A 56,878-nucleotide genomic window follows, 5' to 3' on the forward strand; every position below is an offset into this window, starting at 1 on the left:
GTGCGGCCAGCCCGGCTGCTCGCCCAGGAAGACGATGCCGTAGGTGGCCGCAGCCACCGGCAGCACCGAGGTGAAGACCCCGGCCAGCTGCGCCGGCACATGGCGGATCCCCTTCATCCACAGCCAGAACGAGAACACGCTGGCCGACAGCGCGTACCACAGCACCATCAGCCAGGTCTGCGCCGGCACCGCGGCGGCGTCGAAGTTCAGCAGCGGCACCAGTCCCAGCGGCAGCATCAGCAGTCCGCCGATCAGGTGCGTGTAGGCGCAGATCTCGATCGCGGCCAGTGTCTGCGTGAGCCGGCGCGACAGGATCACGTAGATCGACTCGCACACCACCGCGCCCATGATCATCAGGTTGCCCAGCCAGGCCTGGCTGCCTGTGCCGGCGCCGTGGGCATCGCCGCGGGCGATGTTGAGCACCGCGATGCCGGCCACTGCCAGCAGCACCGACACCAGCGTGCGCCGCGACAGCCGTTCGCGCAGCAGCAGCCAGGACAGCAGCGCCACGGTGGCCGGGATGGTGCTGGTGATCACGCCCGCGGCCATGGCGCTGGTCAGGCGCACGCCGTTGAGCATCAGCAGCGTAAACAGGAAGGTGCCGAAGAACGCCTGCAGGAACAGGTTCAGCCATTCCCCGCGCGACACCCGACGCATGCGCGCGGGCCGGTACCAGGGCGCCAGGCAGACGATGGCGATGACAAAGCGCAGCAGCGCGAACAGCAGCACCGGCACATGCGCGATGATCGACTTGCCGAGTCCGACGTTGCTGCCGACCAGCGCCATAGAGGCAGTCAGGAACAGCACATAGACGGGAGCAAAGACAGGAGCGTTGGCGGGCACGGGGTACTTGCCTTGGGGATGTTCCGGTCGACAGGCCGGCGGGATGCACGGGCCAGTGTCCGCGCTGGTCGGTGCGGCGCCGCGCGGCAAGGGCCGGCGTCGCATTCAGGTATCAGGCTCGCGGCATTATAGCTGTGCTAGCCTAATGGAGAAGGCTGCACTTTCGCGGCGCGCCCCCCGATTCTTCCCGCTGCAATGCAACACGTTGCAGCGCCTGATCCTGCCGGCCGCAGGGATTTATCGTCAGGTTTAAGTAAGCCGTCGGGCGTAACGTGGCAGCCAAAGCCAGTCCAAAATCAGGAGACGAGTCCATGTCCGCCATCGAATCGGTGATGCAGGAGCATCGCGTGTTCAACCCGCCCGAGGCGTTTGCCAGCCAGGCCGCCATCCCCAGCATGGACGCCTACCGCGCGCTGTGCGACGAGGCCGAGCGCGACTACGAGGGCTTCTGGGCCCGCCACGCGCGCGAGCTGCTGCACTGGAACAAGCCCTTCACCAAGGTGCTGGACGAGAGCAACGCGCCGTTCTACAAGTGGTTCGAGGACGGCGAGCTCAACGCCTCGTACAACTGCCTGGACCGCAACCTGCAGAATGGCAATGCCGACAAGGTCGCGATCGTGTTCGAGGCGGATGACGGCACCGTCAGCCGCGTCACCTACCGCGAGCTGCATGCCAAGGTGTGCCGCTTCGCCAACGGCCTGAAGTCGCTCGGCATCAGGAAGGGCGACCGCGTGGTGATCTACATGCCGATGTCGGTCGAGGGCGTGGTCGCGATGCAGGCCTGCGCGCGCCTGGGCGCGACGCACTCGGTGGTGTTCGGCGGCTTCTCGGCCAAGTCGCTGCAGGAGCGGCTGGTCGACGTGGGCGCGGTGGCGCTGATCACCGCCGACGAGCAGATGCGCGGCGGCAAGGCACTGCCGCTGAAGGCCATCGCCGACGACGCGCTGGCGCTGGGCGGATGCGAGGCCGTCAAGAACGTGATCGTCTACCGCCGCACCGGCGGCAACGTCGGCTGGACCGAAGGCCGCGACCGCTGGCTCGACGACGTCTGCGCCAACCAGCCGGATACCTGCGAGGCCGAGCCCGTCGGTGCCGAGCATCCGCTGTTCGTGCTCTACACCTCCGGCTCCACCGGCAAGCCCAAGGGCGTGCAGCACAGCACCGGCGGCTACCTGCTGTGGGCGCTGATGACGATGAAATGGTCGTTCGACATCAAGCCCGACGACCTGTTCTGGTGTACCGCCGACATCGGCTGGGTCACCGGCCACACCTACATCGCCTACGGCCCGCTGGCCGCCGGCGCGACCCAGGTGGTGTTCGAGGGCGTGCCGACCTACCCGAACGCCGGCCGCTTCTGGGACATGATCGCGCGCCACAAGGTCAGTATCTTCTACACCGCGCCGACCGCGATCCGCTCGCTGATCAAGGCTGCCGAGGCCGACGAGAAGATCCACCCGAAGCAGTACGACCTGTCCAGCCTTCGCCTGCTCGGCACCGTGGGCGAGCCGATCAACCCCGAAGCGTGGATGTGGTACTACAAGAACGTCGGCAACGAGAACTGCCCGATTGTCGACACCTTCTGGCAGACCGAGACCGGCGGTCACATGATCACGCCGCTGCCGGGCGCGACGCCGCTGGTGCCGGGCTCGTGCACGCTGCCGCTGCCGGGCATCATGGCCGCCATCGTCGACGAGACCGGGCAGGATGTGCCCAACGGCAGCGGTGGCATCCTGGTGGTCAAGCGCCCGTGGCCGGCGATGATCCGCACCATCTGGGGCGATCCCGAGCGCTTCAAGAAGAGTTATTTCCCCGAAGAGCTGGGCGGCAAGCTCTACCTTGCCGGCGATGGCTCGATTCGCGACAAGGACACCGGCTACTTCACCATCATGGGCCGCATCGACGACGTGCTGAACGTGTCGGGCCACCGCATGGGCACGATGGAGATCGAGTCGGCGCTGGTGGCCAACCCGCTGGTGGCCGAAGCCGCGGTGGTGGGCCGCCCGGACGACATGACCGGGGAAGCGATCTGCGCCTTCGTCGTGCTCAAGCGCGCGCGCCCGAGCGGGGACGAGGCCGTGAAGATCGCGACCGAACTGCGCAACTGGGTCGGCAAGGAGATCGGCCCGATCGCCAAGCCCAAGGACATCCGCTTTGGCGACAACCTGCCCAAGACGCGCTCGGGCAAGATCATGCGCCGCCTGCTGCGGTCACTGGCCAAGGGCGAGGAGATTACGCAGGACACCTCGACGCTTGAGAACCCCGCCATCCTCGAGCAGCTCAAGCAGGCGCAGTAACCCGCTGGTGATCCGGCAAGCCGGAGCCGAAACCTGAACCCGCCGCCGCGCACCCGCGCGCCGGCGGGTTTGTTACGATAGCTTCCCACCGACACGGACTGTCCCCTCATGCCCGAAGCCCAGGCGCGCTTTCGCCGACGGTTGCTGCTCTACTACGGCCTGTTCACGCTAGGGCTGTTCGGCTTCGTGGGGATGATGGGATTGCTCGAACGCTCCAACGCCGATGCGCTGTGGCTGGGCTACGTCTTCCTGTTCATCACCATCGCGATCTATGCCTGCATCGGGCTGATCTGCCGCACCTCGGACCTGAACGAGTACTACGTCGCGTCGCGGCGCGTGCCGGCGATGTTCAACGGCATGGCGATTGCCGCCGACTGGATGAGCGCGGCATCGTTCATCGGCCTGGCCGGCATCCTGTTTTCCTCGGGCTACGAAGGGCTGGCCTATGTGATGGGGTGGACCGGCGGCTATTGCCTGGTGGCCTTCCTGCTGGCGCCCTACCTGCGCAAGTACGGCGGCTATACCATCCCTGACTTTCTCGCCGCGCGCTACGGCAACGGCAAGCCCGGCGGCAACCTGCCGGTGCGCGCGATCGCGGTGCTGGCCGCCTCGCTTTGCTCGTTCGTCTACCTGGTGGCGCAGATCCAGGGCGTGGGGCTGGTGGTGACGCGCTTCATCGGCGTCGAGTTTGCCGTCGGCATCTTCTTCGGGCTGGCGGGCATCCTGGTCTGCTCCTTCCTTGGCGGCATGCGCGCGGTCACCTGGACGCAGGTGGCGCAGTACATCATGATGATCGTGGCGTTCCTGGTCACGGTGTCGATGATCGCGTGGAAGCACCACCAGGAACCGCTGCCGCAACTGAGCTACGGCACGCTGCTGACGCAGCTGGATGCCCGGGAACAGCAGCTGGAGCGCGAGCCCGCCGAACAGGCGGTGCGCGACTACTACCGGCAGCAGGCCATCCTGCTGCAGGAACGCATCGCCCGCCTGCCGGAGTCCTTCGCGCAGGAACGCGACGCGCTCGATGCGCGCCTGCAGGACTTGCGCACGCGCAATGCGCCGCTGCGCGAGATCAAGGCGCTCGAGCGCGAACGGCTGGAATTCCCGCGCGATGCCGCCGCCGCGCAGCAGCAATGGCACCAGCAACGAGAAGACGCGCTGGCACGCAGCCGCCATTCGATGTCGTCCACCGAACCCTATCCCGCGGCATCCGAGCAGGAGCGCAAGACCAAGCGCCTCAATTTCGTGCTGCTGGTGTTCTGCCTGATGGTGGGCACCGCCAGCCTGCCGCATATCCTGACGCGGCTCTACACCACGCCCTCGGTCAGGGAAACGCGCAACTCCGTGGCGTGGGCCGTGTTCTGCATCGCCTTGCTCTATGTTTCGGCACCCACGCTCGCGGCGCTGGTGAAATACGAGTTCTTCGAGCACCTGGTCGGCACCCCGTACGCCGACCTGCCGCAGTGGGTAGTGCAATGGCGCAAGGTCGATCCACCGGTGTTCGGCATCCGCGACGTCAACGGCGACGGCATCGTGCAATGGGCAGAAATCCTGCTGCAGCCCGACATGATCGTGCTCGCCGCCCCGGAAATCGCCGGCCTGCCGTACGTCATCTCGGGGCTGATCGCCGCCGGCGCACTGGCCGCCGCGCTATCGACGGCGGACGGCCTGCTGCTGACCATCGCCAACGCGCTCTCGCACGACGTCTTCTATCACATGGTCGACCGCCAGGCGAGCCACCAGCGGCGCGTCACCACCGCCAAGATCGTGCTGCTGGGCGTGGCACTGTTCGCCTCGTACGTCACATCGCTGCGGCCCGGCAATATCCTGTTCCTGGTCGGCGCCGCCTTCTCGCTGGCGGCCTCCAGCTTCTTCCCGGTGCTGATCCTGGGCATCTTCTGGCGCCGCACCACCGCCGCCGGCGCCGTCGCCGGCATGGTCGCCGGGCTCGGCGTGGCGGTGTACTACATCTTCGTCAACTATCCCTTCTTCACCCGCATGACCGGCATCTTCGGCAACCGCTGGTTCGGCGTCGACCCCATCGCCTCCGGCGCCTTCGGGGTCCCGGCCGGCTTCGCGGTCGCTATCGTGGTCAGCCTGCTGACGCCGCGCAACGCGCCGGTGATCGACCGGCTGGTAACCTACCTGCGCAAAGGGTAGGGCAGGGTGGTGACGAGGTACTGGATTCAACCTGCAACTCTGCTATAATCGCGGACTTCCCGGAGAGATGGATGAGTGGTTTAAGTCGCACGCCTGGAAAGCGTGTATGGGTTAATAGCCCATCGGGGGTTCGAATCCCCCTCTCTCCGCCAGAACACTGCGCAAGACCATGCAAAGCCGTCCGTTTTTCGGGCGGCTTTTTTGTTTCCGGGTGGTCAGCGGCTTAGAGCGTGTCTGAGCAAGGGCTGCCGATTTACACCCGTCCCGGTTATGCTCTCGCCTCATGACCGACCTCACCCCCCGTTTTGAAATCCGCCCCGCCTTGCCCTCCGACGCGCAAGCCGTGGAAGCGATCCTGATCGACACCTACCTCGGCACCTGGAAGCCGCAACTGACGCCGGCCGCCGCCGACGCCTTCGAGCAGCAAGGCAAGACCCGCAGTTACGTCGAAGCACGCTTGCAGGAATTCCACGTTGCCTGCGTGAACGGTGTGCCGGCCGCGATGGTGGATTGGGAAAACAATTTCATCTGGGCGCTGCATGTCGGCCCGGCCTGGCAGCGGATGGGGCTGGGCGGGGCGCTGCTGGCGCATGCGGAAGCCGGGATTGCCCGCGCCGGGCATCGCGAGGCGAGGCTGGAGACGGATACGTTCAACCAGCAGAGCCGCGCCTTCTATCGGCGTCAGGGCTATGCCGAGATCGATTTCTATCCCGACGAAAGCTGGGACAGCGGTTTTACCACGGTGCTGCTGTCCAAGGCGCTGGCGCCAGTCTGAGCCACGGGCGACGGGCGCCTTGCCGGGCTCATGCGTAGATTGCATGACCTTGCCGGGCGGCCCGTGAAAGAATCGGGCATCTCTTTCGAACTGCCCCCAGGCATCCCATGTCCGACCCCATCGTCCACCTCAACGGCACCCTGACCCCGCTCTCCGAGGCCCGCATCCCAGTGCTGGACCGCGGCTTTATCTTTGGCGACGGCATTTATGAGGTGATCCCGTACTACCACGGCAAGCCTTTCCGCGGCGCGCAGCACCTGGCGCGGCTGCACCGGAGCCTGGAGGGCATCGGCATCCCCGACCCGTACAGCGCCGCGCAGTGGCTGGAGCGGGTCGGCGAGGTGGTCAAGGCCAACGGCCTGTCGGATCAGCTGGTCTATATCCAGGTAACCCGCGGCGTGGCCAAGCGCACGCATGCGTTCCCGAAGGAGGTGGTGCCGACGGTACTGATCATGACCAATCCGATGGCGCTGCCGTCGGCGCAGATGGTCGAGCAGGGGGTTGCGTGCGTGACCATGGAAGACCGGCGCTGGCTGAATTGCCAGATCAAGTCGACCTCGCTGCTTGGCAACGTGCTGGCGGCGCAGCATGCGGTGGAGCAGGGGGTGACCGAGGCGATCCAGTTCCGCGACGGCTGGCTGACCGAGGCCTCGGCGTCGAACGTGTGGGTGGTGCGCGATGGCCGCGTGTCGGCGCCGCCCAAGGACAACCTGATCCTGGAGGGCATCCGCTACGGCTTCATGGAGGAAATCTGCGAGGCGATGGGGATTGCGCTGGAGTCGAGCCGGATCGCCAGGGATGAAGTCTTCGCCGCCGACGAGGTGCTGCTGTCGTCGGCCAGCAAGGAGTTGCTGCCGGTGGTCAGCATCGACGGCCGCCCGATCGGCAAGGGCGTGCCGGGGCCGGTGTTCACGCGCCTGTACGCCGCTTACCAGGCGGCCAAGGCGGCGTTGTAAGGGCCTGCAAGGCTTTCCCGTCGCGTGCTAGGATGCGTTGGGATTCAGCCAGGAGTCAGTCATGGCCAAGCGTGACCGCGGCCGGCGTGCCTTGCAGGACGAGGTCGGCCGGCGTATCCAGCAGATCGATGAAATCGGCGAAGACGGTGCCAGGATCCGCGTGCCGTCACCGCAGCCCCATCCACGCGACGCGCGCGGCCGCAACTGGGACATGGCCTTCGACAATCTGCACGGCTATGCCGCCAGTGTGCGCGCGGTGGTCGACAAGGTGCGCGACGAGTTCGACCTGAACGAGGCGCTGGAGAATCGCGCACCCAATCCCTTCGGTGACTGAGCCGGCGCGCTAGTCCACCGCGCTAGTCAACCGAAACGATGATGGCGACGCGCCGGTTCTCGGCGCGTCCCGCGGCGGTGCGGTTGTCCGCCACCGGGCGGCTCTTGCCCAGCCCGCGTACTTCGATATTGTCCCGCGCAAAGCCGGCATCGGCCAGCAGCCTGGCCACGGCCTCGGCGCGCCGCACCGACAGCGACTGGTTGTATTCCGCCGGGCCGGCATCATCGGTATGGCCGTCGACGCGCAGGCGCTCGATTCCCACGCCGCTCAGCGCCCGGCCGAGCCGCTGCACGTTGGCGGCGCGGTCCCCTTCGATCAGGTCCTCGTTGAAACCGAACAGCACCTTGTCGGTGAGGCCCAGTTCCCAACCCTCGCTGGTCTGCATGAAACCCTCCTGCTGCAGTACCGCCAGCTGTGCCGGCGACAGGCGGCCGGCGGGCGGCGTGGTCTGGCAGCCGGCCAGCGCCAGGCTGGCAAGCGTGACAGCCGCCAGCCAGGCTTTCCATCTGATTGTGTGTGTTGTCGGGGGACTGCTTGCAAACATGTGGATCCTCACTGCTTGGCGTCGAGGCGCAGGTCCAGGCGCGGCTCGGCACTTTGCCAGATGCCGCCGGAGCGCCGCTTGGCGCCGTACATGGCGGCGTCGGCGGCGTGCAGCAGGGCCTGGCTGCCTTGCGCGTGGACCGGGAAGACCGCCAGCCCGATGCTGAGCGAAGCCTGCACCGAGCCGCCGTCGGGAAGGTCGATGGGGCACGCCATGGCGTGCAGGATATGCTCGGCGATCTGGATCGCATCGGCGGGGGCACGCAGCGCGGTGGCCAGCACCGCGAATTCGTCGCCGCCGATGCGCGCCACGGTGTCGCGGCCGCGCAGGCTGGCGCGGATGCGCTGGGCCACCGCGACCAGCACCGCGTCGCCGGCGGCATGGCCGTGGCGGTCGTTGACGTGCTTGAAATCGTCGCTGTCCAGGTACAGCACCGCGGCATATTCGTCGTTGGCGGCGGCGTGGCGCACCGCGTGCTCCAGCGCTTCGACGAAGGCGGCGCGGTTCAGCAGCCCGGTCAGGGCATCGTGGTTGGCGCGGTGGGCGAGCGAACGGTTTTCGTGCTGCATCTGGTTCTGCCAGGTCTGCAGCTCGTCGAGGAGGCCGTTGAAGTCATCGCTGAGGGCATTGAGCTCGGCGATGCTGGCCGGCGGCGTGCGCTGCGCGAAATCGCGCTGCGAACGCACTGCGTGCGCCACCCGCATCAGGTTGCGCAACGGCTCGATGATCTGCACCAGCAGCCGGCTGGCCAGGTAGTGGGCGCCGACCGCGGTCAGCAGCAGGCAGGCCAGCAGCCCCAGCGCGCCCTGCAGCAGGAAGTGCAGCAGGTTGCGCGGGTCGCCGCTGACGCGCAGCGTGCCCACCTGCTGCGCCTGGTGCAGGATGGGCTGCTCGACCGCATCGGTGCCCAGCCATTCGACCAGCGCGTGGCGCAGGCCGGTCAGCGGGGCCTGGCCGGGGCGCTGCCATACCGCCAGCACATGGTGGTCGCGGTCATAGACGGTGGCGCGGGCGATGTCTTCCGAGGCCGCGATCGCGGCCAGCGTTTCGGCGGTGGCGGCCTGGTCGCGGAACACCACCGGCGCTTCCAGCGTATAGGCGATCGAGCGTGCCACCAGCCGCACGTTGTGGTCGGCGTAGACACGCAGCGCGGTGACGCCGATCGCGGTCAGCGCCAGGCCCGCGGTGCATACCGCGATCAGCGCCACGCCCAGGTGGATGCGGCGCAGCACGCTGTAGAGGGTGGGGCGCGCGCCTTGCCCGCGCACCGGCTGGCGCGGGCTCATGACGGTGCTCCCTTGCGGCGGCCGAGCTGCAGCACGCCGGGATGCATATGCACGCCGCTGCGGGCGAGGGTATCGAGGTTGACGCGGAACGAGACCTGGTTGTCGCGGATGTTGAGGCAGAACATGCTGCCCACCTCGCACTCGAAGTCTTCTTCGGCGATGACCAGCACCGGGCGGCCGGTCAACTCGGCCGACAGGCGCTTGCGGCGCGGTTCGTTCATGGTGCCCACGTACAGCGCATCGCACGCCGGGTGCAGCATGTCGGCCAGCACGTCGACCTGGCGGGTCTGCACGGTGCGGCCATTGGCGAGCGTGCCGCCTTCCTTGAGCCGTGCCGCGTAGCGGCTGGCGTGATCGACGCACAGCCGCACCGGATCGCGCTCCACCGGCCAGCGCGCGTAGCCGAGCAGGCTGATGACGACGCGCGCCACCAGGTCGGCGCGCTGCGGAGCGGGCTGCGCGGTGACCGCGGGGGGCAGCATGGCCGGCAGCACTGCCAGCGTCACCGCCAGCAACAGCGCGGTCAGGCCCCGGCGCAGCAGCGGTCGTGCGCGGGCAGCGGGCGGAGTCGGCGGGGGGCTGGCTGGGGCAGGCGCCATGGTCTGGAACGAAGAGGGCGGGGCGGCCGGTGGCGGTGTTGTTGTCTGGCCGCGGGTATTGTCTGTGGCCGGGTTCCGGGCGGTCAAGCGTGCGGCCTTGCGGTGGATCGGGCAAAAACGGGCGGCACGAGCGGGATTCTTCGCAGACCGACTCGTGGCGCGGCGTGATACGAAATGTTTATCGGCCCCGCTGTTGTTTTCCTGAACCCCGCCGTGACCGCTGTTGTGCGCATGCCAGACTTCGCCGTGGCGGACACAACACTTAGAATGTGGCCATCGCCCCAACTCGCCCCCTGCCGCCCATGATCGCCGATCCTGTTCTCCGCCTGCTGCACCTGACCGGCGTCGCCGTCTGGGTCGGCGGCATGTTCTTCGCCTACCTGTGCCTGCGGCCGGTGGCCGGCAGCCTGCTGGAGCCGCCGCCGCGCCTGCGCCTGTGGCGCGGCGTGTTGGCCCGGTTCTTCCCGTGGGTATGGGCGTCGGTGGTGGCGATCCTGCTGAGCGGTGGCGCGATGATGGCGGCAACTGGCATGGCGGGCGCACCACGCAACTGGCACCTGATGCTGGGCATCGGCGTCGTCATGGCGGGGATCTTCTGCTACGTCTGGTTCGGCCCCTACCGGGTGCTGGGCCGGGCCGTGGATGCGCAGGACTGGCCAGCCGCCGGTGCCGCCCTGAACCGCATCCGGCAGGCGGTAGGCACCAACCTCGCGCTGGGGCTGGCCAATATCGCCGTGGCGACGCTGGGCCGCTGGCTTGCCTGAGCGCGCCGCGCAACGCCGGGATCCGGCTCGACTTGTCACAACCACGCAAACGGAGAGCTGCTATGCGCGTCCTCGCATGTGTTGCCGTCGTTGGTCTGGCCGTGGCGGCCAGCCCCGTCGCCGCCGCGGAAAATGGCACGCAGAATGGTGGGCTGAGCGCCGACTATGAGCGCTGCATGGGCAAGGCCGTATCGACCGCCGACATGCTCAACTGCGCGGCGCTGGAGTCGCGGGTCCAGGATACGGCGTTGAACCGCGCCTACCAGTCGCTGCTGCGGCGGCTGGAGGCGCCGCGCACCGGACAGTTGCGGGTGGCGCAGCGGGCCTGGCTCGAGTACCGCCAGGCCAATTGCGCCTATGTCTCCAATCCCGCCGGCGGCAGCGCGGCGCGCGTGGCCGGCGCGTCGTGCCTGCTGGAGATGACCGCCGCGCGCGTGCGCGAATTGCGCGACTTCGCCACCGAGGCCGCCGGCCGGTGAGCGCGCGGGCCTTGTGCTAGAGTTGGCTGACCCCTGTGCTGCGGCACGTCTCAACCGGAGATGGATCATGGCAAACGAATCGCGCCACAACCTCAAGGCTTTCGTGCAGACCGCACCCCAGTCGGGGCGCTATGTGTGGGTCATCGCGCTGGTGGATTTCAGCGCGCAGCAGGTCAGGCGCGCGATCGTGTCGGACGATACCTTCACCACCTCCGATGCCGCGCGCGTTGCCGGCGAGGCCCAGCTCAAGGCGATGGCCGAGGATCACTAGCATCGCCCGCGCGCAAGCGGGGCTTGCACCGGGCTGTTGCGCGCCGGCATCCATGGCCGGCCGATATCGACTCTTTCCTTGCGGGAGGCCCACGGCGCACTAGACTATGCGCATGTTCCTCCACAAGAAAGGACTCCCATGACGGATTGCGCGCTTCGCCCGGCCAGGGCCTTGCTGCTGGCCGCGTTGCTCGGTTCGGGCCTGACCCTCAGTGCGGGGTCGCTGGCCCAGGTCTCGGTCAATATCGCCATTGGCGTGCCGCCGCCGGCGCCGATCTACGAGGCCGTGCCCGCGCCGCGCGCCGGCTATGTGTGGATGCCCGGCTACTGGGACTGGGACGATAGCCACCGCAAGCACGCCTGGAAGAAGGGCCGCTGGGAGCGCGAGCGCCCGGGCTATGTCTATGAGTCGCCGCGCTGGATCCAGTCGCGCGACGGCTGGGTGCTGGTGCCGGGCCGCTGGGACCAGGGCGGGTACAAGGACAAGGACAAGGGCAAAAGCAACGGCAATCAAGGCCACGGCAACAAGGGCAACAAAGGCGGCCATTGCCCGCCCGGCCAGGCCAAGAAGGGCGAATGCTGACCGGCGCGCTGCCACGCGCCGCGCGGTAACGCCGGCCACCCCTGCCATGCTACGATCCCCGCCATGACAACCGCGCCCGCGCGGCGCATCGGCAGCGGATTCCGGAGGTAGCGATGGCAAGGCACGTTTTCACGCGCGCGCAGTATCTCGACATCCTCAACGACAGCCTGCGCAAGCATCCCGGCTGGCAACCGGGCATGGCCTTTGTGTTCCTGCCGCCCGGCGCCGATGCCAGCCAGGCCACGGCGGTGGGCTGCACCGGCCCGATGGACGCGATACCGGTCTATGCGGAAATCCAGCGGGTGGCGGCCGAGCTGATCGAAGTCAGCGACGCATGATGCCGCCGGAGCGGCCGCCGCGGGTGCGTACAATACCGCCCTCTACAGACTTTCGGATATTGCCGTGAAGAAAACCGACCTGGAAAAAAACAAGGGGCTGAAGATCGCCAACAGCCTGAAGCAAGCGGCGGCAGGGCGGGGCGGAATGCCCGGCGCCGCGCCGCGCCCGGACCGGCGCGAGCAGCGCCGGCTGGACCAGGAGCAGGGTCTGGTGCCGTTCGCGTGCAAGCTCGACGGCACGCTGGTGAAGCGCCTGCAGGCGCTGGCCGCCGATCACCCGGGCGGCATGACCGGGTTGCTCAATGAAGTGCTGGCCGGCGCCCTGCCGCCGGAACAAAGCCAGGCCTGACGGCAGTGCGGCGGCCGTGCCGCCGCTTTGCCAGGGGGATCAGTCCTCTTCCTCTTCGTCGAGGAACTCGCGGCGCAGCATCCAGTTGGCGATGGCTTCGTCGCAGATGCGCTTGAATTTCTGCTTGTCCGGCATCTTGTCGAACAACTGGAAATTGACCAGCGCCATGCCGGCATCGGTGATGTAGAACATGCGGCTCGGGTCGTCATCGTGGACGATGCGGCCGTCGATGGCGTCTTCTTCGCTTTCGGCCGGCATGTCCTCCAGCTCGACCACGCGGCAGGTGAAGCGCGGGCTGCGGGTGTGGGTCAGGTACTCGAATTCGTCGTGCATGACCTCGCCGCCCTTGCCCGCGATCACGGCGAAGCCCCAGATAAAGCGGGGCATCGGCAGATCGGACAGATCTTCAATCTCGTCCATGGTGTTCTCCCTGATTCAATCCCCGCATTATCGCCCGGAACGCCGCGGCTTCAAAAGATGGCGCGGCACGGCCGTGCCGCGACCGTGCCCGCTACGTCCCGGCGTGGCAGTTGGCCAGCACCGGCGCGGCGCCTTCCGCCTGCATCAGGTCGCGCAGCGTGCCTGACTCGCCCTTGGTCCACCACTCGTAGCGGCCGCCGACATAGCGCGCGCCGGACGCCGCCACCGTGCTGACCGCCAGCACCGGCTTGCCGTCGATGCGGAACACCGCGGCCTGGTTGTCCGGGCTGTTGAAGTAGCGCACCGTCAGCGTCTTGCCGCCGTCGCACTGGTAGCGCAGGGTGCGCACCTCGGGAAAGCGCACGCCGTCGATGCCCGGCGCGCGGGCGGCCTGAACCGTGGCGCTGGCGCAGAGGAACGCGAGCAGGGCAACGGTGCGAGTCCGCGACGGGATCAAGTGACGGGACATGGTATAGGGCTGTTCGAAGGTTGGAGTTCGGTGGATAGCGCCGGATCGCGGCAGCGCAGCTGCACCCCGGCGATCAGCCGAGCATGTAGCCGGCCGCGAGCGTGCGGAAGCTCTCCACCTCGCGCGCCTGCCAGGCTGCATCCTCGGCAAGCTCTTCGGCCAGGATCGCGGCCACCGCCGGTGCCGCCTCGACGGCCGCGCGCGCGTCCAGGAACAGCGCGCGATTGCGGCGCGCCAGCACGTCCTCGACCCGGCGCGCCAGTTCATGCCGGGCGGCAAAGCGCACATGGGCCTCGGTCAGCCCCGATGCGCCCGCGAGCATCCGGTCGTGTCCCGGCAGCGCGCGCAGCAGGCCCAGCTCGTTGCCGTAGTAGCGGTCCGGCGAACCCGAATCCGGGGGCGGCAGGTCGGCCGGCAAGCCGGCGGCGCCATGCAGCGGCAGCTCCGCGGTCACGCACGGCGCGGCGCGCACCATCTGGCGCTGGATCGCGGTCTCGATCACGTCTTCGGCCATCTTGCGGTAGGTGGTCCATTTGCCGCCGGTGACGGTGATCAGCCCGGCCCTGGACACCAGGATCGTATGCTCGCGCGACAGCGACGCGGTGGAGGCCTCGCCGGTGGCCCGCACCAGCGGCCGCAGGCCGGCCCAGACGCTGGTGACGTCGGCGCGGGTGGGGTCCTTGGCCAGGTAGCGCGACGCCGTTTCCAGGATGAAATCGACATCGTCGGCGCCGGCGTCGGGCTCCAGCGGCAGGTCGCGGCGCGGCGTGTCGGTGGTGCCGACGATGGTGTGGCCGTTCCATGGCACCACGAACAGCACCCGCCCGTCATCGGTCTTGGGTATCAGGATGGCGCGGTCGCCCGGCAGGAAGCTGCGCGGCAGCGTCAGGTGCACGCCCTGGCTGGGCGCGACCATGGTTCGGGCATGCCCGTCTTCCATCTGGCGGATGGCATCGACCCACACGCCGGTGGCATTGATCACGCAGTCGGCGCGCAGCCGAAAGGTGGCGCCGCCGAGCACGTCCTGCACCGTCACGCCGCTGATCACGCCGCCTTGCTGGCTCAGCCCGGTCGCGCGCATGTAGTTGAGCGCGGTGCCGCCGACGTCGAACAGCGTCCGCATCAGCGCCACCGCCAGCCGGGCATCGTCGAACTGGCCGTCGAAGTAAAGGTTGCCGCCGCGCAGCGGGCGTCCGCCGACGTGTTCGGCCAGGTTGGGCGCGGCTGCCAGCACCTCGCGGTGGTTCAGCCAGCGGCTGCCGGACAGGTTGAGGCTGCCGGCCAGCATGTCATAGAGCTTGAGGCCGATGCCGTAGAAGGGCTGGTCGAACATCTGGTAGGCCGGTACCACGAAGCCCAGCGGCCACACCAGGTGCGGCGCGTTGCGCGCCAGCAGGCCGCGCTCGTGCAGTGCCTCGCGCACCAGGCTGATATTGCCCTGCGCCAGGTAGCGCACGCCGCCATGCACCAGCTTGGTGGCCTTGCTCGAGGTGCCCTTGGCAAAGTCGGCGGCTTCGACCAGCAGCGTGCGGTAGCCGCGCGAGGCGGCGTCGACCGCGGTGCCCAGGCCGGTGGCGCCGCCGCCGATGACGATCACGTCCCAGCGCGGCTCGCGCTCCAGGGTGGCGAGCAGGGCGGCGCGGCCGGGCGGCTGGATCGGGGTGGGAAGGCTGTGCATGACGCTGGTGTGTGGTGGATGCTGGCTGAAGAGGTTCGGGTGGTCCGGACGTGGCGCTGGACGGGTTTGATCGACGCTCAGCCGTGGCCGGCGCCGGCGTCGTCCTCGCGCGCCCAGTCGCGGGCGCGCTCGACCGCCCGGTGCCAGCGCGCGAGCCGGTGGCCGCGCTGGTCGGCCGACAGGTTGGGCTCGAAGCGCCGCTCCACCTGCCATTGCTGCGCGATCTGCACCGGGTCGCTCCAGTAGCCGGTGGCCAGGCCGGCCAGGTAGGCGGCGCCCAGCGCGGTGGTCTCGGTCACGCGCGGGCGTACCACCGGGGTGCCGAGCAGGTCGGCCTGCATCTGCATCAGCAGGTCGCTGCGCGAGGCGCCGCCGTCCACGCGCAGCTCGGCCAGCGCGATGCCGGCGTCCTTCTGCATGGCCTCGAGCACGTCCACGCTTTGCAGCGCAATCGATTCCAGCGCCGCCCGCGCGATCTGCGGCCTGCCGGTGCCGCGCGTCATGCCGACCAGCGTGCCGCGCGCAAAGGCGTCCCAGTGCGGCGCGCCGAGCCCGGCAAAGGCCGGCACCAGCACCACGCCGCCACTGTCGTCGCACTGGCGCGCCAGCGCCTCGGCCTCGGGCGCGCTCTGGATGATCTTGAGGCCGTCGCGCAGCCACTGGATGGTGGCGCCGCCCATGAACACGCCGCCCTCCAGGCAATACTGGGTCTGGCCGCGGTACTGCCAGCCGATGGTGGTCAGCAGCCGGTTGCGCGACGTGACCGGCTGCGCGCCGGTATTCATCAGCAGGAAGCAGCCCGTGCCGTAAGTGTTCTTGGCCATGCCCGGCACCAGGCAGGCCTGGCCGAAGGTGGCGGCCTGCTGGTCGCCGGCGATGCCGGCAATCGGGATCGGCATGCCGAACAGGCGCGCCGCGGTACGCGCGACCTCGCCGCTGGAGGGCACCACCTCGGGCAGCAGCGCGTGCGGGATGTCGAGGAGCGCCAGCAGCGCGTCGTCCCACTCGAAGCTGTGGATGTTGAACAGCATCGTGCGCGAGGCGTTGGAGACGTCGGTGACATGGCGCGCGCCATCGGTCAGCTGCCAGATCAGCCAGCTGTCGACGGTGCCGAAGGCCAGTTCGCCGCGCTGCGCGCGCTCGCGCGCGCCTTCGATGTTGTCGAGCATCCAGCGCAGCTTGGTGCCGGAAAAATAGGCATCGATGACCAGGCCCGTCTTCTCGCGGAACAGCTCGCCATGGCCGGCCGCCTGCAGCGCCTCGCACATCGGCGCGGTGCGGCGGTCCTGCCAGACCAGCGCGCGGCCGACCGGCTCGCCGGTCTTGCGGTCCCACAGCACGGTGGTCTCGCGCTGGTTGGTGATGCCGATGGCGCGCACCTGCGAGGCGCCGATGCCGGCGTCGGCCAGCACCGTGTGCGCCACTGCCAGCTGCGATTGCCAGATCTCGTAAGGGTCATGCTCGACGTGGCCGGGATGTGGGTAATATTGGCGGAACTCGCGCTGCGCCAGGCGCACCACGTTGCCGGCATGGTCGAACAGGATGGCGCGCGAGCTGCTGGTGCCCTGGTCGAGCGCCAGCACGTATTGCGGCTCGGCGGGAAGCTGGGACGGGGCAGGGCGCTGCGCCTGCGCGGCGGGCTGGTTCATGCGTTCGATCCTGACAATGACAAGGCGCGCCGGCGTGGCCGGTGCATGGAATCCTGATGGCTGAAACCTCTTCTTTGCCGGCGGGCGGGGCCACGGCACGGATCGCCGCCTCGCTGGCGGCGCGCAGCGGCTTCGATGCCGCCGCCAAGCTGCGCCTGATGGCCGACGGCCGGCAGGTCGGCTGGCTGCCGCGCACGCATGCCGGCATCCTGCGCGATATCGACATCGGCCTTGGCGCCGTGCTGGGCCCGGAGCACGCGCTCGGCGACGGCTCCGTGGCCGTGGCCTTGCTGCCCGGCCGCGACGATTTCGATGCGCGCAGCGCCGCGCTGCAGGCACTGGCCCGCCAGCTGGCAGACGCCGGCCATGTGCGCGGCTGGCGCGACGAGCTGTTCGCCGTCACCGCCGCGCTCGACGCGCCCGCGGTCGCGGTGGTGGAGCGCGCCGCGGCGCGCTTCCTCGGGCTGCTGACCTTTGCCTCGCACATGAACGGCATCGTCGACGGCGCCGCGGGCGACCCGCCGGCGCTGTGGATCTCGCGCCGCAGCCCGGCCAAGGCGGTCGACCCCGGCATGTGGGACAACCTGGTGGCCGGCGGCATGCCCCACGGCAGCGACCCGCTGGCGACGCTGGTGCGCGAGTGCGAAGAAGAGTCCGGCATCCCGCCCGAACTGGCGCGGGGCGTGCAGGCGCACGGCATGATCGAAGTGCTGCGCGACCTGCCCGAAGGCGTGCAGTGGGAGCAGGTCTATGTCTACGACCTGCTGTTGCCGCCGGACTTCATTCCGCACAACCAGGACGGCGAGGTCAGCGAGCACCGGCGCGTCGAGGTGGCGCCATTGCTTGCTATCATGTCGGCCGGCGCCATGACGGTCGATGCGACACTGGTGACGCTGGATGCCCTTGGACGGCGTGGCTGGCTCGAGGCCGGCGATCACGGCTGAGCCGCTGCGTGATCCGGCGCCACCGGTCCCGGAATTGCCCGCTGTAATGACCTTTGCACTGACCGAGCCCCCCTGGCTTTCCCGGCCTTGCGCCGCGCCACCCAGACAGAACCACACACCATGAGCAACACCGGATTCATCCTGACCCTCTCGTGCCCTGACCAGCCGGGCATCGTCCACGCTGTCTCGGGCCTGCTGTTCCAGCACGGCTGCAATATCGTCGATTCCGACCAGTACGGGGACGAGTACGCCGGCCGCTTCTTCATGCGCGTGCATTTCACCCCGGCCGCCGGTGGTCCCGACCTGACCACGCTGAAGGCCGCGTTCGCGCCGGTGGGCGACCAGTTCGGCATGCAGTGGGAACTGAACGATGCCACGGTGAAGCCGCGCGTGATGATCATGGTGTCGAAGATCGGCCATTGCCTGAACGACCTGCTGTTCCGTGCCAAGGCGGGCGGGCTGCCGGTGGAGATCGCGGCCATCGTGTCGAACCACCGCGACTTCTACCAGCTGGCGGCGTCGTACGACGTGCCGTTCTTCCACCTGCCGCTGATGAACGCGTCGGCCGAGCAGAAGGCCGCGCAGGAAGCGCGCGTGTTCGACGTGGTGCAGGAGCAGAAGATCGACCTGGTGGTGCTGGCGCGCTACATGCAGGTGCTGTCGGACGACCTGTGCCGCAAGCTGGCCGGCCGCGCGATCAATATCCACCATTCGTTCCTGCCCAGCTTCAAGGGCGCCAAACCGTACTACCAGGCGCACGACCGCGGCGTGAAGCTGATCGGCGCCACCGCGCACTACGTCACGGCCGACCTCGACGAAGGCCCGATCATCGAGCAGGAGATCGAGCGCGTCGATCACAGCATGGACCCCGACCAGCTCACCGCGGTCGGCCGCGACGTCGAATGCGTGGCGCTGGCGCGCGCGGTCAAGTGGCATGCCGAACACCGCATCCTGCTGAACGGCCACAAGACCGTGGTGTTCAAGTAATCCTTTCCTGTGCCCTCGGTTTGCTCCCCTCGCCCGCGTGCGGGAGAGGGGCCGCGGGAGAGGGCAGGCCTGCGCCAGAACTGACGCGCCAGGCACTGCCGGCACGCGCAGCCGTGCCACTGCCGACACGGCGGCAGCAGGGCATGTCCCGCAATCACTCCCGCTCCGCCACCACACACTTCACCCCACTGTCGGCCAGGATCTGGTCGAACGGCGCCGCCAGCGGCGCGTCGGTAAACAGCCGGTCCACCTGCGACACATGCGCCAGCTCCACCATGGCCTGGCGGTTGAACTTGCTGGCGTCCGCCGCCAGCCAGACCTCGCGTGAATGTTCGATGATGGTCCGCGCCACCTTGACCTCGCGGAAGTCGTAGTCGCGCAGCGTGCCGTCGGCCTCGATCCCCGAGATGCCGATCAGCCCGATATCGACCTTGAACTGGCGGATGAACTCCACCGTGGCCTCGCCGACGATGCCGCGGTCGCGCGAGCGCAGCACGCCGCCGGCGACGATGACTTCGCAATCGGGGTTGTCGGCCAGGATATTGGCCACGTGCAGGTTGTTGGTGATCACGCGCAGGCCGCGATGGTGCACCAGCCCGCGCGCGATCTCTTCCACCGTGGTGCCGATGTTCAGGATCAGCGAGCAGCCCTCGGGCACCGCCGCCGCCACCGCGCGCGCGATGCGCGCCTTGCCCTCGGCGTTGAGCACCTGCCGCTGCCGGTAGGCGATGTTCTCGGTGGTGGAGTCCTCCACCCGCACCCCGCCATGGAAGCGCGCCAGCATGCCGTTCTCGGCCAGCATGTTGACATCGCGGCGCACCGTCTGGAGCGTGACGCCGAACTTGCGCGCAAGTTCGTCGATGGAGGCAAAGCCCTGGGTGCGGACTTCTTCGAGCAGTGCCGTCTGGCGGGGATTGAGGGTCATGCGGGGATTCTAGTTCAAACACAAACGAAAACAAAATGATGCGGTGCACTATTGTTTTATGTTCGTTTTGTTGCTAAAACGAGCGTGAAGCCAAGATTGGTGCGCCTGCATCGAACGCAAGCCGTGATGCCGGCAGCATATCGAACATGGAGACCGGATGCAGCTACGTTTGGAAGGCGTCGCACAGCAGGCAGGTTCGCAGGCGTATCTCTATCCGATGACGCTGGCCCCGGTTCCCGGCGCGGTCACCATCCTGCTGGGCGCGACGCAGGCGGGCAAGACTTCGCTGATGCGGGTCATGGCAGGGCTGGACCGGCCCAGCGCCGGCCGCGTGCTGGTCGACGGCGACGACGTCACCGGCACGCCGGTGCGCGAGCGCAATGTGTCGATGGTCTACCAGCAGTTCATCAACTACCCGTCGCTCAGGGTCTTCGACAACATTGCTTCGCCGCTGCGGCTGCGGCGCAAGGCCGCCGCCGGCGAGATCGCCGCGCGCGTGCGCGAGCTGGCCGCGCGGCTGCATATCGACCATCTGCTCGAGCGCTATCCGGCCGAGCTTTCCGGCGGCCAGCAGCAGCGCGTGGCGCTGGCCCGCGCGCTGGCCAAGGAAGCGCCGCTGATGCTGCTGGACGAGCCGCTGGTCAACCTGGACTACAAGCTGCGCGAGGAGCTGCGCGAAGAGCTGACCCAGCTGTTCGCGCACGGCGACGCCACCGTGATCTACGCCACCACCGAGCCCGGCGAGGCCCTGCTGCTGGGCGGGCACACGGCGGTGCTCGATGCCGGCGAGCTGCTGCAGTACGGCCCGACGCCGCAGGTCTTCCACTATCCCGATTCGCTGCGCGTTGCGCGCGCCTTCAACGATCCGCCAATGAACCTGGTCGAGGGCAGGCTGGCGGGCGGCAAGGTGGCTTTGCCGGGAGGGATCGAGGTGCCCGTGCCCGGCGTGGCGGCGCAGGACGGGCCGGTGACGCTGGGCGTGCGCGCCTCCGCGTTGCGCCTGGCGGGCGAGGCCGGCGCGGTCGCCGTGCCGGGCCGCGTGGCGCTGGCGGAGTTGTCGGGGTCGGACACCTTCGTCCACGCCGATACCGCGGTGGGCAACCTGGTGGCGCAGTTCGCGGGCGTGCTCGACCTGCAGCTGGGCGAGCCGGTGACGCTGCACTTGCTGCCTGAACAGCTCTACCTGTTCGACGCGGACGGCCGCCGCATCCATGCGCCGCGCCGGCCCGGCGGGCTCGCGGCCGAGGTGCCGGGCGGCGCGGCAGCGGCAACGGCAGGGGGCTGAGATGGCACGCATCGACCTGGACCTGGCGCACTCGTACGTGCCCGATCCGCACACCGACGAGGACTATGCGCTGCTGCCGCTGCGCTTCACCTTTGAAGACGGCGGCGCCTATGCGCTGCTGGGCCCGTCCGGCTGCGGCAAGACCACGCTGCTGAACTGCATTTCCGGGCTGCTGCGTCCGTCGCACGGCACCATTACCTTCGACGGCCGCGACGTCACCGGCGCCACGCCGCAGGCGCGCAATATCGCCCAGGTGTTCCAGTTCCCGGTGATCTACGACACCATGACCGTCGGCGAAAACCTGGCCTTCCCGCTGCGCAACCGCGGCGTGCCCGAGGCGCAGGTGCGCGAGCGGGTCGGGCGCGTCGCCGAGATGCTGGACCTGTCGTCGACGCTCGGGCGCCGCGCCAGCGGCCTGGCCGCCGATGCCAAGCAGAAGATCTCGCTCGGGCGCGGGCTGGTGCGCCAGGACGTGTCGGCCATCCTGTTCGACGAGCCGCTGACGGTGATCGACCCGCAGCTCAAATGGCAGCTGCGGCGCAAGCTCAAGGAAATCCACCACGAGTTTCGCCTGACGCTGATCTACGTGACCCATGATCAGACCGAGGCGCTGACCTTTGCCGACCAGGTGGTGGTGATGTCGCGCGGCAAGGCGGTGCAGGTGGGACCGGCCGACGCGCTGTTCGAGCGGCCCGCGCACACCTTCGTCGGGCACTTCATCGGCTCGCCGGGCATGAACTTCCTGTCCGGGCAATGGCGCGACGGCGCCATCGACGTGGCCGGGCGGCGCTATATGCCGCCGCTGTCGCCGCCGGTGGAAGCGGCGCTGCGCGCGGCCGGCAGCTTCCGCATCGGGGTGCGCCCCGAATACCTGCAGCTGGCGCCCGAGCGCGACACGCAGGCGGTGCCGGTGCAGGTGCAGCGCGCGCAGGACATCGGCACCTACTGGCTGCTGACCGGCGCGGTGCAGGAGGCGGGCGCGCAGGCCGGGACGCTGCGCGCGCGGCTGGGCGCCGAGGCCGCGGGCCTGCGCGCGGGCGATACCGCGTGGCTGTCGGTGTTCAACCGGCATACCTGCTACTACGTCAACGAGGAGCTGGTGACATGAAACCGGTCAACCAGAAGGCCTGGCTGCTGGTGCTGCCGGTGGTGGTGTGCGTGGCGTTCTCCGCCATCCTGCCGCTGATGACCATCGTCAACTACTCGGTGCAGGACATCATCTCGCCCGAGCGGCGCGTGTTCGTCGGCACCGAATGGTTCCGCACCGTGCTGCGCGACGGCGAGCTGCACGACGCGCTGCTGCGCCAGCTCGGCTTCTCGCTGGCGGTGCTGCTGGTGGAGATCCCGCTCGGCATCCTGCTGGCGTTGTCGATGCCGGCGCGGGGCTGGAAGGCGTCGGCGGTGCTGGTGATCATCGCGCTGTCGCTGCTGATCCCGTGGAACGTGGTCGGCACCATCTGGCAGATCTTCGGGCGCACCGACATCGGCCTGCTCGGCGCCGCGCTGGCCGGGCTGGGCTTCGACTACAACTACACCGGCAGCGCCTTCGACGCCTGGATCACGGTGCTGGTGATGGACGTCTGGCACTGGACGCCGCTGGTGGCGCTGCTGTGCTATGCCGGCCTGCGCGCGATCCCCGACGCCTATTACCAGGCCGCGCAGATCGACGGCGCCTCGCGCCTGGCGGTGTTCCGCCATATCCAGCTGCCCAAGCTGCGCGGCGTGCTGATGATCGCGGTGCTGCTGCGCTTCATGGACAGCTTCATGATCTACACCGAGCCGTTCGTGCTGACCGGCGGCGGACCCGGCAACGCCACCACCTTCCTGTCGCAATACCTGACGCAGAAGGCGGTCGGCCAGTTCGACCTGGGCCCGGCGGCGGCGTTCTCCATCGTCTACTTCCTGATCATCCTGCTCATGTGTTTCATCCTCTACAACTGGATGCAGCGCGCGGGCACCGCCGGCAGCGAGGACATGCCCCATGGCTGAGATCTCTTCGGCAGTCCCTGCGGTGGTCCCCGCCGCGATCCCCGCGCAGGCCAGCCGCGCCGCCTGGTGGCGCGCCGGCTTCCTGCTGGCCTACCTGGTGTTCGCGATCGTGCCGATCTACTGGATGGTCAACATGTCGTTCAAGACCAACGAGGAGATCGTCTCGACGCTGTCGCTGTGGCCGGGCCAGTTCACGCTCGAGCACTACAAGACCATCTTCACCGATCCGTCGTGGTATTCGGGTTATCTCAACTCGATGATCTACGTGGTGATGAACACCGTGATCTCGATCGGCGTGGCGCTGCCGGCCGCCTACGCCTTCTCGCGCTACCAGTTCATCGGCGACAAGCACGTGTTCTTCTGGCTGCTGACCAACCGCATGACGCCGCCGGCGGTGTTCCTGCTGCCGTTCTTCCAGCTCTACAGCACCATCGGGGTGATGGATACGCACCTGGGCGTGGCGCTGGCGCACCTGGTCTTCAACGTGCCGCTGGCGGTGTGGATCCTCGAGGGCTTCATGTCGGGCGTGCCGCGCGAGATCGACGAGACCGCCTATGTCGACGGCTACTCGTTCCCGCGCTTCTTCCTGACCATCTTCCTGCCGCTGATCAAGGCCGGCGTGGGCGTGGCCGCGTTCTTCTGCTTCATGTTCAGCTGGGTCGAGCTGCTGCTGGCGCGCACGCTGACCTCAGTCAACGCCAAGCCCATCGTCGCCACCATGACGCGCACGGTGTCGGCATCGGGCATGGACTGGGGCGTGCTGGCCGCGGCCGGCGTGCTGACCATCGTGCCCGGCGGCATCGTGATCTGGTTCGTGCGGCACTACATCGCGAAGGGCTTCGCGATGGGCCGCGTTTAACGCAGCGCTTCGCAAGGAGACGGCGCCAATGCTGAGCTGGATGGTATGGACGACACCGGTGGCGGTGTTCTTTGGCTGCATCGTGGTGATGTTGATCGGCATGACGATCCTGGAGATCCGCTCGCCGTCGGTGCTGCGCAAGGGCTTCCTGCCGATCGCCACTACCCGCGGCGACCGGCTCTTCATCGGGCTGATGTGCGCGGCGTGGATCAACCTGGCGTGGGTCGGGCTGGGCGAGAAGGTTGCAGCCTGGCTGGCGCTGCCGGAAGAGCCGTCGGTGTGGATCAGCTTCGTGGCGTCGATGCTGGTGCTGGCGCTGATCCTGCGCAAGGGCTAGCGCCGCGCCGGCCGGCATCGGCCAGCAATCAAAAGCAACAACGGGAAACGCGGCTTGTCCCCACCCCCGGGGCCGCCACCCAGACCAAGACCGGGGCAGGGGATTCTTGAGGAGACACCGATGAAAGTGCACGTGACGTTGGGGATGTCAGCCCTTGCCTGCGCGGCCGCGCTGGCTTGCGGTTCCGCCTGGGCGGGCGAAGCGGAAGCGAAGAAGTGGATCGACAACGAGTTCCAGCCTTCGTCGCTGTCCAGGGACAAGCAGGCCGCCGAAATGAAGTGGTTCATCGACGCCGCCGCCAGGCTCAAGGCCAAGGGCGTCACGCAGATCAACGTGGTGTCGGAGACCATCACCACGCACGAGTACGAATCCAAGACCCTGGCCAAGGCGTTCGAGGAGATCACCGGCATCAAGGTCAATCACGACCTGATCCAGGAAGGCGATGTGGTTGAGAAGCTGCAGACTTCGATGCAGTCCGGCAAGTCGATCTATGACGGCTGGATCTCCGACTCCGACCTGATCGGCACGCACTACCGCTATGGCTCGATCCTGCCGCTGACCGACTACATGAACGGCGCCGGCAAGGAATGGACCAATCCCGGGCTGGATGTGAAGGACTTCATCGGCACCAAGTTCACCACCGCGCCGGATGGCAAGCTGTACCAGCTGCCTGACCAGCAGTTCGCCAACCTGTACTGGTTCCGCGCCGACTGGTTCGCGCGCAAGGACCTGCAGGACAAGTTCAAGGCCAAGTACGGCTACGACCTGGGCGTGCCGACCAACTGGTCCGCCTATGAGGACATCGCCAACTTCTTCACCAACGACGTCAAGGAAATCGATGGCAAGAAGGTCTACGGCCACATGGACTACGGCAAGAAGGATCCGTCGCTGGGCTGGCGCTTCACCGACGCCTGGCTGTCGATGGCCGGCACCGCCGACAAGGGCCTGCCCAACGGCATGCCGGTGGACGAGTGGGGCATCCGCGTGGCCGAGGACAAGTGCACGCCGGTCGGCGCCTCGGTGGCGCGCGGCGGCGCCACCAACAGCCCGGCGGCGGTCTATGCGCTGACCAAGTACATCGACTGGATGAAGAAGTACGCCCCGCCGCAGGCGATGGGCATGACTTTCTCTGAGGCCGGCCCGGTGCCGGCGCAGGGCCAGGTGGCGCAGCAGATCTTCTGGTACACGGCCTTTACCGCCGACATGACCAAGAAGGGCCTGCCGGTCGTCAATGCCGACGGCTCGCCCAAGTGGCGCATGGCGCCGTCGCCGTATGGCCCGTACTGGAAGCAGGGCATGCAGAACGGCTACCAGGACGTGGGTTCGTGGACCTTCTTCAAGAACACCGACCCCAACAAACTGGCCGGCGCCTGGCTGTACGCACAGTTCGTGACCTCGAAGACGGTATCGCTGAAAAAGTCGCTGACCGGGCTCACCTTTATCCGCGACAGCGACATCCATCACGACTACCTGACCAAGAACGCGGCCAAGTATGGCGGCCTGGTCGAGTTCTACCGCAGCCCCGCGCGCGTGGCTTGGACCCCGACCGGCACCAACGTGCCGGATTATCCGAAGCTGGCCCAGCTGTGGTGGAAGAACGTGGCCACCGCGGTGACCGGCGAGAAGACGCCGCAAGCCGCGATGGACACCCTCGCCGAAGAGATGGACCAGGTCATGGCCCGGCTGCAGCGCGCCGGCATGAGCCACTGCGCGCCCAAGCTGAACGCGAAGGGCGATCCAGGCAAGTGGCTGTCCAGCGACCACGCGCCGTGGAAGAAGCTCGCCAACGAGAAACCGAAGGGCGAGACCATTCCGTACGACAAGCTGCTGCAGGCGTGGAAGGAAGGGCAGGTGCGCTGAAGCACCGGGGCGAGGCGGGCGTGCTGGTTTGGTTGGAACGCCCGCCTCGCCCGGTCCGATCCTATGTCGTGAGGCCGGAGCTTTCGGCCGCCGGCGCTGCCGTCGATTGCGAGGCATAACGCGCCTTGCCATTCCGCTTGGCTTGATACAGCGCCATGTCGGCGTGCAGGAACAGCTCGCTCACGGTCATCGCGTGCCGCGCATCGCGCAGGGCCGCGCCGACGCTGGCCGACGCCGCCAGCGTATGGCCATCGATTACGAAGGGCATGCGCGCGGCCTGCACGATGGTGTTGGCCACCGATGCCATGGCATGGCGGTCGGCAATGCCGTCAAGGATCACCGCGAATTCGTCGCCGCCGATGCGCGCGACCGCATCGCCCTTGCGCACGCAGGCGCGCAGGCGCTGCGCGAACGCCACCAGCAGCTGGTCGCCGACCGGGTGGCCGTAGGTGTCGTTGACTGCCTTGAAGTCGTCCAGGTCCACCAGCAGCAGCGCCAGCGGGCACGCAGTGGCGCCGGTTCGCGCCATGGCTTCGGCCAGGCGCCGGTCGAAGCCCTTGCGGTTGAGCAGGCCGGTCAGGTAGTCGGAGACGGTCTGCGCTTCCAGGCTGCGCAGCTTTTCGCGCTCGTGCGTGACGTTGCGCCCGAACATGTGCAGGCCGACCACGGTGTCCTGGGCATCGTTCCACGCCGGCTGGCAAGTGATCTCGATGCATTCGGTGCCGTCCGCGCTTTCGCGGGTAAAGGTCACGGCCTGGCCGGTGCCGGCCTGCTGCAGGTAGGGCTGGCAGGCCAGGTATTCCTGCGTGCCCCACAGCTCGCGCAGCGACAGCCCGACGATCTGCTGCGCCGGCAAGCCGTACCGCCGCGCATACGCCTCGTTGACGAAGACGTAGCGCTGCTGCATGTCGATGAACGAGATAAAGTCCGGCACATGGTTGGCAATCGCCTCGATGCGCTTCTCGCTGGCGGCGGCACGGTCCTTGGCGGCCTGCAGCGCGGCCTCGCGCTCCGACAGCCGGGCCACGACCTCGGCGAAGCTCGACGCCAGTTCGCCGATCTCGTCGGCGCGGCCAACCGGCAGGTCCGCCACCGCTGCCGGGTGGGTGCCGAGCTGGCGCACTGCGCGGTGCAGCCGCTGCAGCGGCGCCAGCAGCCGCCACATCACCAGCCACATCAGCCCGGCCGCGATCACCATGGTGATGGCCCCCATCACCAGCGTCCGCTTGCGCACCGTGAGCAGCGGCGCATAGGCTTCGGCCGCGGGCAGCACCGCCACCACCTCCCAGCCGTTGGCGGCCAGCAGGTAGCGGGCGACGATCGGCTGGGTCGGCGTCAGGATCTCCAGCAGCGCGGGCGGCCGCTCGGCGCCGCAGGCTTCGCCGATGGCGCGCGCCGGCGCCAGCAGGCGCGACACGTCAGGATGCATTGCGTAGCGCGGGTTGGTGCCGGAAGACACCAGGCAGAAGCTGCCGGTAGTGCCGACCCGGCTGTGCGACAGCTCGCGCAGGAAGTTGCTGTCCGCCAGGTTCAGCACGCCGCCGACCACGCCGCGCAGTTCGCCGGCGGGCCCCAGCATCGGCACCGCCAGCACCACGCCCGGTGCATTGGTCTGCTTGCCCTGGATCAGGTCCGACACCGCGAACGACTGCCCGTGCAGGAGATCGCGGAAATAGTCGCGGTCGTTGACGCGCAGGTGCACGCCATCGGGCACGGCGGTGCTGAACGTCAGTTCGCCATCGGGCGAAGCCAGGAACACGGCATTGAAGGTTTCGGGAATCTCCACCAGCCCGTGCGCCGCCCTGCGCAAATCGGCCGGTTTGGCGCCATGGAGCGCGGATAACTGACGCGCCACCCGCTGCAGCACGGCGGCGCGGCCCTGCAGCTTTTCATCGAGCTGCTCGGCGACCATCTCGACCAGCGTGTCCTGCTGCGCCTGCAGCAGGTTCTTCAGGCTGTCATAGGCGTAATACTGTGCGTAGAGCGCGCGCAGCACGATGATCAGCGTTACCACCCCCGCCGTGGCCAACGCCATCCGATACTTCAAAGAGTGCTGCATGATTGACTTCTTTCTTGTGCGCACTGACCCGGTGTTCCCGTCCAGCGACCCGCTCGCGAGCACGATCGCCGGCCGGGTGACGTGATAAGAAGGTTAGCAGAAGTCAAGCGGCATTTCGAAACTGTTTGCAACAGCGGCGGAGGGCAATTCGGCCAAGGTGAGGTGCGTCGAAAAGGGCGGGGGAGTTGGATGCGGAAATGAAAAAAGCCAGCGCGAGGCTGGCTTTCCGTGTTCTGGTGGGTGGTACAGGGATTGAACCTGTGACCCCTGCCGTGTGAAGGCAGTGCTCTACCGCTGAGCTAACCACCCCTGTCTGCGCCGTCGTTGGCGTTGTATCGTTGCCGTCGTGCAGCAGAGAAATGAGATTATGCAGAGGTTCTTGTATCTTGTAAAGCCCTTTTTTGAATTTTCTTACGCGGCCAGCGTTCCCGGGGCTTCGGCAGGATCTTCCTGCCAGACCGTCTTACCGCCGCTGGCCTTGTCCAGTCCTTTCAGCAGGGCCAGATGGGCCTGCTGCTCGTCGTCCGTGGCGCGCAGCACCGGCAGGGCCAGCCGCGACAGGTCGGCGGTGGTGACCACGCCGCCCTGGCCGCTGCCGCTGTCGAGTGTGTCGATCACCAGCGAATCCTGGCCACGCGTCATGGCCAGGTAGACCTCGGCCAGCAGTTCGGCGTCCAGCAGTGCGCCGTGCAGCGTGCGATGGGCATTGCTGATGCCGAGGCGCTCGCACAGCGCGTCCAGCGAGTTGCGCTTGCCGGGGAACATCTGCCGCGCTTCGCGCAGAGTATCGATCACGTTGCCGACATGCTGGCGGAACGGCGGCAGGCCCAACAGCTGGAATTCCATGTCGAGGAAGCCCAGGTCGAACTGCGCGTTGTGGATGATCAGCTCGGCGTCCTGCACGAACTCGCGGATGTCGTGGACGACCTCGGCAAAGCGGGGCTTGTCGGCCAGGAACTCGACGGTGATGCCGTGCACCGCGATTGCGCCCTCGTCGATATCGCGCTCGGGGTTGACGTAGAAGTGCAGGTGGCGCCCCGTCAGGCGGCGGTTCATCAGCTCGACGCAGCCGATTTCGATCAGGCGGTCGCCGGTGGCGGCATTCAGGCCGGTGGTTTCGGTATCGAGAACGATTTGTCGCATGGCGGGCATTCTAGCGGAGCGGGGCGGGCGTTCCGCGCTTGTTGTTGGTGGTGCTGCAGGTTCCGGTCAGCGGCCGATCGATTCGACGCCGCGGTTGGCCAGCGCGTCGGCGCGCTCGTTGCCTGGGTGGCCGTTATGGCCGCGCACCCAGTGCCAGGAGATCTGGTGCGGCTGCGCCAGGGTGTCCAGCGCCTGCCACAGGTCGGCGTTCTTGACCGGCTTCTTGTCGGCGGTTTTCCAGCCGCGCGCCTTCCAGCCGGGCAGCCATTCGCTGATGCCTTTCTGCACGTACTGGGAGTCGGTATAGACACGCACCACGCACGGCCGCTTGAGCGCGCGCAGCGCTTCGATCACGGCGGTCATTTCCATGCGGTTGTTGGTGGTGTTCGGCTCGCCGCCGAACAGCTCTTTTTCGCTGGTGCCGGCGACCAGCACTGCGCCCCAGCCGCCGCGGCCGGGATTGCCCTTGCAGGCGCCGTCGGAGTAGATCGTGACTTCTTGCATGTGATTCCGTGGTGGCCGCCCGCGGGTCGGGCGGCGCATTGAAAGCCGATAGGGCAGAGCGCGCGCGGCCGCACCGCGTCAGCGTTGCTTGCCCGGGGTCTTGCCGTGAGTGCCGGTGGGCGTGGCCACCGGTGCCGACACCGGCGCCAGCGCCGGCTTGGTCTTCCACGCGGGGCCCACCAGGCGGATATTGCGCACGCGCTTGATCGCCGAAATCATATAGACCGCGCCGAAAATCGGCCACCAGCGGTCGCCGGCCTTTTCCATGAAGGCGGCGCGCTGCAGCCAGCGGTCGGTGCGGTACGGCGGGCAATAGCAGCCGAAGCGGCCGCGGATGATATCGAAGCCGAGCAGCTTGAGCCAGTCCTTGATGCGCACGAAGCCGATCTGCTGGGCGTCGGTCGGCAGGAACGGCGTGGCGCCGAGCCGGTTCATGCTCTGGCGCGCACCCCACAGGCTCATCGGGTTGAAGCAGGTCACCACCACGCGGCCCTCGGGCATCAGCACCCGCGAGACTTCGCGCAGCACCTCGTGCGGGTCTTCGGCGAATTCCAGGATGTGGGGCAGGGTGACCAGGTCGATGCTCTGGGTGTCGAACGGCAGTTCGTCGAAGCGGCACAGCAGCTGGCGCGCGTCCGGATGTGCGGCACGGGGCCCGTGCGGGCCGCTGGACGGGTCCAGCGCCAGCGCCGAGAACGGCATCCGGTTCTCGCGCAGGGTGTCGATATAGGGCAGTCCCAGCTGGACCGCGTGATAGCCGAAGATGTCGGCCACGGTCCGGTCGTACTGCTGCGCCTCCCAGCGCAGCATGTACTCGCCGGGCGGCGAGGCCAGCCAGTCTTCCCAGCTTACAATCGGGTGATTGGGACGATTGGACATAGGAGCATGCGCATGTTGAAGGTTGAGCCGATCCCGGCGTTCCAGGATAACTATATCTGGGCCATCCACGACGGGCACTGCGCCGCCGTGGTCGATCCTGGCGAGGCCGCGCCGGTGGAGCGCTTCCTGGCGCAAAGCGGTCTGGCTCTGGGCGCTATTGTAATCACCCATCACCACGGCGATCACCAGGGCGGCGTGGCCGAACTGCTGGCGGTGCATCCGCGCGCGCCGTCCGGCGAACCGCTGCCGGTGCTGGGGCCGGCGGGCGAGCGTATCGGCGGGCGCACCCGGGCGCTGCGCGAGGGCGACGTGGCGACCCTGGAGGCGCCGGCGCTGACGCTGCGCGTGCTGGACGTGCCCGGCCACACCGCCGGCCATATCGCCTACGTCGCCGATCTCGGCGAAGCCGGCCCGGCGGTGTTCTGCGGCGATACCCTGTTCGCCAGCGGCTGTGGGCGCCTGTTCGAAGGCACGCCGGCGCAGATGCTGGCGTCGCTGGACAAGCTGGCTGCACTGCCCGGCGATACCCGCGTCTATTGCGCGCACGAATACACGCGCAGCAACGTGCGCTTTGCGCGCGCGGTGGAGCCTGGCAATGCCGCGCTCGAGGCATGGGAGCAGCGCGTCGAGGCGCTGCGCGCCGCGGACCGGCCGACGCTGCCGACCACCATCGCCCACGAGCGCCAGGTTAACCCCTTCCTGCGCTCGCGCGAACCGGCGGTGCGCGCCGCGGTGTCGGCCCATGGCGGCGCCACCGCGGGGGATGCGCAGGCGTTCGGCGCCTTGCGCGGCTGGAAGGACAATTTCCGCTGACCGCGCGCCGGTCGCCATGGCTTGCGCCACAAGGCATGGCGGCCGGCGGCCGGATACTGGCTATGTGGAAAATCTGATTGACGCGATACGCGGTTTTTTTTAGCATCACGCAACCTTTTAGCGTCACGATTTGAGAACTTAATGAAAATTGGTCGATTACTGGCGGTGGTCGTGTGCGCCGCGCTGCTTGCAGCGTGCGCCAGCACCCCCACGCCGCCTGAAGGCGCCGACGGTGCCGCGACCGCCCAGACTGCCAAGCGGGACCCGCTCAACACCCTCAGCGACAAGTCCGCGCTCTCTTCCACTTCCACCATCAATGTCGACCAGGGCGGCCTGGACTGGCTGCGCGGCCCGTCCAACGATATCTGGGACCGGATCCGGCGCGGCTTTGCCATGACCGACCTGGAGGGCACGCTGGTCGACGATCGCACCCAGTGGTATGCGCAGCGGCCGGAGTATATGGAACGGATGGTCGGGCGCTCGAGCCGCTACCTCTATCACATCGTCGAGGAGCTGGAACAGCGCAAGATGCCGACCGAGCTGGCGCTGCTGCCGTTCGTCGAGAGCGCCTTCAACCCGCAGGCGCAGTCCACCGCCAAGGCGGCGGGGATGTGGCAATTCATTCCGAGCACGGGCAAGTTCTATAACCTGAAGCAGAACATGTTCCGCGACGAGCGCCGCGACGTGCTGGCCTCGACCGACGCCGCGCTCGACTACCTGGCGCGGCTCTACGACATGTTCGGCGACTGGCACCTCGCGCTGGCGGCGTACAACTGGGGCGAGGGCGCGGTGTCGCGGGCGATCGCGCGCAACCAGGCGCGCGGGCTGCCGACCGACTACGCCAGCCTGCCGATGCCCAACGAGACCCGCTACTACGTGCCCAAGCTGCAGGCGGTCAAGAACATCATCGCCAACCCGGCCGCGTACGGCGTCAAGCTGCCCGAGATCCCGGACCACCCGTACTTCGTCACGGTGACCACCTCGCGCGATATCGACGTCAACCTGGCCGCCAAGCTGGCCGACATGTCGGTGGAGGAATTCAAGGCGCTGAACCCGTCGTTCAACCGGCCGGTGATCCTGGGCGCGTCGAACCCGCAGATCCTGCTGCCGTTCGATAACGCCGAGCGCTTCCAGTACAACCTGAACACCTATCGCGGCGGGCTGTCGAGCTGGGCCGCGGTGACGGTGGACAGCCGCGAGCGCGTCGAGTCGCTGGCGGCGCGGCTGAATGTCGATGCCGACACCCTGCGCGAGATCAACAGCATCCCCAAGGGCATGCGCCTGAAGGCGGGCTCCACCGTGATGATCCCGCGCTCGGGCCGGCATGACCAGGACATCAGCGCTACGCTCGCCGACAGCGCCATGCTGGCGATGGAGCCGGACTTGCCCGATGCGCGCCGCGTGGTGGTGCGCGCCGGCCGGCGCGATACCGTGACCTCGGTGGCGCGGCGCTATGGCGTCTCGGCGGGGCAGGTGCAGTCGTGGAACAAGCTCTCCGGCACCAAGCTGGTGGCCGGGCAGAGCCTGGTGCTGATGGTGCCGGTGCGCGGCGCCGGCGCCGTGCGCGCGGCCCGTGCCGAACGCGCGGACCGGGCCGAGCGGGCCGAGCGCAGCGAACAGGCCAGCCGCAAGGAACCGGCGGGCAAGGGAGGCAAGGGCGGCAAGGTGGTCCGGGTTTCCGCCAAGGGCAAGGCCGACACGCGCCAGCGCGTGGTGGTCGAGGCCTCGCCGCGGCGCGCTGGCAAGGCGCCGGCCGTGGCCAAGGTGTCGGCCAAGACCACCACCAAGGCCAGCGCCAAGGGCGTCAAGACGCGCTGACTGCCGGGGCGACGCCGGGACAGCAAAAAAAGGGGGCGATGCCGGCGGCACGCCCCTTTTTTCATGTGTCGATCCCGCCCCGTGCGGCAGCGCGCGGAAACCGGGGCCACGAGCGCCCGGGCCGGTGGCAAACTACGGTCAGATACCAACGACCGCAGACGCGGAGGAGACAGACATGACGGCAAGCCATGCCGTGCATGCCCGTTCGCTGGCCGACCCCGAGGGGTTCTGGGCCGAACAGGCGGCACGCATCGACTGGGAAACCCCGTTCAGCCAGGTGCTCGACAACAGCCGCGCACCCTTCACGCGCTGGTTCGTCGGCGGGCGCACCAACCTGTGCCACAACGCGGTCGACCGCCACCTGGCGGCCCGCGCCAGCCAGCCGGCGCTGCACTGGGTCTCGACCGAGACCGACCAGGCCCGCAGCTACACCTATGCCGAGCTGCACGACGAGGTCAGCCGCATGGCCGCGATCCTGCAGCAACTGGGCGTGCAGCGGGGCGACCGCGTGCTGATCTACATGCCGATGATCCCCGAAGCCGCCTTCGCCATGCTCGCATGCGCGCGCATCGGCGCGATCCATTCGGTGGTGTTCGGCGGCTTTGCCTCGGTCAGCCTGGCCGCGCGCATCGAGGATGCCCGGCCGCGCGTGGTGGTCAGCGCCGACGCCGGATCGCGCGCGGGCAAGGTGGTGCCGTACAAGCCGCTGCTGGACGAGGCCATCCGGCTGTCTTCGCACCAGCCCGAGAAGGTGTTGCTGGTGGACCGGCAGCTGGCGGACATGCCCCGCACCGCAGGCCGCGATGAAGACTACGCGGCATGGCGCGAGCGTGTCGCCGGCGTGCAGGTGCCGTGCGTGTGGCTGGAGTCGGGCGAGCCGTCCTATGTGCTCTATACCTCGGGCACCACCGGCAAGCCCAAGGGCGTGCAGCGCGATACCGGCGGCTATGCGGTGGCGCTGGCCACGTCGATGGAATACATCTTCTGCGGCAAGGCCGGCGACACCATGTTCACCGCGTCGGACATCGGCTGGGTGGTGGGGCACAGCTATATCGTCTATGGGCCGCTGCTGGCCGGCATGGCCACGCTGATGTACGAGGGCACGCCGATCCGGCCTGACGGCGGCATCCTGTGGCGCCTGGTCGAGCAATACCGGGTCAACCTGATGTTCAGCGCCCCGACCGCGATCCGCGTGCTGAAGAAGCAGGACCCGGCATGGCTCACCCGCTATGACCTGTCCAGCCTGCGCCTGCTGTTCCTGGCCGGCGAGCCGCTCGACGAGCCGACCGCGCGCTGGATCCAGGATGGCCTGGGCAAGCCGGTGGTCGACAACTACTGGCAGACCGAATCCGGCTGGCCCATCATCGCGATCCAGCGCGGCCTGGAGGCGCTGCCGCCGAAGCTGGGCTCGCCCGGGGTGCCGGCCTACGGCTACGACCTGAAGATCGTCGACGAAAACACCGGCGCCGAATGCCCGCCCGGGCACAAGGGCGTGGTCGCCATCGACGGCCCGCTGCCGCCGGGGTGCATGAGCACGATCTGGGGCGACGATGACCGCTTCGTGCGCACCTACTGGCAGGCGGTGCCGAACCGACTGTGCTATTCGACCTTCGACTGGGGCGTGCGCGACGCCGACGGCTACGTCTTTATCCTGGGTCGCACCGATGACGTGATCAACGTCGCCGGCCACCGGCTGGGCACGCGCGAGATCGAGGAAAGCCTGTCGTCCAGCGCCGCCGTGGCCGAGGTGGCCGTGGTGGGCGTGCAGGACGCGCTGAAGGGGCAGGTGGCGATGGCATTCTGCATCGCCCGCGACCCGGCGCGCACGGCCACGCCGGAGGCGCGGCTGGCGCTGGAGGGCGAGCTGATGAAAACGGTCGAGCAGCAACTGGGCGCGGTGGCGCGCCCGGCGCGGGTGCTGTTCGTCAATGCGCTGCCGAAGACGCGCTCCGGCAAGCTGCTGCGGCGCGCCATGCAGGCCGTGGCCGAGGGCCGCGACCCGGGCGACCTGACCACGATCGAAGATCCGGGCGCGCTGGAACAACTGCAGGCCGCGTTGAAGGGCTAGCGGGAGAGGGCGATACGGGTGTCGCACACGGTACACCGCATCGCCGCCTTGCCATCGGTCGTGATGCAGTCTAATATTTGAAGCATAAAATATTTAATCTTGATCTAGATGGCGGTGTAGTCCGGGACGGTGCGCGATATGCGGTGCGTCCGGCACAGCCGGCAGGAGGCAACAGATGCGCGTGCTTTGTATTGGCGGAGGCCCCGCCGGCCTGTACTTCGGCCTGCTGATGAAACTGCAGGATCCGGCCAACGAGGTCATCGTGGTCGAGCGCAACCGGCCCTACGATACCTTCGGCTGGGGCGTGGTGTTTTCGGACGCCACCATGGATAACCTGAAGCAAGCCGACCCGGCCAGCGCCAGCGAGATCAACGCCGCCTTCAACCACTGGGACGATATCGACATCCATATCGGTGGACGCACCATTCGCTCGGGCGGCCATGGCTTTATCGGCATCGGTCGCAAGCGCCTGCTCAACATCCTGCAGGCGCGCTGCGAAGCGCTCGGGGTGAAGCTGGTGTTCGAGACCGATGTGTCCGACGACCAGGCGCTGGCGATGCAATACCAGGCCGACCTGGTGATCGCCTCGGACGGCCTGAACAGCCGCATCCGCACCCGCTATGCCGACACCTTCCGGCCGGATATCGATACGCGCCAGTGCCGCTTTGTCTGGCTGGGCACGCACAAGCTGTTCGACGCCTTCACCTTTGCCTTTGAAAAGACCGAGCACGGCTGGTTCCAGGCGCATGCCTACCGCTTCGACGACAACACCTCGACCTTTATCGTCGAGACGCCGGAAGCGGTCTGGCGCGCGGCCGGCATCGAGCAGATGAGCCAGGAAGAGGGCGTGGCGTATTGCGAGAAGCTGTTCGCGCGCTACCTCGACGGCAACAAGCTGATCAGCAACGCGGCGCACCTGCGCGGCTCGGCGATCTGGATCCGCTTCCCGCGCGTGATCTGCCGGCAATGGGTGCACTGGAACACCTTGCCCGACGGCCGCCGCGTGCCGGTAGTGCTGATGGGCGATGCCGCGCACACCGCGCATTTCTCGATCGGCTCGGGTACCAAGCTGGCGCTCGAGGATGCCATCGACCTGGCCGAGGAGATCCGTGGCAGCGGCCACGACGGCCTGCCCGATGCGCTGGCGCGCTACGAAGCCACGCGCGGCGTGGAAGTGCTGAAGATCCAGAACGCGGCGCGCAACTCGACCGAGTGGTTCGAGAACGTCGAGCGCTATGCCGGCAGCCTGCCGCCCGAACAGTTCGCCTATTCGCTGCTGACACGTTCGCAACGGATCTCGCACGAGAACCTGCGCGTGCGCGATGCCGGCTATGTCGCGCAGTTCGAGCACTGGCTGGCGCAGCAGGCCGGGGTGCCGGCCGACAGCCTGAAGCTGCAGGCGCACCAGCCGCTGCCGCCAATGTTCACGCCGTTCCGGCTGCGCGGCGTCACGCTGAAGAACCGCGTGGTGGTGTCGCCGATGGCGATGTATTCGTGCACGGATGGCGTGCCGGGCGACTTCCACCTGGTGCACCTGGGCTCGCGCGCGCTCGGCGGCGCCGGCATGGTGGTGGCGGAGATGACCTGCGTGTCGCCCGATGCGCGCATCACGCCGGGATGCCCGGGCCTGTGGAACGATGCGCAGCGCGACGCCTGGAAGCGCATCGTCGATTTCGTGCACGCCAACAGCGATGCGCGCATCGCCATGCAGATCGGCCACGCAGGCCGCAAGGGCTCGACCCAGCTCGGCTGGGAAGCCATGGATCATCCGCTGGCACAGGGCAACTGGCCGGTGATCTCGGCGTCGCCGCTGCCTTACCTGCCTGGCGAATCGCAGACGCCGCGCGCGATGACGCGCGCCGACATGGATCGCGTGCGCGATGACTTCGTCGCCAGCGCGCGGCGCGCGGCCGAGGCCGGCTTCGACTGGCTCGAGCTGCACTGCGCGCACGGGTACTTGCTGTCGAGCTTTATCTCGCCGCTGACCAATACGCGCGACGACGAATATGGCGGGTCGCTGGCCGCGCGCTTGCGCTATCCGCTCGAGGTGTTTGCCGCGGTGCGCGCGGTATGGCCGCAGGACAAGCCGATGTCGGTGCGTATCTCCGCGCATGACTGGGTCGAGGGCGGCATCACGCCCGATGATGCGGTCGAGATCGCGCGCGCCTTCAAGGCGGCGGGCGCCGACATGATCGACTGCTCGTCGGGCCAGGTCAGCCCCGACCAGGCGCCGGTCTACGGCCGCATGTACCAGACCCCGTTCGCCGACCGCATCCGCAACGAGGCCGGCATCGCCACCATCGCGGTCGGCGCCATCTTTGAAGCGGACCACGTCGACTCGATCATCGCCGCCGGCCGCGCCGACCTGTGCGCGATCGCACGGCCGCACCTGGCCAACCCGGCGTGGACGCTGCAGGAAGCCGCGCGCATCGGCTATCGCGACATCGCCTGGCCCAAGCAGTACCTGGCCGGCAAGCGGCAGCTGGAAACCAATCTCGAACGCGCCGCAGCGCAGGAGAAGCAGGCATGACGGGCAGCACGGCGACATTGGCCGGCCGGCACGCGCTGGTCACCGGCGGCGGGCGCGGCATCGGCGCGGCGATCGCGCGGCGGCTGCTGGCCGATGGCGCCAGCGTCACGCTGCTGGGGCGCGATGCCGGCACGCTGCAAGCGACGGTGCAGGCGCTGCGCGCGCAGGCGCCGGCAGGCGCCATGGTCTCATTCGTCACGGCCGACATTGCCGATGCCGGCAGCGTGGCGCGTGCCTTTGCCGCCGCTACGGAACAGGCCGGCCCGGTTGCGATGCTGGTCAACAACGCCGGGCAGGCGCACAGTGCACCGTTCCTGAAGACCGATGCCGAGCTATGGCAGCGCATGCTCGACGTCAACCTGACCGGCACCTTCCTGTGCACGCAGGCGGCGCTGCCGGCGATGCTCGACGCGGGCTGGGGGCGCATCGTCAACGTCGCCAGCACCGCGGGGCTGATCGGCTATGGCTATGTCAGCGCCTACTGCGCGGCCAAGCACGGCGTGATCGGGCTGACCCGCGCGCTGGCGCTGGAGACCGCGGCCAGGGGCGTGACCGTCAACGCGGTATGCCCGGGCTATACCGAGACCGACATCGTGCGCGACGCCGTCGCCAATATCGTCGGCAAGACCGGCCGCAGCGAGGAGCAGGCGCGCGCCGAACTGGCCGCGCGCAATCCGCAGCGCCGGCTGGTGCAGCCCGACGAAGTGGCCGACGCGGTGGCGTGGCTGTGCCAGCCTTCCGCGGCGGCGATCACCGGGCAGGCGATCCCCGTCGCCGGCGGCGAAGTGATGGCGGGCTGAACTGACTGCAGCAGACAACGAGAGAACCCATGACAGAGATCGCACTCGACATGCGCCACCACAAGCGCAGCTTTGCCGGCTACCAGCCTCAGCATTTCCTGTGGTCGGTGTCCGCCGACGGCAAGGTCGGCACCGTGACGCTGAACCGGCCCGAACGCAAGAACCCGCTGACCTTCGATTCCTACGCCGAGCTGCGCGACCTGTTCCGCGGCCTGTGCTACGCCAGCGACATCAAGGCGGTGGTGGTGACCGGCGCCGGCGGCAACTACTGCTCGGGCGGCGACGTGCATGAGATCATCGGCCCGCTGACGCGCATGTCGATGCCCGAGCTGCTCGACTTCACGCGCATGACCGGCGACCTGGTCAAGGCAATGCGCGCGTGCCCGCAGCCGGTGGTGAGCGCGGTCGACGGCATCTGCGCCGGCGCCGGCGCGATGATGGCGCTGGCTTCCGACATGCGCCTGGGCACGGCGCAGGCCAAGACCGCATTCCTGTTCACGCGCGTCGGCCTGGCCGGTGCCGACATGGGCGCGTGCACGCTGCTGCCGCGCGTGATCGGGCAGGGCCGTGCCAGCGAGCTGCTCTACACCGGCCGCTCGATGAGCGCCGAGGAAGGGCTGCAGTGGGGCTTCTTCAACGCGCTGCACCCGTCCGAAGCGGTGCTGGCGCAGGCGCAGGCGCTGGCCGCGCAACTGGCCGCCGGCCCCACCTTCGCCCACGGCGTGACCAAGAAGCTGCTGCACCAGGAATGGAACATGGGCCTGGACGAGGCGATCGAGGCCGAGGCCGAGGCGCAGGCAATCTGCATGCAGACGCGCGATTTCCGCCGCGCCTACGAGGCCTTCGTCGCCAAGACCAGACCGGTGTTCGAAGGGGACTGAGCCGCCATGTCCGACAAGACCTACCTGGATCTGCCGCTGTTCGACGACGCCCACCGCGCGCTGGAGCGCGAACTCGATGCATGGTGCGGGCAACACCTCCATGTCGACCACAGCGATACAGACGCCGCATGCCGCGCGCTGGTGCGGCAGCTGGGCGAGGCCGGCTGGCTGCGCTACTGCGTGCCGGCCGCGCATGGCGGCGCACTGCCGGCGCTGGATTCGCGCTCGCTGTGCCTGCTGCGCGAGACGCTGGCGCGCCATGACGGCCTGGCCGATTTTGCCTTTGCCATGCAGGGGCTGGGCTCGGGAGCGATCTCGCTGGCGGGCAGCGACGCGCTGCGCGCGCGCTACCTGCCGCGCGTGGCGCGCGGCGAGGCGATTGCCGCGTTCGCGCTGTCGGAGCCCGAGGCCGGCTCGGATGTCGCCGCGATGCAATGCAGCGCGCGGCTGTCCGAAGACGGCAGTCACTATGTGATCGATGGTGATAAGACCTGGATCTCGAACGGCGGCATCGCCGACTTCTATTGCGTGTTCGTGCGCACCGGCGAAGCCCCGGGTGCGCGCGGCATTACGGCTTTGGTGGTCGACGCCGACACGCCCGGACTTGCCATCGCCGAGCGCATCGACGTGATCGCGCCGCATCCGCTGGCGACGCTGCGCTTCGACCAGTGCCGCGTGCCGGTGGGCAACCGGCTGGGCGAGGCGGGGCAGGGCTTCAAGGTGGCGATGATGACGCTCGATATCTTCCGCGCGTCGGTGGCGGCGGCGGCGCTGGGCTTCGGCCGTGCCGCGCTGGAAGATGCGCTGGCGCGTGCGCGCACGCGGCCGATGTTCGGCGGCGTGCTGGCCGACCTGCAACTGACCCAGGCCGCCATCGGCGACATGGCCACCGCCATCGACGCCGCGGCGCTGCTGACCTACCGCGCGGCCTGGCTGCGCGATGTAAAGGGGCAGCGCACCACGCGCGAGGCGGCCATGGCCAAGATGGTTGCCACCGAGAACGCGCAGCAGGTGATCGACCGCGCGGTGCAGATATTCGGCGGCCTCGGCGTCAAGGTCGGCACGCGCGTGGAAAGCCTGTACCGCGAGATCCGCTCGCTGCGGATCTATGAAGGCGCCACCGAAGTGCAGAAGCTGATCATCGCGCGCGAGACGCTGGCCGGGCAGCAGGCCTGAGCCCGGACCGCGCGCCCCCGCGCCACCCACGAACTGCCGTACCGAGACAGAGCAGACAGGAGACAAGCCATGGCGACCACAGCCCACCTCGACACCTTCGCGCGCGACCGCCTGCCGCCGCGGGACCAGTGGCCGGTGTTCCGCTTCAATGCCGACACCGACTACCCCGAGCGCATCAATGCCGCGGTGGAGCTGGTCGACCGCCACGTGCGCGAAGGACGCGGCGAGCGCATCGCCATCCGCTATCGTCGCGACGGCCGCGACGGCGGCATCGCGACGGTCACCTATGCGCAGTTGGCGGCGCTGGTGAACCGCATCGCCCATGTGCTGGTCGAGGACATGCGGCTGGTCCCCGGCAACCGTGTGCTGCTGCGCGGCCCCAACAACCTGATGATGGCGGCCAGCTGGCTGGCGACGCTGAAGGCCGGTCTGGTGGCGGTGCCGACCATGCCGCTGCTGCGCGCCAGGGAACTCAAGCAGATCATCGACAAGGCGCAGGTCAGCGCCGCGCTATGCGATGCGCGTCTGCGCGACGAGCTCGACGCCAACCAGCAGGCCGGCGGCGAATGCCATTGCCCGAGCCTGGCGCAGACGCTCCATTTCAACGGCGAAGGCGAGGGCTCGCTGGAGGCGGCGCTGGCCGGCAAGCCGGACACCTTCGACGCCTGCGACACCGCCAGCGACGATGTCTGCCTGATCGCCTTTACCAGCGGCACCACCGGCCAGCCCAAGGGCACCATGCATTTCCACCGCGACGTGCTGGCCATGTGCGACCTGTTCCCGCGCCATGTGCTGCGATCCGTGCCTGACGATATCTTCTGCGGTACGCCGCCGATCGCCTTCACCTTCGGGCTCGGCGGCATGCTGTGCTTCCCGTTGCGCATCGGCGCCAGCACGGTGCTGGCGGAGAAGCTCACGCCCGAAACGCTGCTCGAGCTGATCCACGACTTCCGCGCCACCATCGTCTTCACCGCGCCCACCTTCTACCGGCAGATGGCGACGCTGGCGCCACGCTTCGATATCTCCAGCCTGCGCCACAGCGTGTCGGCCGGCGAGGCGCTGCCCGACGCCACGCGGCAGAGCTGGAAGGCGGCCACCGGCATCGAGATGACCGATGGCATCGGCGGCACCGAGATGATGCACATCTTTATCTCGAGCGCCGGCGCCGAGGTCAGGCCAGGCGCGATCGGCAAGGTGGTGCCTGGCTACGTGGCGCAGATCGTCGACGAGGAGATGCGGCCGCTGCCGCCGGGCCAGGTCGGCAAGCTCGCGGTGCAGGGCCCGACCGGCTGCCGCTACCTGGACGATCCGCGCCAGGCCAACTATGTGAAGGCCGGCTGGAACCTGCCGGGCGATACTTTCGTCGCCGACGCGGACGGCTATTACTTCTACCAGGCGCGCTCCGACGACATGATCATCTCGGCCGGCTACAACATCGCCGGGCCGGAGGTGGAGAGTGCCCTGATGCAGCACGAGGCGGTGGCCGAATGCGGCGTGGTCGGCGCGCCGGACGACGGCCGCGGCCAGGTGGTGATGGCCTACGTGGTGCTGCGCGCGGGCGTGGCCGCCGACGACGCCACCCGCACCGCGCTGCAGGACCACGTCAAGCGCCAGATCGCGCCGTACAAGTATCCGCGCCGCATCGAGTTCGTGCCGGCGCTGCCGCGTACCGAGACCGGCAAGCTGCAGCGCTTCCGGCTGCGCCAGATGGCGGAGCAGGGGCCGGCTGCAGGCAATGGCGGCAAGGCAAACCAGGGGCAGCCATGAGCGACGTGTTCCGCAATACCGTGCTGGTGCGCTTCAAGCACTGCGATGCCGCCGGCATCGTGTTCTACCCACGCTACTTCGAGATGCTCAACGACCTGATCGAGGACTGGTTCGGCGAAGCGCTGGGCTGGCCGTTCGATGCCATGCACGGCGAGGGCCGCGCCGGCGTGCCGACGGCCGAGCTGGAGTGCCGCTTCCTGGCGCCGAGCCGGCTGGGCGAGGTGCTGACGCGCGAATTGCGCGTGCTGAAGCTGGGCCAGTCCAGCTTCACGCTGGCGATCCGCTTTGCCGGCCCGCATGACGATACCCGCATGGAAGTGACGCAACGGCTGGTCTGCGTCGATACCGGCGCAATCGCGCCTCAGCCGCTGCCCGAAGCCGTGCGCGAGGCCATGGCGCGCTACCTGGTCGCCGCGGCCTGAACCCGGATTTCGATCCACCCGTATTCCATCCAACATACCAAGCAACCACAGGGAAACGACATGAAGATCCTGCAGCCGCCCGACTGGGCGCCGCCGCGCGGCTACGCCAACGGCATGATGACCGAGATGCAGGCCGGCAGCCGGCTGCTGTTCATCAGCGGGCAGATCGGCTGGAACAGCCAGTGCGAATTCGAGACCGACGACTTCGGCCTGCAGGTGGCGCAGACGCTGCGCAACGTGGTCGCGGTGCTGGCGGCCGGCGATGCGCGGCCCGAACATATCGCGCGCATGACCTGGTATGTGAAGGACAAGGCCGAATATGTCGGCGCCTATGGGGCGATCGGCGAACATTACCGCGCCATCATCGGTCGCCACTTCCCGGCGATGACCGCGGTCGAGGTGGCCGACCTGGTCGAGCCGCGCGCCAAGGTGGAAATCGAGGTCACGGCGGTGGTGCCGCCGCCGAGGTAATCCGCCGGCGACAGGTGCAACCGGGCATGGGGGAACGGGCAGCGCGACGGCGGCCGGCGCGGCGGGATTGCCGCCTGCCGCGCGCAAGTCCTTGAAAACTTGAGAAATTGGGTGGCTCGGGATATAATTCGAAAGTTTCGCTTTCAGAACCCTTCACCCTAGCGCCTACCGCTTTCCACCTTCCGCCGCCCCCATCCGCGCCGCCGTTGCCGTCTGCATCAGATGTGACGCAACGAGCATGGCGCGACCGGATCCGACCGCATCGGCGCAATGCCGCTGCCGCCGTCACGGATCTAGCCTGGGAGGCACGAGGCGTCGATTGGTCGGTCACGGGGTGAGTCCAGCAGGAGCCTACCCGTGTTACCGTCTTTTCCGTCCGCCATTCTCGCGCTAGCAGACGGCACGGTCTTTCGTGGCTATTCCATTGGCGCTTCCGGCCATACCATCGGCGAAGTGGTGTTCAACACCGCCATCACCGGTTACCAGGAAATCCTCACCGACCCGAGCTATTCGCGGCAGATCGTCACGCTGACGTATCCGCATATCGGCAACTACGGTGTCAATCCTGAGGATGTCGAAGCCACGAAAGTCCATGCCGCCGGCCTGATCATCAAGGATCTGCCGATCCTGGCCTCCAACTTCCGCAAGGAACACACCCTGGCCCACTACCTGAAGCAGGAAAAGGTGGTGGCGATCGCCGGCATCGATACGCGCAAGCTGACGCGTATCCTGCGCGAGAAGGGTGCCCAGAACGGCTGCATCCTGGCCGGCGAGGACAACGTCCAGAAGGCCATCGACCTGGCCCGCTCGTTCCCCGGCCTGGCCGGCATGGACCTGGCCAAGGTGGTATCGGTCAAGGAACCGTACGAGTGGACCCAGTCCGAATGGAAGCTGGGCGAAGGCTACGGCAAGCAGCAGCAGCCGCAGTTCCACGTGGTCGCCTATGACTACGGCGTCAAGTACAACATCCTGCGCATGCTGGCCGAGCGCGGCTGCAAGGTCACGGTGCTGCCGGCCCAGGCCAGCGCGGCCGACGCGCTGGCGCTGAATCCGGACGGCGTGTTCCTGTCCAACGGCCCCGGCGACCCCGAGCCGTGCGACTATGCCATCGCCGCCACGCGCGAGTTCATCGAGCGCGGCATCCCGACGTTCGGCATCTGCCTGGGCCACCAGATCATGGCCCTGGCAGTCGGCGCCAAGACTCTGAAGATGAAGTTCGGCCACCACGGCGCCAACCATCCGGTCAAGGACCTGGACGACGGCCGCGTGGTAATCACCTCGCAGAACCACGGTTTCGCGGTCGACGCCGACACGCTGCCGGCGAACGTGCGCGTCACGCACAAGTCGCTGTTCGACGGCTCGCTGCAGGGTTTCGCGCTGACCGACAAGCCGGCGTTCTGCTTCCAGGGACACCCGGAAGCGTCGCCCGGCCCCAACGACGTGGCTTACCTGTTCGACCGTTTCATCCAGCTGATGACCGACGCGCGCAAATAAGCGCGCGGGCACAGCGAGTGAGATACAGGGACATCCCATGAACGCCTTCATGCATACCGCTTTCGGCATCACCGACTTCTGGACCTATGTGCTGGGCACGATCTTCATCGTGCTGCTGCCGGGGCCGAACTCGATGTACGTGCTGTCGGTGGCGGCGCAGCGCGGCGTGCGCGCCGGCTACAAGGGCGCGTGCGGGGTGTTCCTGGGCGACGCGGTGCTGATGGTGCTGTCGGCGGCGGGCGTGGCCTCGCTGCTCAAGGCCAGCCCGGCGCTGTTCTACGTGGTGAAGTACGTCGGCGCGGCCTACCTGGCGTGGATCGGCTTCAACATGCTGCGTGGCGCGCTGCGCAGCTGGGCCGCGCGCGGCGATGCCGCCGGCGCGGCGGTGCCTGCAGCCACGCCGGACCAGTCCGACCCGTTCCGCAAGGCGCTGCTGATCAGCCTGCTGAACCCGAAGGCGATCCTGTTCTTCATCTCGTTCTTCATCCAGTTCGTCGACCCGGCCTTCGCTTATCCGGTGCTGTCGTTCGGCGTGCTGGGGCTGGTGTGCCAGATCTGCAGCTTTGCCTACCTGACCACGATCATCTTCGTGGGCGCGAAGCTGGCCGAGGCGTTCCGGCGCCGCCGCCGGCTGTCGGCCGGCATGGCCAGCGGGGTAGGGGCGATGTTCATCGGCTTCGGCGCCAAGCTGGCCACGGCCACGATGAACTGAGCCAGACCACATTTTCGAATCCGGACGGATTCCCTGATTACCGGCGCGGTCCGCAGGCAAGGCGGGCCGGCCCATAAAGAGAGCGTGCAATGCCAAAACGCACAGACATCAAGAGCATCCTGATCATCGGCGCGGGCCCCATCATCATCGGCCAGGCGTGCGAGTTCGACTACTCCGGCGCCCAGGCCTGCAAGGCCCTGCGCGAGGAAGGCTTCAAGGTCATCCTGGTCAACTCCAACCCGGCGACCATCATGACCGACCCGGCCACGGCCGATGTCACCTACATCGAGCCCATCACCTGGGAAGTGGTCGAGCGCATCATCGAGAAGGAGCGCCCGGATGCGATCCTGCCGACCATGGGCGGCCAGACCGCGCTGAACTGCGCGCTGGACCTGCATCGCCATGGCGTGCTGGACAAGTACAAGGTGGAACTGATCGGCGCGTCGCCCGAAGCCATCGACAAGGCCGAGGACCGCCAGAAGTTCAAGGACGCGATGACCAAGATCGGCCTGGGCTCGGCCAAGTCCGGCATCGCCCACTCGATGGACGAGGCCGTGGCCGTGCAGGCCCACATCGCCCAGGAGACCGGCACCAGCGGCTACCCGATCGTGATCCGCCCCTCGTTCACCCTGGGCGGCACCGGCGGCGGCATCGCCTACAACCGCGAAGAGTTCGAAGAGATCTGCAAGCGCGGCCTGGACCTGTCGCCGACGCGCGAGCTGCTGATCGAGGAATCGCTGCTGGGCTGGAAAGAGTACGAGATGGAAGTGGTCCGCGACAAGCAGGACAACTGCATCATCATCTGCTCGATCGAGAACCTGGACCCGATGGGCATCCACACCGGCGACTCGATCACCGTGGCCCCGGCGCAGACCCTGACCGACAAGGAATACCAGATCCTGCGCAACGCCTCGCTGGCGGTGCTGCGCGAGATCGGCGTCGATACCGGCGGCTCCAACGTGCAGTTCTCGATCAACCCGAAGGACGGTCGCATGATCGTCATCGAGATGAACCCGCGCGTGTCGCGCTCGTCGGCGCTGGCCTCCAAGGCCACCGGCTTCCCGATCGCCAAGGTCGCGGCCAAGCTGGCGGTCGGCTACACGCTGGACGAGCTGAAGAACGAGATCACCGGCGGCGCCACCCCGGCCTCGTTCGAGCCCTCGATCGACTACGTGGTCACCAAGGTGCCGCGCTTCGCCTTCGAGAAATTCCCGCAGGCCGACAGCCACCTGACCACCCAGATGAAGTCGGTGGGCGAGGTGATGGCGATGGGCCGCACCTTCCAGGAGTCGTTCCAGAAGGCCCTGCGCGGGCTGGAAGTGGGCGTCGATGGCCTGGACGAGAAGTCCACCGACCGCGACGAGATCGTCGAGGAGATCGGCGAGCCGGGCCCGGACCGCATCTGGTACGTGGGTGACGCGTTCCGCCTGGGCATGTCGCTGGAAGAGGTCTATCACGAGACCGCCATCGATCCGTGGTTCCTGGCCCAGATCGAGGACATCGTCCGCACCGAAGGCCTGGTCAAGTCGCGCACGCTCGACAGCCTGTCGACCGCCGAACTGCGCTTCCTGAAGCAGAAGGGCTTCTCCGACCGCCGCCTGGCGCGGCTGCTGAAGACCGACGCCAAGGCCGTGCGCGAGGCGCGCATCGCCCAGAACGTGCGCCCGGTCTACAAGCGCGTCGACACCTGCGCAGCCGAATTCGCCACCAACACTGCCTACATGTACTCGACCTACGAGGCCGAGCATGGCGAGTGCGAGGCGGCGCCGACCGACAAGAAGAAGATCATGGTGCTGGGCGGCGGCCCGAACCGGATCGGCCAGGGCATCGAGTTCGACTACTGCTGCGTGCACGCCGCGCTGGCGCTGCGCGAGGACGGGTACGAGACCATCATGGTCAACTGCAACCCGGAAACCGTGTCGACCGACTATGACACCTCGGACCGCCTGTACTTCGAGCCGCTGACGCTGGAAGACGTGCTCGAGATCGTCGACAAGGAAAAGCCGGTCGGCGTGATCGTGCAGTACGGCGGCCAGACCCCGCTGAAGCTGGCGCTGGACCTGGAGCGCAACGGCGTGCCCATCATCGGCACCAGCCCCGACATGATCGACGCGGCCGAAGACCGCGAGCGCTTCCAGAAGCTGCTGCAGGACCTGGGCCTGCGCCAGCCGCCCAACCGCACCGCGCGTGCCGAGGACGAGGCGCTGCGCCTGGCCGAGGAAATCGGCTACCCGCTGGTGGTGCGCCCGTCCTACGTGCTGGGCGGCCGCGCCATGGAAATCGTGCATGAGCCGCGCGATCTCGAGCGCTACATGCGCGAAGCGGTCAAGGTCTCGAACGATTCCCCGGTGCTGCTCGACCGCTTCCTGAACGACGCCATCGAGTGCGATGTCGACGCCCTGTGCGACGGCAAGCGCGTCTTTATCGGCGGCGTGATGGAGCATATCGAGCAGGCCGGCGTGCACTCGGGCGACTCCGCCTGCTCGCTGCCGCCGTACTCGCTGTCGGCCGAGACCGTGGCCGAGCTGAAGCGCCAGACCGCGGCCATGGCCCGCGCCCTGAACGTGGTCGGCCTGATGAACGTGCAGTTCGCGATCCAGCAGAACAACGGTGTCGACACCGTCTACGTGCTGGAAGTGAACCCGCGCGCCTCGCGTACCGTGCCGTACGTGTCCAAGGCCACCGGCATGCAGCTGGCCAAGATCGCGGCACGTTGCATGGCGGGCCAGTCGCTGGACGAGCAGGGCATTGCCGACGAGGTCATCCCGCCGTACTACAGCGTCAAGGAAGCGGTGTTCCCGTTCAACAAGTTCCCGGGCGTCGATCCGGTCCTCGGACCTGAAATGCGCTCGACCGGCGAAGTGATGGGCGTGGGCAAGAGCTTCGGCGAGGCCCTGTTCAAGAGCCAGCTGGCCGCGGGCTCGCGCCTGCCGGAAAAGGGCGCCGTACTGATCACCGTGAAGGACAGCGACAAGCCGCGCGCCGTGGCCGTGGCCCGCATGCTGCACGACATGGGTTACCCGATCGTTGCCACGCGCGGCACCGCCTCGGCGATCGAGGCCGCCGGCATCCCGGTCAAGGTGGTCAACAAGGTCAAGGACGGCCGTCCGCATATCGTGGACATGATCAAGAACGGCGAACTGGCGCTGGTGTTCACCACCGTGGACGAAACCCGCGGCGCGATCGCCGATTCGCGCTCGATCCGGATTTCGGCGCTGGCCCATCGCATTCCTTACTACACCACCATCGCCGGCGCGCGCGCCGCGGTGGAAGGCCTGAAGCACATGCAGAGCCTGGAGGTCTACGACCTGCAGGGCCTGCATGCCTCGCTGGCCTGATGCCGTCAAGGTAACCAGGCAACACATGGCAACAGGGCCGGCCGCATTGCGGCGGCCGCGCCCGGGAAGCCCGCCGCAGTTGCTGCCGGCGGGCTTCCTGGCCTAAACTACGTCAAATTCGTCGATCGAACCGGCGTGCCCGCGTTCGATCCTGTCTGAAAGCCGCGGTTGAGCGGAAGTGCCCTGGCGGGGTTTGCCGGGGATGGCTCCAGCTCCGCTGCGGCTCATTTTTTTGTTGAACGAAGACATGAGCACCATTCCGATTACCAAGCGTGGCGCAGAGCTCCTGAAGGAAGAGCTGCAGCGCCTCAAGGCTGTCGAGCGTCCGGCGGTGATCAATGCCATCTCCGAAGCGCGCGCCCAGGGCGACCTGTCTGAAAACGCCGAGTACGATGCCGCCAAGGAAAAGCAGGCCTTTATCGAGGGCCGCATCCTGGAAGTGGAGGCCAAGCTGTCGGCGGCGCAGATCATCGACCCGACCCAGCTCGATACCGACGGCCGCATCGTCTTTGGCGCGACCGTCGACCTGGAAGACCTGGAGTCCGGCAATCCGGTCAGCTACCAGATCGTCGGCGACGACGAGGCCGACCTCGAAGCCGGCAAGATCTCGGTCAGCTCGCCGATTGCGCGCGCGTTGATTGGCAAATTCGAAGGCGATGTCGCCACCGTGCTAGCCCCGGGCGGCGAGCGTGAGTACGAAGTCATTACCGTTCGCTACATCTGATGCCGGCCCGGCCGGCGGGCTTGTGCCCGCGACGGCCACCGGAAAGGCCGGCTTGTGTTCTCCACTTCCTATAACAACCTGCCGCCGCTGCCGCACCGCATCTTCCTGCTGCTGACGGTGGTGTGGGCGGGCAGCCTGTGGACCGTCGGTTACATGGTGGCGCCGACGCTGTTTTCGGTGCTGCCCAGCCGCGAGATGGCGGGCATGATCGCCGGTCACCTGTTCCATACCGAAGCCATCGTCGGCGTGACCATCGGCGTGCTCCAGCTGGTGCTGTGCAACGTGATGATCCGGCGCGGCGCGCAGCGTTACCGCGGTTTGCGCTGGCTGGTGCTGGGCATGCTGTGCTGCGTGCTGGTCGGCTACTTCGGCACCCAGCCGTTCATGGGCAGCCTGAAGGAAAAGGCGCTGGCGCTGGGCGTGGGGGTGTCGGAATCGCCGTATAAGTCGCAATTCGGCATGCTGCACGGCGTATCGAGCGCCTTTTACCTGTTGCAGAGCCTGCTGGCACTGGCGCTGGTGTGGCGCGCTTCGGCGCCGCGTTCGGCCGGGGAGTGAGTCCCGCAGCGGGGCGCCTGGCGGCGCCCACTTGGGTATTCCCGGCTGAGGTCAGCCCAGGGACTTCTTCTTCTGGCTGGTCGGGCGTGCGCGGGCGCGCTTGACGTTGCCGCCGGCGGTGACGCGCTCATTGCCGAGCACCGTAACTTCCTTGCGAGTCGGACGGCGGTTGGGCGCGGCGCTGGGCTTCTTCACCGTCACCGTGCGCGGGGCGGCGCCGCCGCGGCGCGCGGGCGTGTGCCGGCCGAGGTCTTCGGCCTGGTTCTCCTTCAGGCGGGCTTCGCCCGGACGCCAGACCACCAGCAGCTTGCCGATATGCTGGATCGGCGCGGCGCTGAGCTGGTCGCAGATTTCTTCGTAGATGGCGATGCGGGCTTCGCGGTCGTCGCCGAACACGCGGATCTTGATCAGGTCGTGCGCGGCCAGGCTGCGGTCGATTTCGGCCAGCACGGCGCGGGTCAGGCCTTCGGCACCGACCATCACGACCGGGTTCAGGGCATGGGCACGGGAGCGCAGGTCGGAGCGCTGGGCAGGGACGAGTTGTAGAGCAGGCATAGGTTGGCGCCGGATAAGGCGCTTGAAATAGTGATAGAGCGCTTGGCGCTGGTAATCGGGCGCTGCCGCCCGCGCCGGTCGTGACACGGCGCACGGGAACAGGCTGCCGGCGGCCACCGGTAGGCGGCAAGCCGGGATGCGGATTGGCGCGTATTATCCGTCAATCCGGCACTGTCGGGCAGCAAAATCATCAAAACAGTAGGAAAACCTGCGCCGCCGGCCCGGCCGGCGCGCGCGGGCAGGGAACAGGCTGGTATCTGGCATGGCAAAGAACAAGTTTAACCACTCGTGGCTGCACGACCACATCAACGATCCGTACGTAAAAATGGCGCAGCGCGAGGGCTACCGCGCGCGCGCGGCTTACAAGCTCAAGGAGATCGACGAGCAGGACAAGCTGATTCGGCCGGGCCAGGTCATTGTCGACCTGGGCGCGGCGCCCGGCAGCTGGAGCCAGTACGCCCGCAACAAGCTGGCCGACTCGCCGCGGGCCAAGGATGGCCGGATCGATGGCGCCGTCGTGGCGATTGACCTACTGCCGATGGAGCCTGTCGCCGACGTCACTTTCATCCAGGGCGACTTCCGCGAGGAGTCGGTCTTCCGCGAGCTCGAAAGTGTGGTGCTGGACGTCTCGGGCGGCAACAAGATCGACCTTGTATTGTCCGACATGGCCCCCAACTTGTCCGGTGTGGCCTCCGCCGACGCCGCCCGGATCGAGTACCTGTGCGACCTGGCGCTTGAATTCGCGCAGGCCCACCTGAAGCCGGAGGGAGCATTGCTGGTAAAGTGTTTCCACGGGAGCGGCTACAGCCAGATCGTGGAAAAGTTCAAACGGCAGTTCAAAGTGGTCGCGAAGCGCAAGCCCAAGGCGTCGCGCGACAAGTCTTCCGAAACCTTTATCCTTGGGCGCTACCTCAAGACAGTGGATTGACCGATCTCGATACGAGCCAGGGCGGAAGAAGAAATGTAGAGGGAAATACCCTCACCCGGTGCTATCGGCATCATAGTTTCTCTGTTTCCCCTCGAGGGCGGGGGCTGCATTACAATGCAGCTATCCGTTGGCAAGGCAATTGCAAAGGAGTTCGGCCTTGAATAACAACCTGTTTCAAAAGGCGGCAATCTGGCTCGTGATCGCGCTGGTGTTGTTTACCGTCTTCAAGCAGTTCGACAAGCCCCGTGCGCAGGACAGCGTCACCTACTCGCAGTTCATGGATGACGCCAAGAACGGCAAGGTGTCGCGTGTCGACGTGCAGGGCCGCAACCTGGTGGTCTCGCCCAAGGAAGGGGCCAAGTACACCATCATCTCGCCGGGCGACATCTGGATGGTCGGCGACCTGATGAAGTACGGCGTCCAGGTCACCGGCAAGGCGGACGACGAACCCAACGTGCTGGTTCAGGCCCTGTATTACCTCGGGCCGACTCTGCTGATCATCGTGTTCTGGTTCTACATGATGCGTCAGATGCAGGGTGGTGGAAAAGGCGGCGCATTCTCATTCGGCAAGTCGCGTGCGCGGCTGATCGACGAGAACCAGAACGCCGTCACGTTCCAGGACGTGGCCGGCTGCGACGAGTCCAAGGAAGAAGTGGTCGAGCTAGTCGACTTCCTCAAGGACCCGCAGAAATTCCAGAAGCTGGGCGGCCGCATCCCGCGCGGCGTGCTGCTGGTCGGCCCTCCGGGTACCGGCAAGACGCTGCTGGCGCGCGCCATCGCCGGCGAGGCCAAGGTGCCTTTCTTCAGCATCTCCGGTTCCGACTTCGTTGAAATGTTCGTCGGCGTGGGCGCGGCGCGTGTGCGCGACATGTTCGAGAACGCCAAGAAGCAGGCTCCCTGCATCGTGTTCATCGATGAAATCGACGCGGTCGGCCGCCATCGTGGCGCCGGCATGGGCGGCGGCAACGACGAGCGCGAGCAGACCCTGAACCAGATGCTGGTCGAGATGGACGGCTTCGAGGCCAACTCGGGCGTGATCGTGATCGCCGCGACCAACCGTGCCGACGTGCTCGACAAGGCGCTGCTGCGTCCGGGCCGTTTCGACCGCCAGGTCTACGTGGGCCTGCCGGACATCCGCGGCCGCGAGCAGATCCTGAAGGTCCATATGCGCAAGGTGCCGATCGGCAACGACGTCGATGCCTCGGTGATCGCGCGCGGCACCCCGGGCTTCTCGGGCGCCGACCTGGCCAACCTGGTCAACGAGGCCGCGCTGTTTGCCGCCCGCCGCAACAAGCGCGTGGTCGACATGCAGGACTTCGAGGATGCCAAGGACAAGATCTACATGGGTCCGGAGCGCAAGTCGACGGTGATGCGCGAGGAAGAGCGCCGCGCCACGGCTTACCACGAGTCCGGCCATGCGGTGGTGGCCAAGCTGCTGCCCAAGGCCGATCCGGTGCACAAGGTCACCATCATGCCGCGCGGCTGGGCGCTGGGCGTGACCTGGCAGTTGCCGGAACATGACAAGTATTCGAAGTACAAGGACAGCATGCTGGAAGAGGTCGCCATCCTGTTTGGCGGCCGCGCGGCGGAAGAGGTCTTCCTCAACGCCATGAGCACCGGCGCTTCCAACGACTTCGAGCGCGCCACCAAGATCGCGCGCGACATGGTGACCCGCTTCGGCATGAGCGATTCGCTGGGTGCGATGGTCTACGTCGATACCGAGCAGGACGGCATGTTCGGCAAGCTGTCGTCGAAGACCGTGTCGGAAGCCACGCAGCAGAAGGTCGACGCCGAGATCCGTCGCATCATCGACGAGCAATACGCGCTGGCCAAGCGCCTGCTCGAAGAGAACCGCGACAAGGTCGAGGCCATGACCAACGCGCTGATGGAATGGGAAACCATCGACGCCGACCAGGTCAACGACATCATGGCCGGCAAGCCGCCGCGTCCGCCGCGCAGCGCGTCGGGCCCGAACGGTGGCGGCAGCACGCCCTCGGGCGGCTCGCCGGTGGCGCCGACCAACGCGCCCGCCACGGCCTGACCCGGCGCTCGTCCCACTGACGACGCTGTAGCGATGGCTGTGTAGTGCCTCCCCCTGAAGCCGGTGCCTGGTGCACCGGCTTTTCCTTTTTGTGCGGCCCAGCCGCGCGCATCGCCAAAGCCTTCCTACCTTGCAGCAGACCACTCAGACCCGGCACTTCCAGTGCGGCCGTTTCCGCTTTGCCCTGGACCGGCGTCCGCTGGTGATGGGCATCCTCAACGTCACGCCCGACTCCTTTTCCGACGGCGGCCAGCACGCCAGCCGCGACGCGGCGCTGCGCCATGCCGAGCAGATGATTGCCGAGGGCGTCGACATCATCGACATCGGCGGGGAATCGAGCCGGCCCGGTTCGGCCGCGCTGCCGCTGGCGGACGAGCTGGCGCGCGTGATCCCCGTGGTGGAAGCGCTGCGCGATTGCGGCAAGCCGCTGTCGATCGACACCTACAAGCCCGAGGTCATGCGCGCCGCGCTTGCGGCCGGAGCGGATCTCATCAACGATATCTGGGGCTTGCGCATGCCCGGCGCGGTCGAGGCGGTGGCGGACGGACAGGCGGGCCTGTGCGTGATGCATATGCAGCGCGATCCGCAGACCATGCAGGAAGACCCGCACTACGACGATGTGGTCGCCGAGGTCGCGCAGTTCCTGGCCGGGCGCGTCGCGGTGCTGCGCGCCGCCGGGATCGACGATGCGCGGATTTGCCTCGATCCGGGATTTGGCTTCGGCAAGACACCGGATCATAATTTGCGCCTGCTCGGGCAGTTGCCGCAGCTGGCGCTTGACGGCCTGCCGGTGCTGGCGGGCATCTCGCGCAAGTCCACGCTGGGCGCCATCCTGGGCGGCCGGCCGCCGCAGCAGCGCGTCGCCGCCAGCATTGCCGCGGCGGTCTGTGCGGTGGAGCGCGGTGCGTGGATCGTGCGGGTGCATGATGTGCAGCAGACCGTCGATGCCGTGAAGACCTGGTGGGCCGTGCGCAACGAATCCGTCAGCGCGGGCTGAGCCAGGCGCCGACACCAGTCAGCGCCACCAAGACAGAACACAGAAGAGAAAGGGAAACAAGGAATGACACGCAAGTATTTCGGGACCGACGGCGTGCGGGGCAAGGTCGGCGATGCGCCGATCACGCCGGACTTCGTGATGCGGCTGGGCCATGCCGCGGGCAAGGTGCTGGCGCACGGCGCCAGGACCGGGCAAGGCAAGCCGACCGTGCTGATCGGCAAGGACACACGCATTTCGGGCTACATGCTGGAAGCCGCGCTGGAGGCCGGCTTTACCTCGGCGGGCGTGCATGTGCTGCTGACCGGCCCGCTGCCGACCCCCGGCATCGCCTACCTGACGCGGGCGCTGCGGCTGTCGGCCGGCGTGGTGATCTCGGCCAGCCACAACCCTTACTACGACAACGGCATCAAGTTCTTCTCGGCCAGCGGCGACAAGCTGCCCGACGCGGTCGAGGCGGCGATCGAGGCGGCGCTCGACGAGCCCATGGTATGCGCCCCGTCCGACGACCTTGGCCGCGCCCGCCGCATCGACGATGCCGCCGGCCGCTATATCGAATTCTGCAAGAGCACCTTCCCGTACGAGCAGGACCTGCATGGCCTGAAGCTGGTGGTCGACTGCGCCCATGGCGCGGCCTATCACATTGCGCCGCCGGTGTTCCATGAGCTGGGCGCCGACGTGGTCGCCATCGGCAACCAGCCGAACGGCCGCAATATCAACGCGGGCTACGGCGCCACTGCGCCGGAGAAGCTGATCGAGGCGGTCAAGACCAACGGCGCGGACCTGGGCCTGGCTTTCGATGGCGATGCGGACCGGCTGCAGGTGGTCGATGCGGATGGCCGGCTCTACAACGGCGACGAGCTGCTGTATCTGATCGTGCGCGACCGCCAGGCCGCGGGCCAGGCGGTTCCCGGCGCGGTCGGCACGCTGATGACCAATATGGCGGTGGAACTGGCGCTCAAGCGCGAGGGCGTCGATTTCGTGCGCGCCAAGGTGGGCGACCGCTATGTGCTGGAGGAGCTGAACAAGCGCAAGTGGACGCTGGGTGGCGAGGGCTCGGGCCATCTGCTGTGCCTGGACCGCCACAGCACCGGCGATGGCATCGTCTCGGCGCTGCAGGTGCTGGGCGCCCTGCGCCGCAGCGGCAAGACCCTGGCGCAACTGCTCGACGGCGTGAAGCTGTTCCCGCAGACGCTGATCAATGTGCGCGTGCAGAAGGGCTTCGACTGGCAGACCCATGCCGGCCTGCAGGCGGCGCGTGCCGCGGTGGAACCGGAACTGGAGGGTCGAGGCCGGGTGCTGATCCGTGCCTCCGGCACCGAGCCAGTGGTGCGCGTGATGGTCGAGGCGGAGCAGGCCGAGATGGCCGAGCGCGCGGCCAGGAAGCTGGCGGACGCGCTGGGTGCTTGATAGCGCCCATCCCAGAAACTATCGCCGGGCTAGCCCCGGCGTTTTTTTATCTAGCTCCGCAATTAACCGCCGTCATATTCCCCTCACCGCAGCGCCGGACCATCCCGCTATTACCTTGCTGCAGGCCAGTTTCAAGAAGATTTGAAGATGTCACGGAATTGTCATACAGGCAGCATAAAGTTCGTCTTGTCAAAAATTTGTCATTCCCAACCAATGTTCTCTGGAGGACATATGAAGCTGGTCAAGACTGCCGTGGCAGGCATCGTTTCGATGGTGGTAGCGGGTACTGCGTTCGCGGCGGAAATTACCGGTGCAGGCGCTTCCTTCCCGGCGCCCGTGTATTCCAAGTGGGCCGACGCATATAACAAAGCAACGGGCAACAAGGTCAACTATCAATCCATCGGCTCGTCGGGCGGCATCAAGCAGATCGGTGCCAAGACGGTCGATTTCGGCGCCTCGGACGCGCCGCTGAAGGACGAGGACCTGAACAAGCAGGGCCTGGTCCAGTTCCCGACCGTGATCGGCGGCGTGGTGCCGGTGATCAACCTGCAGGGTGTGAAGCCGGGCGAGCTGACCATCACCGGCGAAGTGCTGGCCAACATCTACCTGGGCAAGATCAAGAAGTGGGACGATCCCGCCATCAAGGCGCTGAACCCGCAAGCCAAGCTGCCGAGCCAGGACATCCTGCCGGTGCGCCGTGCCGACGGTTCGGGCACCACCTTCATCTTCACCAACTACCTGTCCAAGGTCAGCGCTGACTGGAAGGGCACGGTCGGCGAGGGCACCACGGTCAACTGGCCGGGCGGCGGCACCGGCG

General features: G+C 67.7%; 53 protein-coding genes and 2 tRNA genes (2 of these 55 only partly in view). 40 read left to right on the forward strand and 15 right to left on the reverse strand.

The annotated features are described in order from the left end of the window. Positions 1–843, reverse strand: the 5' portion of a protein-coding gene (locus tag C7416_RS05810) for a DMT family transporter (RefSeq protein ID WP_111517575.1). 117 nt of this gene lie to the left of the window's left edge; 843 of the gene's 960 nt are visible here — the first part of the coding sequence; its start codon is at positions 841–843; its stop codon lies off the left edge, out of view. 311 nt (positions 844–1,154) lie between these two features. On the opposite strand from C7416_RS05810, the gene acs reads away from it, so the two are divergent. From acs to C7416_RS05840, 6 genes are all read left to right on the forward strand, one after another. Continuing rightward, entirely contained in the window at positions 1,155–3,137 is a 1,983-nt protein-coding gene (gene acs, locus C7416_RS05815) for an acetate--CoA ligase (RefSeq protein WP_111517576.1), read from the forward strand. A gap of 108 nt (positions 3,138–3,245) precedes the next feature. After that, a complete protein-coding gene (locus C7416_RS05820) occupies positions 3,246–5,297 on the forward strand; it encodes a VC_2705 family sodium/solute symporter (protein ID WP_111517577.1) in 2,052 nt (683 codons plus the stop codon). Between the two features lie 61 nt (positions 5,298–5,358). Next, positions 5,359–5,449: transfer RNA gene (locus tag C7416_RS05825), tRNA-Ser, on the forward strand. A gap of 131 nt (positions 5,450–5,580) precedes the next feature. Then, on the forward strand, positions 5,581–6,072 hold the full coding sequence (locus C7416_RS05830; protein ID WP_111517578.1) for a GNAT family N-acetyltransferase: 492 nt from the start codon (positions 5,581–5,583) through the stop codon (positions 6,070–6,072). A 107-nt stretch (positions 6,073–6,179) separates the two neighbouring features. Further along, positions 6,180–7,028 (forward strand): D-amino acid aminotransferase, encoded by an 849-nt coding sequence (locus tag C7416_RS05835; protein ID WP_111517579.1) that lies wholly within the window; start codon positions 6,180–6,182, stop codon positions 7,026–7,028. Positions 7,029–7,089: 61 nt separating this feature from the next. After that, the gene (locus C7416_RS05840) at positions 7,090–7,362 is read left to right on the forward strand and encodes a hypothetical protein (RefSeq protein ID WP_111517580.1); all 273 of its coding nucleotides are present in this window, start codon (positions 7,090–7,092) and stop codon (positions 7,360–7,362) included. A 22-nt stretch (positions 7,363–7,384) separates the two neighbouring features. Here the strand turns inward: C7416_RS05840 and yfiB are convergent, their stop codons facing one another. From yfiB to yfiR, 3 genes are read right to left on the reverse strand one after another with little or no spacing between them, the layout of a single operon-like run. Then, a complete protein-coding gene (gene yfiB, locus C7416_RS05845) occupies positions 7,385–7,906 on the reverse strand; it encodes an outer membrane lipoprotein YfiB (protein WP_111517581.1) in 522 nt (173 codons plus the stop codon). An 8-nt stretch (positions 7,907–7,914) separates the two neighbouring features. Then, positions 7,915–9,192, reverse strand: coding sequence for a diguanylate cyclase DgcN/YfiN (gene dgcN / locus C7416_RS05850; RefSeq protein ID WP_111517582.1), 1,278 nt, complete (start codon positions 9,190–9,192; stop codon positions 7,915–7,917). Continuing rightward, a complete protein-coding gene (yfiR, locus tag C7416_RS05855; RefSeq protein ID WP_111517583.1) occupies positions 9,189–9,791 on the reverse strand; it encodes a regulatory sequestration protein YfiR in 603 nt (200 codons plus the stop codon). Before yfiR ends, dgcN begins: the two co-directional genes overlap by 4 nt. 302 nt (positions 9,792–10,093) lie before the next feature. Between yfiR and C7416_RS05860 the strand changes: the two genes are divergently transcribed. The 6 genes from C7416_RS05860 (at position 10,094) to C7416_RS05885 (ending at position 12,574) form a co-directional block, all read left to right on the forward strand. Beyond that, the gene (locus tag C7416_RS05860; protein WP_111517584.1) at positions 10,094–10,555 is read left to right on the forward strand and encodes a CopD family protein; all 462 of its coding nucleotides are present in this window, start codon (positions 10,094–10,096) and stop codon (positions 10,553–10,555) included. Positions 10,556–10,617: 62 nt separating this feature from the next. After that, positions 10,618–11,034, forward strand: a complete 417-nt coding sequence (locus tag C7416_RS05865) for a lysozyme inhibitor LprI family protein (RefSeq protein ID WP_111517585.1) — start codon at positions 10,618–10,620, stop codon at positions 11,032–11,034. Between the two features lie 67 nt (positions 11,035–11,101). Next, positions 11,102–11,305, forward strand: a complete 204-nt coding sequence (locus C7416_RS05870) for a hypothetical protein (protein ID WP_092309492.1) — start codon at positions 11,102–11,104, stop codon at positions 11,303–11,305. A gap of 138 nt (positions 11,306–11,443) precedes the next feature. Next, entirely contained in the window at positions 11,444–11,887 is a 444-nt protein-coding gene (locus C7416_RS05875; protein WP_111517586.1) for a YXWGXW repeat-containing protein, read from the forward strand. A 113-nt stretch (positions 11,888–12,000) separates the two neighbouring features. Further along, a complete protein-coding gene (locus C7416_RS05880; RefSeq protein WP_062800783.1) occupies positions 12,001–12,225 on the forward strand; it encodes a hypothetical protein in 225 nt (74 codons plus the stop codon). Between the two features lie 64 nt (positions 12,226–12,289). Then, positions 12,290–12,574: a hypothetical protein gene (locus C7416_RS05885; RefSeq protein WP_111517587.1), complete on the forward strand. Its 285-nt coding sequence runs from the start codon at positions 12,290–12,292 to the stop codon at positions 12,572–12,574. A gap of 39 nt (positions 12,575–12,613) precedes the next feature. On the opposite strand, the gene C7416_RS05890 is transcribed toward C7416_RS05885, so the two are convergent. The 4 genes from C7416_RS05890 to glpK form a co-directional block, all read right to left on the reverse strand. Continuing rightward, positions 12,614–12,994 (reverse strand): hypothetical protein, encoded by a 381-nt coding sequence (locus tag C7416_RS05890; RefSeq protein ID WP_013957324.1) that lies wholly within the window; start codon positions 12,992–12,994, stop codon positions 12,614–12,616. A 91-nt stretch (positions 12,995–13,085) separates the two neighbouring features. Continuing rightward, positions 13,086–13,463: an MliC family protein gene (locus C7416_RS05895; RefSeq protein ID WP_111517588.1), complete on the reverse strand. Its 378-nt coding sequence runs from the start codon at positions 13,461–13,463 to the stop codon at positions 13,086–13,088. Positions 13,464–13,536: 73 nt separating this feature from the next. Further along, positions 13,537–15,141 carry a glycerol-3-phosphate dehydrogenase/oxidase gene (locus tag C7416_RS05900; RefSeq protein WP_111517589.1) on the reverse strand — a complete coding sequence of 535 codons (1,605 nt, stop codon included), beginning with the start codon at positions 15,139–15,141 and terminating at the stop codon, positions 13,537–13,539. 77 nt (positions 15,142–15,218) lie between these two features. Then, the gene (glpK, locus tag C7416_RS05905) at positions 15,219–16,790 is read right to left on the reverse strand and encodes a glycerol kinase GlpK (RefSeq protein ID WP_111517590.1); all 1,572 of its coding nucleotides are present in this window, start codon (positions 16,788–16,790) and stop codon (positions 15,219–15,221) included. 56 nt (positions 16,791–16,846) lie between these two features. Here glpK and C7416_RS05910 point away from each other — a divergent pair, with 56 nt between their 5' ends. After that, the gene (locus C7416_RS05910) at positions 16,847–17,734 is read left to right on the forward strand and encodes an NUDIX hydrolase (protein ID WP_111517591.1); all 888 of its coding nucleotides are present in this window, start codon (positions 16,847–16,849) and stop codon (positions 17,732–17,734) included. 120 nt (positions 17,735–17,854) lie between these two features. Then, complete coding sequence (gene purU / locus C7416_RS05915; protein WP_111517592.1) at positions 17,855–18,721, forward strand: formyltetrahydrofolate deformylase; 867 nt, start codon at positions 17,855–17,857, stop codon at positions 18,719–18,721. A gap of 154 nt (positions 18,722–18,875) precedes the next feature. On the opposite strand, the gene C7416_RS05920 is transcribed toward purU, so the two are convergent. Continuing rightward, positions 18,876–19,646, reverse strand: coding sequence for a DeoR/GlpR family DNA-binding transcription regulator (locus C7416_RS05920; protein ID WP_111517593.1), 771 nt, complete (start codon positions 19,644–19,646; stop codon positions 18,876–18,878). 157 nt (positions 19,647–19,803) lie between these two features. Here C7416_RS05920 and C7416_RS05925 point away from each other — a divergent pair, with 157 nt between their 5' ends. From C7416_RS05925 to C7416_RS05950, 6 genes are all read left to right on the forward strand, one after another. Then, entirely contained in the window at positions 19,804–20,931 is a 1,128-nt protein-coding gene (locus tag C7416_RS05925) for an ABC transporter ATP-binding protein (RefSeq protein ID WP_111517594.1), read from the forward strand. Position 20,932: 1 nt separating this feature from the next. Continuing rightward, positions 20,933–22,039, forward strand: coding sequence for an ABC transporter ATP-binding protein (locus C7416_RS05930; RefSeq protein ID WP_111517595.1), 1,107 nt, complete (start codon positions 20,933–20,935; stop codon positions 22,037–22,039). Beyond that, positions 22,036–22,920 carry a carbohydrate ABC transporter permease gene (locus C7416_RS05935; protein ID WP_111517596.1) on the forward strand — a complete coding sequence of 295 codons (885 nt, stop codon included), beginning with the start codon at positions 22,036–22,038 and terminating at the stop codon, positions 22,918–22,920. Before C7416_RS05930 ends, C7416_RS05935 begins: the two co-directional genes overlap by 4 nt. After that, on the forward strand, positions 22,913–23,779 hold the full coding sequence (locus C7416_RS05940) for a carbohydrate ABC transporter permease (protein ID WP_181461155.1): 867 nt from the start codon (positions 22,913–22,915) through the stop codon (positions 23,777–23,779). Before C7416_RS05935 ends, C7416_RS05940 begins: the two co-directional genes overlap by 8 nt. A gap of 28 nt (positions 23,780–23,807) precedes the next feature. After that, positions 23,808–24,116 (forward strand): DUF2160 domain-containing protein, encoded by a 309-nt coding sequence (locus tag C7416_RS05945; RefSeq protein ID WP_111517597.1) that lies wholly within the window; start codon positions 23,808–23,810, stop codon positions 24,114–24,116. A 120-nt stretch (positions 24,117–24,236) separates the two neighbouring features. Then, complete coding sequence (locus tag C7416_RS05950; RefSeq protein WP_373424956.1) at positions 24,237–25,976, forward strand: ABC transporter substrate-binding protein; 1,740 nt, start codon at positions 24,237–24,239, stop codon at positions 25,974–25,976. Positions 25,977–26,037: 61 nt separating this feature from the next. Here the strand turns inward: C7416_RS05950 and C7416_RS05955 are convergent, their stop codons facing one another. The 5 genes from C7416_RS05955 to C7416_RS05975 form a co-directional block, all read right to left on the reverse strand. Next, positions 26,038–28,035 carry a diguanylate cyclase domain-containing protein gene (locus C7416_RS05955; RefSeq protein WP_240988176.1) on the reverse strand — a complete coding sequence of 666 codons (1,998 nt, stop codon included), beginning with the start codon at positions 28,033–28,035 and terminating at the stop codon, positions 26,038–26,040. A gap of 234 nt (positions 28,036–28,269) precedes the next feature. Then, positions 28,270–28,344, reverse strand: a tRNA-Val gene (locus C7416_RS05960). A gap of 102 nt (positions 28,345–28,446) precedes the next feature. Continuing rightward, the gene (dnaQ, locus tag C7416_RS05965) at positions 28,447–29,187 is read right to left on the reverse strand and encodes a DNA polymerase III subunit epsilon (RefSeq protein WP_111517599.1); all 741 of its coding nucleotides are present in this window, start codon (positions 29,185–29,187) and stop codon (positions 28,447–28,449) included. Positions 29,188–29,244: 57 nt separating this feature from the next. After that, entirely contained in the window at positions 29,245–29,682 is a 438-nt protein-coding gene (gene rnhA / locus C7416_RS05970; protein ID WP_018007845.1) for a ribonuclease HI, read from the reverse strand. Positions 29,683–29,760: 78 nt separating this feature from the next. Then, on the reverse strand, positions 29,761–30,561 hold the full coding sequence (locus C7416_RS05975) for a class I SAM-dependent methyltransferase (RefSeq protein WP_111517600.1): 801 nt from the start codon (positions 30,559–30,561) through the stop codon (positions 29,761–29,763). Positions 30,562–30,573: 12 nt separating this feature from the next. Here C7416_RS05975 and gloB point away from each other — a divergent pair, with 12 nt between their 5' ends. From gloB to C7416_RS06050, 15 genes are all read left to right on the forward strand, one after another. Beyond that, the gene (gene gloB, locus C7416_RS05980) at positions 30,574–31,374 is read left to right on the forward strand and encodes a hydroxyacylglutathione hydrolase (protein ID WP_111517601.1); all 801 of its coding nucleotides are present in this window, start codon (positions 30,574–30,576) and stop codon (positions 31,372–31,374) included. Positions 31,375–31,515: 141 nt separating this feature from the next. Continuing rightward, positions 31,516–33,192, forward strand: a complete 1,677-nt coding sequence (locus C7416_RS05985) for a transglycosylase SLT domain-containing protein (protein WP_111517602.1) — start codon at positions 31,516–31,518, stop codon at positions 33,190–33,192. A gap of 142 nt (positions 33,193–33,334) precedes the next feature. Beyond that, positions 33,335–35,260 carry a propionate--CoA ligase gene (locus C7416_RS05990; protein WP_373424999.1) on the forward strand — a complete coding sequence of 642 codons (1,926 nt, stop codon included), beginning with the start codon at positions 33,335–33,337 and terminating at the stop codon, positions 35,258–35,260. A 175-nt stretch (positions 35,261–35,435) separates the two neighbouring features. Next, complete coding sequence (locus C7416_RS05995) at positions 35,436–37,790, forward strand: bifunctional salicylyl-CoA 5-hydroxylase/oxidoreductase (RefSeq protein ID WP_111517604.1); 2,355 nt, start codon at positions 35,436–35,438, stop codon at positions 37,788–37,790. Further along, the gene (locus C7416_RS06000; protein WP_111517605.1) at positions 37,787–38,590 is read left to right on the forward strand and encodes an SDR family NAD(P)-dependent oxidoreductase; all 804 of its coding nucleotides are present in this window, start codon (positions 37,787–37,789) and stop codon (positions 38,588–38,590) included. The genes C7416_RS05995 and C7416_RS06000 overlap by 4 nt, the downstream gene beginning before the upstream one ends. Positions 38,591–38,619: 29 nt before the next feature. Next, positions 38,620–39,471: an enoyl-CoA hydratase family protein gene (locus C7416_RS06005; protein ID WP_062800730.1), complete on the forward strand. Its 852-nt coding sequence runs from the start codon at positions 38,620–38,622 to the stop codon at positions 39,469–39,471. Between the two features lie 6 nt (positions 39,472–39,477). Then, positions 39,478–40,647 (forward strand): acyl-CoA dehydrogenase family protein, encoded by a 1,170-nt coding sequence (locus tag C7416_RS06010; protein ID WP_111517606.1) that lies wholly within the window; start codon positions 39,478–39,480, stop codon positions 40,645–40,647. A 69-nt stretch (positions 40,648–40,716) separates the two neighbouring features. Then, entirely contained in the window at positions 40,717–42,414 is a 1,698-nt protein-coding gene (locus tag C7416_RS06015; RefSeq protein WP_111517607.1) for an AMP-binding protein, read from the forward strand. Beyond that, complete coding sequence (locus C7416_RS06020; RefSeq protein WP_062800724.1) at positions 42,411–42,836, forward strand: acyl-CoA thioesterase; 426 nt, start codon at positions 42,411–42,413, stop codon at positions 42,834–42,836. Before C7416_RS06015 ends, C7416_RS06020 begins: the two co-directional genes overlap by 4 nt. A 60-nt stretch (positions 42,837–42,896) precedes the next feature. Beyond that, entirely contained in the window at positions 42,897–43,307 is a 411-nt protein-coding gene (locus tag C7416_RS06025) for a RidA family protein (protein ID WP_062800722.1), read from the forward strand. Positions 43,308–43,664: 357 nt separating this feature from the next. Then, positions 43,665–44,801 (forward strand): glutamine-hydrolyzing carbamoyl-phosphate synthase small subunit, encoded by a 1,137-nt coding sequence (gene carA, locus C7416_RS06030; protein ID WP_062800720.1) that lies wholly within the window; start codon positions 43,665–43,667, stop codon positions 44,799–44,801. A gap of 37 nt (positions 44,802–44,838) precedes the next feature. Then, positions 44,839–45,513 (forward strand): leucine efflux protein LeuE, encoded by a 675-nt coding sequence (leuE, locus tag C7416_RS06035; RefSeq protein WP_111517608.1) that lies wholly within the window; start codon positions 44,839–44,841, stop codon positions 45,511–45,513. An 89-nt stretch (positions 45,514–45,602) separates the two neighbouring features. Beyond that, complete coding sequence (gene carB / locus C7416_RS06040) at positions 45,603–48,851, forward strand: carbamoyl-phosphate synthase large subunit (protein WP_111517609.1); 3,249 nt, start codon at positions 45,603–45,605, stop codon at positions 48,849–48,851. Positions 48,852–49,098: 247 nt separating this feature from the next. Next, a complete protein-coding gene (greA, locus tag C7416_RS06045) occupies positions 49,099–49,575 on the forward strand; it encodes a transcription elongation factor GreA (protein WP_062800714.1) in 477 nt (158 codons plus the stop codon). Positions 49,576–49,629: 54 nt separating this feature from the next. Next, positions 49,630–50,133: a DUF4149 domain-containing protein gene (locus C7416_RS06050; protein ID WP_111517610.1), complete on the forward strand. Its 504-nt coding sequence runs from the start codon at positions 49,630–49,632 to the stop codon at positions 50,131–50,133. 51 nt (positions 50,134–50,184) lie between these two features. Here the strand turns inward: C7416_RS06050 and C7416_RS06055 are convergent, their stop codons facing one another. Continuing rightward, entirely contained in the window at positions 50,185–50,688 is a 504-nt protein-coding gene (locus tag C7416_RS06055; protein WP_111517611.1) for a YhbY family RNA-binding protein, read from the reverse strand. Between the two features lie 262 nt (positions 50,689–50,950). On the opposite strand from C7416_RS06055, the gene C7416_RS06060 reads away from it, so the two are divergent. The 5 genes from C7416_RS06060 to pstS all read left to right on the forward strand — a co-directional run. Further along, positions 50,951–51,616, forward strand: a complete 666-nt coding sequence (locus C7416_RS06060) for an RlmE family RNA methyltransferase (RefSeq protein ID WP_111517612.1) — start codon at positions 50,951–50,953, stop codon at positions 51,614–51,616. A 157-nt stretch (positions 51,617–51,773) separates the two neighbouring features. Next, complete coding sequence (gene ftsH, locus C7416_RS06065) at positions 51,774–53,657, forward strand: ATP-dependent zinc metalloprotease FtsH (RefSeq protein WP_012353229.1); 1,884 nt, start codon at positions 51,774–51,776, stop codon at positions 53,655–53,657. A gap of 205 nt (positions 53,658–53,862) precedes the next feature. Continuing rightward, positions 53,863–54,654, forward strand: a complete 792-nt coding sequence (gene folP, locus C7416_RS06070) for a dihydropteroate synthase (protein ID WP_240988211.1) — start codon at positions 53,863–53,865, stop codon at positions 54,652–54,654. Positions 54,655–54,717: 63 nt separating this feature from the next. Next, the gene (glmM, locus tag C7416_RS06075; protein ID WP_111517614.1) at positions 54,718–56,061 is read left to right on the forward strand and encodes a phosphoglucosamine mutase; all 1,344 of its coding nucleotides are present in this window, start codon (positions 54,718–54,720) and stop codon (positions 56,059–56,061) included. 231 nt (positions 56,062–56,292) lie between these two features. Next, on the forward strand, positions 56,293–56,878 hold the 5' portion of the coding sequence (gene pstS / locus C7416_RS06080; protein ID WP_111517615.1) for a phosphate ABC transporter substrate-binding protein PstS. Its footprint extends 446 nt past the window's final position; only the first 586 of its 1,032 coding nucleotides appear in the window; it begins with the start codon at positions 56,293–56,295; its stop codon lies beyond the right edge, outside the window.

It is taken from the genome of Cupriavidus phytorum, from assembly GCF_003254285.1.
GTDB lineage: Bacteria > Pseudomonadota > Gammaproteobacteria > Burkholderiales > Burkholderiaceae > Cupriavidus > Cupriavidus phytorum.

Bases quoted from the DNA above. Each gene is read 5' to 3' on its own strand.
- acs (WP_111517576.1), top strand. From the start codon at position 1,155: ATGTCCGCCATCGAATCGGTGATGCAGGAGCATCGCGTGTTCAACCCG.
- C7416_RS05820 (WP_111517577.1), top strand. From the start codon at position 3,246: ATGCCCGAAGCCCAGGCGCGCTTTCGCCGACGGTTGCTGCTCTACTAC.
- C7416_RS05830 (WP_111517578.1), top strand. From the start codon at position 5,581: ATGACCGACCTCACCCCCCGTTTTGAAATCCGCCCCGCCTTGCCCTCC.
- C7416_RS05835 (WP_111517579.1), top strand. From the start codon at position 6,180: ATGTCCGACCCCATCGTCCACCTCAACGGCACCCTGACCCCGCTCTCC.
- C7416_RS05840 (WP_111517580.1), top strand. From the start codon at position 7,090: ATGGCCAAGCGTGACCGCGGCCGGCGTGCCTTGCAGGACGAGGTCGGC.
- yfiB (WP_111517581.1), bottom strand. From the start codon at position 7,906: ATGTTTGCAAGCAGTCCCCCGACAACACACACAATCAGATGGAAAGCC.
- dgcN (WP_111517582.1), bottom strand. From the start codon at position 9,192: ATGAGCCCGCGCCAGCCGGTGCGCGGGCAAGGCGCGCGCCCCACCCTC.
- yfiR (WP_111517583.1), bottom strand. From the start codon at position 9,791: ATGGCGCCTGCCCCAGCCAGCCCCCCGCCGACTCCGCCCGCTGCCCGC.
- C7416_RS05860 (WP_111517584.1), top strand. From the start codon at position 10,094: ATGATCGCCGATCCTGTTCTCCGCCTGCTGCACCTGACCGGCGTCGCC.
- C7416_RS05865 (WP_111517585.1), top strand. From the start codon at position 10,618: ATGCGCGTCCTCGCATGTGTTGCCGTCGTTGGTCTGGCCGTGGCGGCC.
- C7416_RS05870 (WP_092309492.1), top strand. From the start codon at position 11,102: ATGGCAAACGAATCGCGCCACAACCTCAAGGCTTTCGTGCAGACCGCA.
- C7416_RS05875 (WP_111517586.1), top strand. From the start codon at position 11,444: ATGACGGATTGCGCGCTTCGCCCGGCCAGGGCCTTGCTGCTGGCCGCG.
- C7416_RS05880 (WP_062800783.1), top strand. From the start codon at position 12,001: ATGGCAAGGCACGTTTTCACGCGCGCGCAGTATCTCGACATCCTCAAC.
- C7416_RS05890 (WP_013957324.1), bottom strand. From the start codon at position 12,994: ATGGACGAGATTGAAGATCTGTCCGATCTGCCGATGCCCCGCTTTATC.
- C7416_RS05895 (WP_111517588.1), bottom strand. From the start codon at position 13,463: ATGTCCCGTCACTTGATCCCGTCGCGGACTCGCACCGTTGCCCTGCTC.
- C7416_RS05900 (WP_111517589.1), bottom strand. From the start codon at position 15,141: ATGCACAGCCTTCCCACCCCGATCCAGCCGCCCGGCCGCGCCGCCCTG.
- glpK (WP_111517590.1), bottom strand. From the start codon at position 16,790: ATGAACCAGCCCGCCGCGCAGGCGCAGCGCCCTGCCCCGTCCCAGCTT.
- C7416_RS05910 (WP_111517591.1), top strand. From the start codon at position 16,847: ATGGCTGAAACCTCTTCTTTGCCGGCGGGCGGGGCCACGGCACGGATC.
- purU (WP_111517592.1), top strand. From the start codon at position 17,855: ATGAGCAACACCGGATTCATCCTGACCCTCTCGTGCCCTGACCAGCCG.
- C7416_RS05920 (WP_111517593.1), bottom strand. From the start codon at position 19,646: ATGACCCTCAATCCCCGCCAGACGGCACTGCTCGAAGAAGTCCGCACC.
- C7416_RS05925 (WP_111517594.1), top strand. From the start codon at position 19,804: ATGCAGCTACGTTTGGAAGGCGTCGCACAGCAGGCAGGTTCGCAGGCG.
- C7416_RS05930 (WP_111517595.1), top strand. From the start codon at position 20,933: ATGGCACGCATCGACCTGGACCTGGCGCACTCGTACGTGCCCGATCCG.
- C7416_RS05935 (WP_111517596.1), top strand. From the start codon at position 22,036: ATGAAACCGGTCAACCAGAAGGCCTGGCTGCTGGTGCTGCCGGTGGTG.
- C7416_RS05940 (WP_181461155.1), top strand. From the start codon at position 22,913: ATGGCTGAGATCTCTTCGGCAGTCCCTGCGGTGGTCCCCGCCGCGATC.
- C7416_RS05945 (WP_111517597.1), top strand. From the start codon at position 23,808: ATGCTGAGCTGGATGGTATGGACGACACCGGTGGCGGTGTTCTTTGGC.
- C7416_RS05950 (WP_373424956.1), top strand. From the start codon at position 24,237: ATGAAAGTGCACGTGACGTTGGGGATGTCAGCCCTTGCCTGCGCGGCC.
- C7416_RS05955 (WP_240988176.1), bottom strand. From the start codon at position 28,035: ATGCAGCACTCTTTGAAGTATCGGATGGCGTTGGCCACGGCGGGGGTG.
- dnaQ (WP_111517599.1), bottom strand. From the start codon at position 29,187: ATGCCCGCCATGCGACAAATCGTTCTCGATACCGAAACCACCGGCCTG.
- rnhA (WP_018007845.1), bottom strand. From the start codon at position 29,682: ATGCAAGAAGTCACGATCTACTCCGACGGCGCCTGCAAGGGCAATCCC.
- C7416_RS05975 (WP_111517600.1), bottom strand. From the start codon at position 30,561: ATGTCCAATCGTCCCAATCACCCGATTGTAAGCTGGGAAGACTGGCTG.
- gloB (WP_111517601.1), top strand. From the start codon at position 30,574: ATGTTGAAGGTTGAGCCGATCCCGGCGTTCCAGGATAACTATATCTGG.
- C7416_RS05985 (WP_111517602.1), top strand. From the start codon at position 31,516: ATGAAAATTGGTCGATTACTGGCGGTGGTCGTGTGCGCCGCGCTGCTT.
- C7416_RS05995 (WP_111517604.1), top strand. From the start codon at position 35,436: ATGCGCGTGCTTTGTATTGGCGGAGGCCCCGCCGGCCTGTACTTCGGC.
- C7416_RS06000 (WP_111517605.1), top strand. From the start codon at position 37,787: ATGACGGGCAGCACGGCGACATTGGCCGGCCGGCACGCGCTGGTCACC.
- C7416_RS06005 (WP_062800730.1), top strand. From the start codon at position 38,620: ATGACAGAGATCGCACTCGACATGCGCCACCACAAGCGCAGCTTTGCC.
- C7416_RS06010 (WP_111517606.1), top strand. From the start codon at position 39,478: ATGTCCGACAAGACCTACCTGGATCTGCCGCTGTTCGACGACGCCCAC.
- C7416_RS06015 (WP_111517607.1), top strand. From the start codon at position 40,717: ATGGCGACCACAGCCCACCTCGACACCTTCGCGCGCGACCGCCTGCCG.
- C7416_RS06020 (WP_062800724.1), top strand. From the start codon at position 42,411: ATGAGCGACGTGTTCCGCAATACCGTGCTGGTGCGCTTCAAGCACTGC.
- C7416_RS06025 (WP_062800722.1), top strand. From the start codon at position 42,897: ATGAAGATCCTGCAGCCGCCCGACTGGGCGCCGCCGCGCGGCTACGCC.
- leuE (WP_111517608.1), top strand. From the start codon at position 44,839: ATGAACGCCTTCATGCATACCGCTTTCGGCATCACCGACTTCTGGACC.
- carB (WP_111517609.1), top strand. From the start codon at position 45,603: ATGCCAAAACGCACAGACATCAAGAGCATCCTGATCATCGGCGCGGGC.
- greA (WP_062800714.1), top strand. From the start codon at position 49,099: ATGAGCACCATTCCGATTACCAAGCGTGGCGCAGAGCTCCTGAAGGAA.
- C7416_RS06055 (WP_111517611.1), bottom strand. From the start codon at position 50,688: ATGCCTGCTCTACAACTCGTCCCTGCCCAGCGCTCCGACCTGCGCTCC.
- C7416_RS06060 (WP_111517612.1), top strand. From the start codon at position 50,951: ATGGCAAAGAACAAGTTTAACCACTCGTGGCTGCACGACCACATCAAC.
- folP (WP_240988211.1), top strand. From the start codon at position 53,863: ATGGGCATCCTCAACGTCACGCCCGACTCCTTTTCCGACGGCGGCCAG.
- glmM (WP_111517614.1), top strand. From the start codon at position 54,718: ATGACACGCAAGTATTTCGGGACCGACGGCGTGCGGGGCAAGGTCGGC.